57 protein-coding genes and 2 pseudogenes (1 of these 59 cut by a window edge) are annotated in these 55,061 nt (G+C 67.6%); 14 read left to right on the forward strand and 45 right to left on the reverse strand.

Annotated elements, in window-relative coordinates; genetic code table 11:
- On the forward strand, positions 1-225 hold the 3' portion of the coding sequence (gene gatB / locus ACPP3B_RS08585; RefSeq protein WP_424858717.1) for an Asp-tRNA(Asn)/Glu-tRNA(Gln) amidotransferase subunit GatB. 1,254 nt of this gene lie to the left of the window's left edge; only the last 225 of its 1,479 coding nucleotides appear in the window; the start codon falls outside the window, past its left edge; it ends in the stop codon at positions 223-225.
- A 30-nt stretch (positions 226-255) separates the two neighbouring features.
- Here the strand turns inward: gatB and ACPP3B_RS08590 are convergent, their stop codons facing one another.
- The 16 genes and pseudogenes from ACPP3B_RS08590 to ACPP3B_RS08665 all read right to left on the reverse strand — a co-directional run bounded on the left by ACPP3B_RS08590 (position 256) and on the right by ACPP3B_RS08665 (position 13,948).
- On the reverse strand, positions 256-975 hold the full coding sequence (locus ACPP3B_RS08590) for a DUF4124 domain-containing protein (RefSeq protein ID WP_424858718.1): 720 nt from the start codon (positions 973-975) through the stop codon (positions 256-258).
- An 81-nt stretch (positions 976-1,056) separates the two neighbouring features.
- The gene (gene pyrE, locus ACPP3B_RS08595) at positions 1,057-1,761 is read right to left on the reverse strand and encodes an orotate phosphoribosyltransferase (RefSeq protein WP_424858719.1); all 705 of its coding nucleotides are present in this window, start codon (positions 1,759-1,761) and stop codon (positions 1,057-1,059) included.
- A 152-nt stretch (positions 1,762-1,913) separates the two neighbouring features.
- A complete protein-coding gene (gene crcB / locus ACPP3B_RS08600) occupies positions 1,914-2,294 on the reverse strand; it encodes a fluoride efflux transporter CrcB (protein WP_424858720.1) in 381 nt (126 codons plus the stop codon).
- A gap of 160 nt (positions 2,295-2,454) precedes the next feature.
- Positions 2,455-3,348 carry a 5'-nucleotidase gene (locus ACPP3B_RS08605; RefSeq protein WP_424858721.1) on the reverse strand — a complete coding sequence of 298 codons (894 nt, stop codon included), beginning with the start codon at positions 3,346-3,348 and terminating at the stop codon, positions 2,455-2,457.
- Positions 3,345-3,644, reverse strand: a complete 300-nt coding sequence (locus tag ACPP3B_RS08610; RefSeq protein WP_424858722.1) for a nucleotidyltransferase domain-containing protein — start codon at positions 3,642-3,644, stop codon at positions 3,345-3,347. Before ACPP3B_RS08610 ends, ACPP3B_RS08605 begins: the two co-directional genes overlap by 4 nt.
- Before the next feature lie 149 nt (positions 3,645-3,793).
- Complete coding sequence (locus ACPP3B_RS08615) at positions 3,794-4,576, reverse strand: TylF/MycF/NovP-related O-methyltransferase (protein ID WP_424858723.1); 783 nt, start codon at positions 4,574-4,576, stop codon at positions 3,794-3,796.
- A complete protein-coding gene (locus tag ACPP3B_RS08620; protein ID WP_424858724.1) occupies positions 4,536-7,523 on the reverse strand; it encodes a tetratricopeptide repeat protein in 2,988 nt (995 codons plus the stop codon). The genes ACPP3B_RS08615 and ACPP3B_RS08620 overlap by 41 nt, the downstream gene beginning before the upstream one ends.
- Positions 7,520-7,852: a hypothetical protein gene (locus tag ACPP3B_RS08625; protein WP_424858725.1), complete on the reverse strand. Its 333-nt coding sequence runs from the start codon at positions 7,850-7,852 to the stop codon at positions 7,520-7,522. Before ACPP3B_RS08625 ends, ACPP3B_RS08620 begins: the two co-directional genes overlap by 4 nt.
- A 192-nt stretch (positions 7,853-8,044) precedes the next feature.
- A complete protein-coding gene (locus ACPP3B_RS08630) occupies positions 8,045-8,485 on the reverse strand; it encodes a pilin (RefSeq protein WP_424858726.1) in 441 nt (146 codons plus the stop codon).
- A gap of 230 nt (positions 8,486-8,715) precedes the next feature.
- The gene (locus tag ACPP3B_RS08635) at positions 8,716-9,750 is read right to left on the reverse strand and encodes a sigma-54 interaction domain-containing protein (protein WP_424858727.1); all 1,035 of its coding nucleotides are present in this window, start codon (positions 9,748-9,750) and stop codon (positions 8,716-8,718) included.
- A 199-nt stretch (positions 9,751-9,949) separates the two neighbouring features.
- A pseudogene (locus tag ACPP3B_RS08640) lies at positions 9,950-10,234 on the reverse strand (response regulator); the annotation flags it as partial.
- Positions 10,231-10,578: a DUF86 domain-containing protein gene (locus ACPP3B_RS08645; protein WP_424858728.1), complete on the reverse strand. Its 348-nt coding sequence runs from the start codon at positions 10,576-10,578 to the stop codon at positions 10,231-10,233. The pseudogene ACPP3B_RS08640 and the gene ACPP3B_RS08645, both read right to left, overlap by 4 nt.
- A 10-nt stretch (positions 10,579-10,588) precedes the next feature.
- On the reverse strand, positions 10,589-11,155 hold the full coding sequence (locus tag ACPP3B_RS08650) for a nucleotidyltransferase domain-containing protein (RefSeq protein ID WP_424858729.1): 567 nt from the start codon (positions 11,153-11,155) through the stop codon (positions 10,589-10,591).
- Positions 11,156-11,170: 15 nt separating this feature from the next.
- A complete protein-coding gene (locus tag ACPP3B_RS08655) occupies positions 11,171-12,910 on the reverse strand; it encodes a two-component system sensor histidine kinase NtrB (protein ID WP_424858730.1) in 1,740 nt (579 codons plus the stop codon).
- Positions 12,882-13,130, reverse strand: a complete 249-nt coding sequence (locus ACPP3B_RS08660) for a PP0621 family protein (protein ID WP_424858731.1) — start codon at positions 13,128-13,130, stop codon at positions 12,882-12,884. Before ACPP3B_RS08660 ends, ACPP3B_RS08655 begins: the two co-directional genes overlap by 29 nt.
- Positions 13,131-13,150: 20 nt before the next feature.
- A complete protein-coding gene (locus ACPP3B_RS08665) occupies positions 13,151-13,948 on the reverse strand; it encodes a cytochrome C assembly family protein (protein ID WP_424858732.1) in 798 nt (265 codons plus the stop codon).
- A 29-nt stretch (positions 13,949-13,977) separates the two neighbouring features.
- On the opposite strand from ACPP3B_RS08665, the gene ffh reads away from it, so the two are divergent.
- Positions 13,978-15,345, forward strand: coding sequence for a signal recognition particle protein (ffh, locus tag ACPP3B_RS08670; RefSeq protein ID WP_424858733.1), 1,368 nt, complete (start codon positions 13,978-13,980; stop codon positions 15,343-15,345).
- Positions 15,346-15,368: 23 nt separating this feature from the next.
- On the opposite strand, the gene ACPP3B_RS08675 is transcribed toward ffh, so the two are convergent.
- Positions 15,369-15,848: a hypothetical protein gene (locus ACPP3B_RS08675; RefSeq protein WP_299021596.1), complete on the reverse strand. Its 480-nt coding sequence runs from the start codon at positions 15,846-15,848 to the stop codon at positions 15,369-15,371.
- A complete protein-coding gene (locus ACPP3B_RS08680) occupies positions 15,845-16,144 on the reverse strand; it encodes a nucleotidyltransferase domain-containing protein (RefSeq protein ID WP_299021598.1) in 300 nt (99 codons plus the stop codon). The genes ACPP3B_RS08675 and ACPP3B_RS08680 overlap by 4 nt, the downstream gene beginning before the upstream one ends.
- A gap of 83 nt (positions 16,145-16,227) precedes the next feature.
- Here ACPP3B_RS08680 and ACPP3B_RS08685 point away from each other — a divergent pair, with 83 nt between their 5' ends.
- The 3 genes from ACPP3B_RS08685 (at position 16,228) to ACPP3B_RS08695 (ending at position 17,630) form a co-directional block, all read left to right on the forward strand.
- On the forward strand, positions 16,228-16,851 hold the full coding sequence (locus ACPP3B_RS08685; RefSeq protein WP_424860170.1) for a hypothetical protein: 624 nt from the start codon (positions 16,228-16,230) through the stop codon (positions 16,849-16,851).
- Between the two features lie 99 nt (positions 16,852-16,950).
- A complete protein-coding gene (locus tag ACPP3B_RS08690) occupies positions 16,951-17,256 on the forward strand; it encodes a nucleotidyltransferase family protein (RefSeq protein WP_299021601.1) in 306 nt (101 codons plus the stop codon).
- Positions 17,244-17,630 carry an HI0074 family nucleotidyltransferase substrate-binding subunit gene (locus ACPP3B_RS08695; protein WP_299021603.1) on the forward strand — a complete coding sequence of 129 codons (387 nt, stop codon included), beginning with the start codon at positions 17,244-17,246 and terminating at the stop codon, positions 17,628-17,630. The genes ACPP3B_RS08690 and ACPP3B_RS08695 overlap by 13 nt, the downstream gene beginning before the upstream one ends.
- Here the strand turns inward: ACPP3B_RS08695 and ACPP3B_RS08700 are convergent.
- Positions 17,582-18,148 carry a dihydrofolate reductase gene (locus ACPP3B_RS08700; protein WP_299021605.1) on the reverse strand — a complete coding sequence of 189 codons (567 nt, stop codon included), beginning with the start codon at positions 18,146-18,148 and terminating at the stop codon, positions 17,582-17,584. The genes ACPP3B_RS08695 and ACPP3B_RS08700 overlap by 49 nt on opposite strands.
- A gap of 73 nt (positions 18,149-18,221) precedes the next feature.
- On the opposite strand from ACPP3B_RS08700, the gene alaS reads away from it, so the two are divergent.
- Positions 18,222-20,861 carry an alanine--tRNA ligase gene (alaS, locus tag ACPP3B_RS08705; RefSeq protein ID WP_424858734.1) on the forward strand — a complete coding sequence of 880 codons (2,640 nt, stop codon included), beginning with the start codon at positions 18,222-18,224 and terminating at the stop codon, positions 20,859-20,861.
- 18 nt (positions 20,862-20,879) lie between these two features.
- Here alaS and ACPP3B_RS08710 read toward each other — a convergent pair whose 3' ends face one another.
- Positions 20,880-21,824, reverse strand: a complete 945-nt coding sequence (locus ACPP3B_RS08710) for a LysR family transcriptional regulator (RefSeq protein WP_299021609.1) — start codon at positions 21,822-21,824, stop codon at positions 20,880-20,882.
- Between the two features lie 50 nt (positions 21,825-21,874).
- On the opposite strand from ACPP3B_RS08710, the gene ACPP3B_RS08715 reads away from it, so the two are divergent.
- The 7 genes from ACPP3B_RS08715 (at position 21,875) to ACPP3B_RS08745 (ending at position 29,595) form a co-directional block, all read left to right on the forward strand.
- Positions 21,875-23,389, forward strand: a complete 1,515-nt coding sequence (locus ACPP3B_RS08715; protein WP_299021610.1) for an NADP-dependent isocitrate dehydrogenase — start codon at positions 21,875-21,877, stop codon at positions 23,387-23,389.
- Between the two features lie 240 nt (positions 23,390-23,629).
- A complete protein-coding gene (locus ACPP3B_RS08720; protein WP_299021611.1) occupies positions 23,630-23,923 on the forward strand; it encodes a DUF1778 domain-containing protein in 294 nt (97 codons plus the stop codon).
- Positions 23,920-24,537: a GNAT family N-acetyltransferase gene (locus ACPP3B_RS08725; protein ID WP_424858735.1), complete on the forward strand. Its 618-nt coding sequence runs from the start codon at positions 23,920-23,922 to the stop codon at positions 24,535-24,537. The genes ACPP3B_RS08720 and ACPP3B_RS08725 overlap by 4 nt, the downstream gene beginning before the upstream one ends.
- A 14-nt stretch (positions 24,538-24,551) precedes the next feature.
- Positions 24,552-26,156 carry a site-specific DNA-methyltransferase gene (locus ACPP3B_RS08730; protein WP_424858736.1) on the forward strand — a complete coding sequence of 535 codons (1,605 nt, stop codon included), beginning with the start codon at positions 24,552-24,554 and terminating at the stop codon, positions 26,154-26,156.
- A 3-nt stretch (positions 26,157-26,159) separates the two neighbouring features.
- The gene (locus ACPP3B_RS08735; protein WP_424858737.1) at positions 26,160-26,684 is read left to right on the forward strand and encodes an AAA family ATPase; all 525 of its coding nucleotides are present in this window, start codon (positions 26,160-26,162) and stop codon (positions 26,682-26,684) included.
- Positions 26,681-26,896 carry a hypothetical protein gene (locus ACPP3B_RS08740; protein ID WP_424858738.1) on the forward strand — a complete coding sequence of 72 codons (216 nt, stop codon included), beginning with the start codon at positions 26,681-26,683 and terminating at the stop codon, positions 26,894-26,896. The genes ACPP3B_RS08735 and ACPP3B_RS08740 overlap by 4 nt, the downstream gene beginning before the upstream one ends.
- Positions 26,893-29,595 carry a DEAD/DEAH box helicase gene (locus ACPP3B_RS08745; protein WP_424858739.1) on the forward strand — a complete coding sequence of 901 codons (2,703 nt, stop codon included), beginning with the start codon at positions 26,893-26,895 and terminating at the stop codon, positions 29,593-29,595. Before ACPP3B_RS08740 ends, ACPP3B_RS08745 begins: the two co-directional genes overlap by 4 nt.
- A gap of 102 nt (positions 29,596-29,697) precedes the next feature.
- Here ACPP3B_RS08745 and ACPP3B_RS08750 read toward each other — a convergent pair.
- The 25 genes and pseudogenes from ACPP3B_RS08750 to ACPP3B_RS08870 form a co-directional block, all read right to left on the reverse strand.
- A pseudogene (locus ACPP3B_RS08750) lies at positions 29,698-29,925 on the reverse strand (type II toxin-antitoxin system Phd/YefM family antitoxin); the annotation flags it as partial.
- Between the two features lie 15 nt (positions 29,926-29,940).
- Positions 29,941-30,906, reverse strand: coding sequence for a pseudouridine synthase (locus ACPP3B_RS08755; protein WP_299021622.1), 966 nt, complete (start codon positions 30,904-30,906; stop codon positions 29,941-29,943).
- A gap of 12 nt (positions 30,907-30,918) precedes the next feature.
- Positions 30,919-32,073: a bifunctional diaminohydroxyphosphoribosylaminopyrimidine deaminase/5-amino-6-(5-phosphoribosylamino)uracil reductase RibD gene (ribD, locus tag ACPP3B_RS08760; RefSeq protein ID WP_299021623.1), complete on the reverse strand. Its 1,155-nt coding sequence runs from the start codon at positions 32,071-32,073 to the stop codon at positions 30,919-30,921.
- Positions 32,060-32,803: a tRNA (guanosine(46)-N7)-methyltransferase TrmB gene (gene trmB, locus ACPP3B_RS08765; RefSeq protein ID WP_424858740.1), complete on the reverse strand. Its 744-nt coding sequence runs from the start codon at positions 32,801-32,803 to the stop codon at positions 32,060-32,062. The genes ribD and trmB overlap by 14 nt, the downstream gene beginning before the upstream one ends.
- 23 nt (positions 32,804-32,826) lie before the next feature.
- Positions 32,827-33,768: a tRNA glutamyl-Q(34) synthetase GluQRS gene (gene gluQRS / locus ACPP3B_RS08770; RefSeq protein ID WP_424858741.1), complete on the reverse strand. Its 942-nt coding sequence runs from the start codon at positions 33,766-33,768 to the stop codon at positions 32,827-32,829.
- Positions 33,768-34,916, reverse strand: coding sequence for an NAD(P)/FAD-dependent oxidoreductase (locus ACPP3B_RS08775; RefSeq protein WP_424858742.1), 1,149 nt, complete (start codon positions 34,914-34,916; stop codon positions 33,768-33,770). The genes gluQRS and ACPP3B_RS08775 overlap by 1 nt, the downstream gene beginning before the upstream one ends.
- 74 nt (positions 34,917-34,990) lie before the next feature.
- Positions 34,991-35,941, reverse strand: coding sequence for a LysR family transcriptional regulator (locus tag ACPP3B_RS08780; RefSeq protein WP_424858743.1), 951 nt, complete (start codon positions 35,939-35,941; stop codon positions 34,991-34,993).
- Between the two features lie 11 nt (positions 35,942-35,952).
- Complete coding sequence (gene accD, locus ACPP3B_RS08785) at positions 35,953-36,822, reverse strand: acetyl-CoA carboxylase, carboxyltransferase subunit beta (protein WP_314227060.1); 870 nt, start codon at positions 36,820-36,822, stop codon at positions 35,953-35,955.
- An 81-nt stretch (positions 36,823-36,903) separates the two neighbouring features.
- Entirely contained in the window at positions 36,904-37,746 is an 843-nt protein-coding gene (gene trpA / locus ACPP3B_RS08790; protein ID WP_424858744.1) for a tryptophan synthase subunit alpha, read from the reverse strand.
- Positions 37,743-39,053, reverse strand: coding sequence for a tryptophan synthase subunit beta (gene trpB / locus ACPP3B_RS08795; RefSeq protein ID WP_424858745.1), 1,311 nt, complete (start codon positions 39,051-39,053; stop codon positions 37,743-37,745). The genes trpA and trpB overlap by 4 nt, the downstream gene beginning before the upstream one ends.
- 53 nt (positions 39,054-39,106) lie before the next feature.
- Positions 39,107-39,859, reverse strand: a complete 753-nt coding sequence (locus ACPP3B_RS08800; RefSeq protein WP_424860171.1) for a phosphoribosylanthranilate isomerase — start codon at positions 39,857-39,859, stop codon at positions 39,107-39,109.
- Positions 39,844-40,632 (reverse strand): tRNA pseudouridine(38-40) synthase TruA, encoded by a 789-nt coding sequence (truA, locus tag ACPP3B_RS08805; RefSeq protein ID WP_299018848.1) that lies wholly within the window; start codon positions 40,630-40,632, stop codon positions 39,844-39,846. The genes ACPP3B_RS08800 and truA overlap by 16 nt, the downstream gene beginning before the upstream one ends.
- A gap of 39 nt (positions 40,633-40,671) precedes the next feature.
- Entirely contained in the window at positions 40,672-43,203 is a 2,532-nt protein-coding gene (locus ACPP3B_RS08810; protein WP_424858746.1) for a FimV/HubP family polar landmark protein, read from the reverse strand.
- 218 nt (positions 43,204-43,421) lie between these two features.
- The gene (gene asd, locus ACPP3B_RS08815) at positions 43,422-44,540 is read right to left on the reverse strand and encodes an aspartate-semialdehyde dehydrogenase (protein ID WP_299018844.1); all 1,119 of its coding nucleotides are present in this window, start codon (positions 44,538-44,540) and stop codon (positions 43,422-43,424) included.
- Positions 44,541-44,578: 38 nt separating this feature from the next.
- Positions 44,579-45,664: a 3-isopropylmalate dehydrogenase gene (gene leuB / locus ACPP3B_RS08820; RefSeq protein WP_424858747.1), complete on the reverse strand. Its 1,086-nt coding sequence runs from the start codon at positions 45,662-45,664 to the stop codon at positions 44,579-44,581.
- A 42-nt stretch (positions 45,665-45,706) separates the two neighbouring features.
- Positions 45,707-46,360, reverse strand: coding sequence for a 3-isopropylmalate dehydratase small subunit (leuD, locus tag ACPP3B_RS08825; protein ID WP_299018842.1), 654 nt, complete (start codon positions 46,358-46,360; stop codon positions 45,707-45,709).
- The gene (locus ACPP3B_RS08830) at positions 46,361-46,489 is read right to left on the reverse strand and encodes an entericidin A/B family lipoprotein (protein ID WP_299018841.1); all 129 of its coding nucleotides are present in this window, start codon (positions 46,487-46,489) and stop codon (positions 46,361-46,363) included.
- A 31-nt stretch (positions 46,490-46,520) separates the two neighbouring features.
- On the reverse strand, positions 46,521-47,942 hold the full coding sequence (gene leuC / locus ACPP3B_RS08835; RefSeq protein WP_299018840.1) for a 3-isopropylmalate dehydratase large subunit: 1,422 nt from the start codon (positions 47,940-47,942) through the stop codon (positions 46,521-46,523).
- Position 47,943: 1 nt separating this feature from the next.
- Entirely contained in the window at positions 47,944-49,254 is a 1,311-nt protein-coding gene (gene gltA / locus ACPP3B_RS08840; RefSeq protein ID WP_424858748.1) for a citrate synthase, read from the reverse strand.
- 20 nt (positions 49,255-49,274) lie between these two features.
- Positions 49,275-49,583: a succinate dehydrogenase assembly factor 2 gene (locus ACPP3B_RS08845; protein WP_299018847.1), complete on the reverse strand. Its 309-nt coding sequence runs from the start codon at positions 49,581-49,583 to the stop codon at positions 49,275-49,277.
- Between the two features lie 33 nt (positions 49,584-49,616).
- Entirely contained in the window at positions 49,617-50,318 is a 702-nt protein-coding gene (locus ACPP3B_RS08850) for a succinate dehydrogenase iron-sulfur subunit (RefSeq protein WP_424858749.1), read from the reverse strand.
- A 26-nt stretch (positions 50,319-50,344) separates the two neighbouring features.
- Positions 50,345-52,150 (reverse strand): succinate dehydrogenase flavoprotein subunit, encoded by a 1,806-nt coding sequence (gene sdhA, locus ACPP3B_RS08855; RefSeq protein ID WP_299018834.1) that lies wholly within the window; start codon positions 52,148-52,150, stop codon positions 50,345-50,347.
- Positions 52,151-52,153: 3 nt separating this feature from the next.
- The gene (sdhD, locus tag ACPP3B_RS08860) at positions 52,154-52,519 is read right to left on the reverse strand and encodes a succinate dehydrogenase, hydrophobic membrane anchor protein (RefSeq protein WP_314227338.1); all 366 of its coding nucleotides are present in this window, start codon (positions 52,517-52,519) and stop codon (positions 52,154-52,156) included.
- 23 nt (positions 52,520-52,542) lie between these two features.
- On the reverse strand, positions 52,543-52,974 hold the full coding sequence (gene sdhC, locus ACPP3B_RS08865; RefSeq protein WP_299020911.1) for a succinate dehydrogenase, cytochrome b556 subunit: 432 nt from the start codon (positions 52,972-52,974) through the stop codon (positions 52,543-52,545).
- A 157-nt stretch (positions 52,975-53,131) separates the two neighbouring features.
- On the reverse strand, positions 53,132-53,917 hold the full coding sequence (locus ACPP3B_RS08870; protein ID WP_424860172.1) for a GntR family transcriptional regulator: 786 nt from the start codon (positions 53,915-53,917) through the stop codon (positions 53,132-53,134).
- 134 nt (positions 53,918-54,051) lie between these two features.
- Here ACPP3B_RS08870 and ACPP3B_RS08875 point away from each other — a divergent pair, with 134 nt between their 5' ends.
- Entirely contained in the window at positions 54,052-55,038 is a 987-nt protein-coding gene (locus ACPP3B_RS08875) for a malate dehydrogenase (RefSeq protein ID WP_299020905.1), read from the forward strand.
- The last annotated feature ends 23 nt before the right edge of the window (positions 55,039-55,061 follow it).

The raw sequence follows: 55,061 nt of genomic DNA on the forward strand, positions 1-55,061 counted from the left end.
GATGCCCTCATCGAGGCCAAGGGTCTCAGGCAAATGAACGACACCGGCGCCCTGCAAGCCATCGTGGCGCAGGTGATTGCCGCCAACGAGAAAAACGTGGCCGAATACCGTGCCGGCAAAGAAAAAGCCCTCAATGCGCTGGTCGGCCAGGTGATGAAAGCCACCCAGGGCAAGGCCAACCCGCAGCAGGTCAACGAACTGTTGCGCCGTGCGCTCGGCGGCTGAGCGCGGCGCCGGAGGCACAGCCGGGCGCGCCTAGCGCCGCTGCTGGGCGGTGTCGTTGCCGGCGTTCGTCGCCGCAGCGCTCCACAGCCGCTCCAAGGTGTGCCGCTCGGCCTCGAAGCGCTCGTCGATGCGGCGGCGCTCTCGCTGCAGGTCGGCAATGAACTGCGCCTGCTGCAGGCGCTGCTGGGCGTTTTGCGCCAAGCGCTGCTTCAGCGCCGCCGGAGCCCTGGCCGGATCGCGTCGGTAAAACGCCAGCTCCTCGTCGATGCGCTCGCGCTCGTGCTCCAGCGCTTGCGCGTAGGCCTGGGCGGCTTCCAGGGTCGATTGGACTTGCTGCAGGGCCGCCTCGTGCGCACGCTGGTGGGCGGCGGGCTCCGGGTAGCGCTGCAGTAACAGCGACTCGCGCCGGCGCTCGTCCGCCTCACGCGCTGCGGCCTCGGCTTGCTGCCGCTGGCGAGCTGCGGCGCGTTCGCGTTCCTCCGCCGTGGGCGGCGGGGTGATCACGCGGCGCACGGTGCCCGTTGGTCCCAGTTCGCGCTGCTCGCGGTCACTGCACTCGGGTATCGGCCGGTCGGACGACAGCAGTCGCCCTTGCGCATCGATGCAGGTATAAATGCCGCGGGTCGAGGGGGTCGTTTGCGCGCCCGCAGCGGCAGCGTGCAACGCCGTGACCGCAACGACGGCAACGCCCGCCAACAATCGGGCGCGGCGGCAGGTCACGATGGCCAGGGGGGTCCGAGGCAGGCACATGGGCGATGTATGGTGCGACACGATACCGTCCGACGCAGGCCACGAGGGACGCCCGGCCGCCTGCGGTGTGTGTGCCCCCCCTTACGCCACCCCGTAGCGGGCGCGATAGGCCCACACCTGGGCCTTGTATGGCGCCAGCTCCGAATCGGCTTGTTGCTCCAGATAGTGCAGCAAGTCGTCCAATTTGGCAATGGCACACACGGCCAGGCCCAGCTCGCGCTGCACATACTGCACCGCGCTATACGGCACGTCGCGCACCGTGCCGTCGGGGCCGACTTCGGTGGCCATCTCCTGCCGGTCCAGGGCAATCGCCATCGCGTGCGGCGTGGCGCCGGCGCCACGGATGAGCGCGATCGACTCGCGCGCCGCGGTGCCCGCACTCATCACGTCGTCGATGATGAGCACCCGCCCGCGCAGCGGCGCGCCCACCAGCAGGCCCCCTTCGCCGTGGTCCTTGGCCTCTTTGCGGTTGAAGGCAAAGGGCGCATTGTGGCCGCGCCGCGCCAGTTCCACCGCCACCGCCGCCACCAGCGGAATACCCTTGTACGCCGGGCCAAACAGCATATCGAAGGCGATGCCGCTGTGCAAAATGCGCTCGGCGTAGCACTGCGCCAGCTGGCCCAGCTTGGCACCGTCGTCGAAGCCCCCGGCGTTGAAAAAATAGGGGCTCAGGCGCCCCGCCTTGGTCTTGAAAGCGCCAAAGCGCAGCACCCCAGCGTCCAGGGCAAACTGCACGAAGCGCTGCGCCAGCGCGTCGGACTCGGGGGCGGAGTGGGCAGATGACATCGACGAAGGCAGGTGGCAAACCAAGCGTTGGGCCCCGATTGTAGGAGCGCATCGCGCCGCGCCCCGGGCGGTGCTGCGCAGGCGTTGGACCTGCCGGGTGCTGTGGCTGCCATGGGCCCGCCCAGCGCTGCAGGAGCCGCGGGTCGTCGCACTCAGGCGCGCAGCCAGGCCCAGGTGGCAAACCCCAAGGCCGTCAGCGCCAGCGACCCGCCCACGTGCAGGCCCATCGCCAGCAGGGCCCAGCCCAGACGGCCTTGTTGCAGGAGGCTGACCACCTCCACCGAAAAACTGGAAAACGTCGTCAGCCCGCCCAGCAGGCCGGTCACCAAAAACAGTCGCCACGCCGGCGCCACCTCGGGGTGGTGCAGCAGCACGGCCACGACGACGCCGATTGCGTAGCCGCCCATCCAGTTGGCGGCCAGCGTGCCCAGCGGCAAATGGGGCAGCACGGCATTGAGCGCCAACCCCAGCCACCAGCGCAGCAAGGCGCCGACGGCCGCACCGCTGGCCACGGCAAGTATCGACGACATCATGGGGCAACTATCGCCCGCTTGCGCGGCGTCGCGCCACGCATCCCCGCCCGCTGCGGCCGGTGCTCCGGCGGCGGCCGGTGTCCCATGCAGTGCCCGGGTCGCGCCGCTGGGTGCCGCTCGCGCGGGCTGCGCCCCAGCGCCGCTGTCGCGGGCCCCGTCGTCAGCCACCCACCACCCCGGCCGCCACGTGGCCGGCGGGCACATGCTTGGCGGCGCTGTCGACGTGGCGCGTCTGGTCGTCGAAAAAGAAGTCCGGCTCGAATTCGCGCAAAAACTCGCCCTTGGGCAGTCCACCCAGAAACAGTGCTTCGTCCACCTCGATGCGCCAGTCCATCAGCGTGCGGATGGCACGTTCGTGGGCCGGTGCGCTGCGCGCCGTCACCAGCGCGGTGCGGATGCGCATGGCCTCCGTCCCCTCCTGCTGCAAGCGGTGCAGCGCCTGCAGCAGCGGCTTGAACGGGCCGCCCGGCAGCGGCTGCGTGATCTTGCTGGCTTCGTGCGCCTGAAAGGCATCCAGCCCCTCGGCCTGAAAGACGCGCTCGGCCTCGTCGGAAAACAGCACCGCGTCGCCGTCGAAGGCGATGCGCACCTCGTGCGGGTGCGCGTCCGAGGCGCGCTGGGCGTGCGGGTACACCTGCGCCGCGGGAAAGCCGGCTTGCAGCGCGGCGCGTACATCGTCCAGATTGGCCGACAGGAATAGGTTGGCACGCAACGGCCGCAGATAGCGCCAAGGCGGCGCCCCGCGCGTGAATACCCCGCGCAAGATGGGCAGCCCGTAGTGCGCTGCCGAGCGAAATACGCGCAGGCCCGACACCGGGTCGTTGCGCGACAGAATCACCACCTCCACCCGCTGCGCCTGCGCGTCGTTGAAGCGCAGCAGCTTGTGCACCAACGAAAACGCCACCCCGGGGCCCGCCGGCTCGTCCAGCCGCTGCAGCTGCAACTGCATGTACGCGCGGTCGTCGCCCTGCTCGAAGACACGGTTTTCCGCCTCGAAATCGAACAAGGCGCGCGAAGAAATGGCCACCACCAGGCGGCCGTCCAGGCTGGTCACGGCAATACCCCCTGTTCGTGTGCAACGCGGCGGATGGGCAGCGGCGGCAGGTTGGGCGCTTCCCGCACGACGTCGATGCGCTGCTCGCTCATCGCCGCCTGCAGCCGCGCGCCCAAACGGCTGGCCAGCAGGGCGGGGTGCGCGATGGGCTGGGCGACGGTGACGAGCAAATCGATATCGCCGCCCCGTGCGCCGTCGTCCACCCGCGAGCCGAACAGGCGCACCTGAACCTGCGGGCCGAAGAGGGCCCGCGCCTCATCGACGATGCGCTGCGCGTGATGGGGAGCTAGCCGCATGATGCCGATTCTGGCACAGTAAGCGCCGCGCCGGCGCTGCAGTCGCTGGCCGTGACGCGCCGAGCAGCCGGCGTTCGTCGCAGAAGGTCGGTGCGGGCTGCGACAACCGCAGGCGCCGTGACAGGGCGATTACTGCCACGCACGCCTCGCTATCGTTTGAATACCAAGCCTTGTCCCGTGGGCAGTGGCATCACGCGATAGTTTCGGCTTTGAAACCACTGATCTTCGGCCAGTTTTTGTGCCCGGTACACGCCTGACCATTCGTAATCATCCAGGATGATCATGCCGCCCGGTACCACGCGATCGAATAGGGCGTCCAGCACTGCGATCTCAGCCTCGGCGTGGTTGAGGTCGATGTGCAGGTACGCAATGCGCTGCGGCGCGCCCTGCTGAAAGGAGTCGGGCAGCAGGCCTTGTATCAAGCGCACCCGTGGATAGGCCTGGAAGCGCTCGCAGATGGCGTGAAAAAATCCTGGTGCCTGTCCGGGGAAGGCGTGACCTTCTACAGGGTTATAATCGAATGTATCATAACCCCAAAATGTTTTGGGGAATTGCGGGCCGCCCAGGTAGTCAATGACGGTTTTGACGCCAGTGCCGGCATAAACGCCACACTCGACGAAATCGCCTTCGAGGTGGATGGCATGCGCGGCGGCGCAGGCCAGAATATAGCGTCGCCAAAGGATCGCCTCATCGGAATCATTAATGGCGTTTTCTTGCCAGGACTTGACGAAGGTCGGATCCTCGAGTGGCGAAATATTGCGGCACCAGGTAAATAGATTATCACCGATGTAATAGCCGGGGGCTACCAACTGGCGGGCTTCATCCAATAGGGCATGGAAGCGTTCAGGATCGGTAATACCCCAGGAGACGGACGTCTGAAAAATCTTGAGCTCATCGACAGGGGGTTGAGGCAGCGGAGGCAATGGTATCATGCGAAAAACCTCTGTCAAAAAGTGTTCGAACCAGGAGCAGTTGATTGGCGTCCTTTACAGGTATCGACATAATGGTGTCGTCACTTTCCAAGTCGGCCGCCGCATCGAATCCATAGCGTTCGATTAGATGTGCAGAGGCGTCGGCGGTATGCGACCATGGTGTGTCGTCGGTTTCATCGATGATAAGTTCCAAATTCTGCGCGGTTGTCAAGCGCAGCCGTTGCTCGCGTCCCAGCCGATAGACCCATTCCTCCCACGGCAGACTGGGAATACCCACCAAATGCCAGTCGAGCGCCACGGCGTCGCGCGGCAGTGCCAGCAAGGAGGCCTTGCTCATCGCCAGCCAACGCCCATCTAGGATGGCCCATCCGCTGTCGACGGCCTGCAGCGACGCCCCGCTTTTGCGCAGTTCGAGCGTCGCGCGACCCATCTGGGCGGCAACCGCGTAGCAGGAGACCTTGTCGTCAAACGCCGCACGGCGCCAGTGTAAACGATTCCACTGGCGGGCGCCGCCGAAAGAGACCACGTCGCCGTGGCGCAGCGCTTCTTCGCAGGCAAGCAAGGCGTTGGCGGCCACGATGCGCACGCCAGCGCTGGCGAACAGCACGAAGTCCACCGGCGTTTCGTTCAGGTCATGCAATACGCGGTCGAAATCCCAGGGCAGCGTGGCCGTGTAGCAGGGGAAAAAAAGTACGTGGGAGGCCTGCTTGTCCAGCGCCGTTTGCCATTGCCGTCGGCACTCGTCAAAGCGGTCGTGATCGCGCGCTTCGATCACGATGGCCCAACGTGACGGTGCCGCAGGTTCCGAAAACGTTTGCTCCCCGCCGGCGCCCATCATCGCATCGATCCAGCGCGCAAGCCAGGTGAGATAGGTACGATCGATCGAATCGGACGTGTCTTCGGGCGCGACGCGCGGGCGCCACGCGGCCAAGGTGGCGCGCGCATCCAGCGCCAAAGCGGCGCGCAGCAGCGCAATCAAAGCGGCGGCTGTGTCTTGCGCTGCGGTCGTCGTTTCGAGCAGCGCCTGGGTTTCGCGCAGAATGCCGACATAATCGCCGTCGAGTTCGCGTTGCAAAATCGGCAGCAGGCGCGCTGGTAAATACTGTGGATCGAGGCGCAGTGCGTAGTCGATGATGCGGCGCGCCACGTCACTTTGCCCGTGTCCCCAGGCTTGATAGGCACGCCGCGTGATTTCCTTGACGGGCAGGTGCGGCGAGGGCAATGCCGGGCGCGATGGTGCACCGCTGGCGGCCGCCTGCCACCATTCGCGATAAGCGGTTTCAACCTGGCGGCAGTAACGCTCGCCATCGCCGAGCGCCGTGGCGGTAAAGCGTTGCGCGGCTTCCGCGCGGAAGCGACGCACGGTGGTGCGCTCCCGGTATAGCGCCACGGCACGCTCGACATAAGTATCCCAGTCGGCGACCGCGCACTGCGGCAGCCCGACGTTGCGCAACATGGACAAGCCCATGCGGGAGCGCAGTCCGTCACCATACCGGCTGACCATCGCAACGCCCATGTACAGCGCAAACGCGCTGGTGGTGCCGCCGTTGAATGGGTAGGTGTCGAGCAGCACATCGATTTCGTTGAATGAAGCGAGAAACTCATTACTTGGTACTGGGCCAACCAGTTGCAAGCGGTTGGTATCGAGCCCAGCGTGCTGCGCCCGACCGAGAAAAGCCCGCTGTGCCGCCGGATCGGTGAAATTAGGCGAGCGCACCAGCAGCCGTGCGTCGGGGCACTGACGTAAAATGTCGGCCCATACCGATAGGATGGTGGTGGTGACTTTGGATATGTTGCCCACCGACGCAAAGGTGAACGTCTGGCCGGCGTCGCACGGCGGCTGCGTGCGGCGTTGCGTGACAGGCCAATATGGATCGAAGCACCAGAATGATTCCGGTAAACAAAAAGGCGCCTCAGTGTAGAATTGATCGAAATACGGGCCGGGCGTGATGTGGCGATCGCTGAATTTACCGTCGATGCTGGTCAGGCCAGTGGTCGGTGGGTAGCCCAGGCCGGTCAATTGAATGCGCGCCAGGCGGTTCTGTAACAAATGCAGGCGATTGGTCGAGGTGTGGCCCGCGAGCTCGACCAGGATATCGAGGTCGTGCGAAGCGATGAGACTGAGCAACTGCTGATCGCCCATTTCGCCGACCGCGTGAAAATGCTCGACGCAAGCGCGAATGACGTTCGTCAGTTCGTCGCTGGTGGTGAAATCATGGTACGCATAAATTTCAAAACGCTGGCGGTCGTGGTGCTTCAGCAGTGGATAAACAAAATAAAAGACGGAATGGTTGCGAAAATCGGGCGACCAGTAACCGACGCGCAGGCGCCGATCGGCGCGGCGCCGCGCTTTCGCAGGGCGCGCGGGCACGGCTGGATCAGCGGCCAAGGGTGGCAAGGTTTGTGCCCAAAAATGGTGTTCGGCGGTCAGGGTCGATTCGGGTATCTCGGCGTATGCGCTGTCAAACAGCCAGGCTTCGGCCTGCAACGGGTTGTCGAATGCCTTCAGCCACGCACGCAGTCCCGCTTGGCGCGCTTTTTCAACGTCCCCGCGGCTGTGCAGCAGCGTGGCCAGCACCTGGTCCAAACCGGGAAAATGCGGGTCCAACAGCGGCATCCGCCGAATCAGCTGCCAAGCATCATCGCTGCGATGTGCTTCGGCCAGAATACTGGCTTGGTTGATGAGCGCGGGGGCAAACGTATCGTCCAGTGCCAACGCCAATTCGAATTGCTGCGCCGCCCGCGCCTTGTCGCCGATCTGGGCCCAGCACACGCCCAGGTCACAGCGAGCGGCCGCATCATCGGGGTGGCGGCGCAGGTATTTCTGCAGGTACGCGATAGCGGTGCGAAAGTCGCGCGCCTGCAGCGCTGCCCGAGCGCGCTGCAGCCCAGAGGGGCGTTGCAGAAGGCGGCGCAGGCGCTCCCAAAATGACGTCTGCGCCATCATTGCGTTTTGGCAGGAGCGCCCGTGCGCCGGCGGCTCAGTTCCACGAGTAAGGCTTCGGTGGCGATGCGAATGAAGGACTCGGGGTAGCCGAAGTCGGCCAAGCGCGCGCGCAAGCGATACAGCAAAGCGACCTTGCCCAGATATCCGATACGTTTGCCCTGCTGCGCCTGCAACGCCAGCGCGCAGGCGTGCTCGATGGTCCGCGTGATTTTGTTCGCCGATACCACCCCGGCTGGCGCCGTCAACAGCGCGGCGGGCAGCGTGTGCTGGATGTAATCGACGATGCGCTGTGCCAGCGACCATTCGGTGTCAAAGGACCACCAAGCCATGCGTTGCCTCGAAGTGGAAGGGTAAACGGGTGGATGGGGGAAGGTGCTACCGTCCATCAAAACCCAGGGGCGCGCCGGACAAAGCGGCAGATATACCGGGCGCCGCGGCGACCTGTAGACGCTGCGGCGCGCGCCAGTGATCCAAACGCCTGCGGAGTGGACGCCACGGTGCCCACTCCGCACCACGACACATCAACCGCGACAGCTGCCGGGCATGTACTTCGCCGGCGTTCCGCTGCAACGCCAAGTCAACGTTTGACCTGCAGCGGGCGCCGAGCCAGTCATCGTGATACTCACGTCGCTTGGAGCACCTAGAGCACTTGATGCGCCGGCAACGGTGACTGCGACTGCGCTGGCCCCTACCGAGGATACGCCTCCAGCCGATACCTTCCCATAGGGTGTGATCGAGCAGGCTGCCGAGACTGATGCCAGCGGAGGAAAGCTGCCGTTTGCCTGGTACGTCTCGGTCAGGCACGTACGCACAGAGCTCGCGGCCAAAATCAGCTCGGAGACCTTGGCGCGCACCGAATAGTCTTGATACGCGGGCAGCGCCACCGCGGCCAGGATGCCGATGATGGCGACGACGATCATCAGCTCGATGAGCGTGAAGCCCTGTTGTAAGAGTCGTTTCATGAAAAACCTCCATCCAGTCAAGGGTTGCGTGGGGATGACCGCGAGGGCATCGTGGTCGGCTCATAATAAGCAAAAGGCGTGCCATCATCGCTGGCCGGCTCCGTTGCGGTGGCGGGCGCGGGCGCGCCGTGCCGCCGCGGTGCGTTGACCTCGCCCGGCCGCCACCAAGCACAGCCAATGTTAACGTCAAATCTTGATGCGAAGGGTGTTGACGGCTGCCCCCAAGGTCCTCACCCCAATCCCAGGCGCTGCATCCAGTAGCGCAGTTTGGCCAGGGTCCAGCCCAGTTCGCGTGCGGTGCGGGACTGGTTCCAGCGGTTGCGCTGCAGCAGGGCTTCGAGCTGCGCGCGCGGCAGCGGCGCGGTGGCCGCATCGCTGACGCCGGGTGTGTCGGGCGCTGCTGGCTCGGCGCTGCCGCCTGCGCCCGTTTGGGCGGCATGGCCTGGGGTCGCCGCCTGCGTGTGCGGGCTGGCGGTGGCTGCGCCGCTGGCAGCGGGGAATGGGCCGTGGTGGGCCGGCGCGCCACTGGCGGGCGTGGCCAGGCTGGCTGGCAGGTCGAACGCGTCGGCGTCCAGCGCCGGGCCGGGGTGCAGGGCGAGCGCGCGCTCCAGCAGGTTTTCCAGTTCGCGCACGTTGCCGGGGAAGGGGTGGCGTTGCAGCCGTTGCACGGCGGCGGCGGTGAGGGTGGGGGCGCTGGCCCAGCCATCGCGCCGTGCCAACTGTTGCAGGATGGCGGCGGCGATCGCGGGCAGGTCTTCGATGTGTGCGCGCAGGGCCGGCGCGTGGATGGGGATGACGTTGAGCCGGTAGTACAGGTCGTGCCGGAAGTGGCCGCTTTGCACCAGGCGGGCGAGGTCTTTGTGGGTGGCGCTGACGATGCGCACGTCCACCGCTTCCTCGGCGGTGGCGCCCACCGGCCGCACGGCGCGCTCTTGCAGCGCGCGCAGCAGCTTGACCTGCATCGGCAGCGGCAGGTCGGCCACTTCGTCCAAAAACAGTGTGCCGCCGGCGGCCGCTTGAAAGAGCCCCGGTTTGTCGCCGTGGGCGCCGGTGAAGGCGCCGCGGCGGTGGCCGAACAGTTCGCTTTCCAGCAGTTCGGCGGGGATGGCCCCGCAGTTGACGGCGACGAAGGGGCCGCTGGCGCGGTGGCTGCAGGCGTGCAGCGCGCGCGCAATGAGTTCTTTGCCGGTGCCGGACTCGCCGGTGATGAGCACCGGGGCCATGGTGCGCGCCACGCGCTGGATGGTCTGGCGCACGGCGTGCATGGCGGGCGAGTCGCCCACCAGCCGTTGCAGGGCGGCAGGGGGGGCGGGGGGCGTCCGGCGCGGGCGGCGGGGTGTCGCCAGCCCGTGGCGCGGCGGGCACGGGGGCACCCTGGGGGTGCGCGGCCGCCAGCGCGGTGGCGATGGCCTGCCGCAGCCGTGCGGGGGTGACGGGCTTGGTCAGGTAGTCGAACGCGCCGGCCTTGAGCGCCTCGACCGCGTTGTCGGCCGAGCCGTAGGCGGTGATGACGATGGTGCGCTCGCTGCGGCCGTCGCGCGCCAGCTCGCGCAGCAGGTCCAGCCCCGTGCCGTCGGGCAGCCGCATGTCGGTGACGACGACACGATAGCGCTGCTGCGCCAGCCGCTGGCGCGCACTGGCCACGTCGCCCACGGCCTCCACCGTCAGCCCGATCTTGACCAACGCCAGCTCATAGAGCTGGCGCAGGTCGGGTTCGTCTTCGACGATGAGCAGGGGGGATGGGGTCACGGTAGCTCACGCTGCATCCGAAGCAAGGCCAATTTGAGCGGAGGAAGCTCATGTTCAACGACCTGCCAGACGGCTTCGATATCGATGGCAAGGTAGTCATGCACCAGCACATTGCGAAACCCTGCAATGGCCCGCCACGGGATTTCGGGCGCGGTTGCCTTGCACCCGTCCGAAATGCGCTGGCTGGATTCAGCCATCAATTGGAGATTGCGTATGACGGCATCCTGCACCATGCGGGTGGTTCGGAAGCGTGCAGCATCGCCTTGGGCATACTCCTGCACCCGGTCGATACACTCCAACATGTGTGAGATGTAGACCGCATCGGATTCGGGGCCGGGCTTCATGATCCGTCAATCACAATGGGCGTGCTTCGCGCAGAATGCGTTCTCGCAACAGGGGATGCAGCGACGAGACCGTGACGACATCGACGGGCCGACCCAAAATGTCCTGCGCGTCCATGAGCAGCGCCCCCAACGCGAATCCGCTGGTTTGCGGTGCGGTCTCCACCAGCAGATCGACATCGCTGTCTTCGTCGGCATCCCCGCGTGCCATGGATCCAAATACGCTGATGGACACGATGCCGTGGCGCCGTGCCAGCGCTTTGAGTTCGGCGCGATGACGCTCGATGACAGGGTGCATGGCGGCTCTCGGTCTCGCTTGCGACGCTCTTGATCGACGCCGACATGATACCGCTGGAAGAGTGCTTGAGGCAGGCCGCCCTGCGCCTCGCGGCGCGTCGGGCAGCCGCATGTCGGTGACGACGACACGATAGCGCTGCTGTGCCAGCCGCTGGCGCGCACTGGCCACGTCGCCCACGGCTTCCACCGCCAGCCCGATCTTGACCAACGCCAGTTCATAGAGCTGGCGCAGGTCGGGTTCGTCTTCGACGATGAGTAGGGGGGGATCGTCACGAAGGGTCATGCCTTGTCTCTGGGCTTACCGGCGCGCCATCCGCACGCAAAACGCATGTCCCTCGCGTCCGTCGCGCGCGCTGCGCTCGTAGCTCAGGTTGGCATGATAGCGCTGGCAGAGTTGGCGCGACAGATACAGCCCCAGTCCGCTGGAGCGGCTGCGCGAGGTGGTAAACGGCTCGAACAGGTGCGCGCGCACGTGGGGGGGCAGCTCGGGCCCTTCGCTCCAGACGGTGATCGAGGCGTGGTCGGTGCCGCCTTTGGTTTCGACCCGGATGGTGCCGGGAGTGGGTGGCGCGTGCCGGTCGGCGTTGTCCAGCAGGTTGACCAGCACACGTCGCAGGTGCTCGGGGTCGAAGGCGATGCGGGCGTCGGCACCCGCGGCGTGCCGCAGAAGGCGTGGGCCCTGCGGGTGCTGGCGCAGCCAGTCGGCCAGCACCGCGTCCACCGCCTCGTCCAGCGGCAGCGCGGGGGCGGCCCGCGGCTCGTCGGGGCTGGGAGGCCGCGCGACTTCCAAGATATCGTCCACGGTGCGCCCGAGCCGACGGACGTTTTGCTCGATCAACCCGATGAGGTGGCGTTGGGCGGGGGTGGCGTCGTCTTCGGCCAGCAGCGCGCTGGCTTGGGCGATGGCCGCCAGCGGGTTGCGGATTTCGTGGGCGACGGCGGCCGATACGCGGCCCATGGCAGCCAGTTTTTCGGTGTGCACGCGCTGTTCGAGCTCATGCACGTCGGCCAAAAACAGCACGGCCGCCGCCGGAAGGTCCGCTACCTGGGCGGTACGCAGCCGTACCCGAACGCGCCGTTGGCTGCCATCGGGCAGGGGTAGGACGAGGTCCTGCTCGGTACCCGCGCCGCCATCGGCCGCGGGCGGACGGGCCAGCGCCTGTGCGCGTAGGCTACCGCGGGCCCAGCCGGCGAGCAGCGGCCATGCGGGCGTGTGGCGCAGTGGGTGGGTGGTGTCGGCGCCCAGCATGCGTGCCGCGGCCGGGTTGGCATACCAAACGGCGCCGCGCTCGTCCAGGACGACGATGCCTTCGTCCAGGCCAGTGGCGATGAGTTGGTTGACGCGGTTGTGCAGGGTGGCCAATTGCCGGCTGCGGCGGGCGGCGCTTTGCTCTCGTGCTAGCCGTGTGCTCAGGTGGTTGGCCAGCAGGGCCACGATGAACAGCCCGCTGCCGGTGACCGCGGCCTGCAGCCACGCCTGGGTATCGGCTGACCCGGGGCTGCGGGCCCAGGCGATTGCCAACAGTGCCAGGGTGCCCGCGGCGGCGCTGCCCAGCGCCAGCAGCCGGGGGCCCGCGACGGCGGCCAGCAGCACCGGCCACACGAACAGCGGGGTGAAGTTGATGTTGCCCGGCGCGTAGGCCTGCAGCAGCGCAAAGGTGCCCAGGTCGGCCCAGACCGTGAGCAGCCAGCGCGCCGCCCCGGGGCCGCCACGGCGGCGGCCCAGCCCAGGCCAGGCGATTGCCAGCGCGCTGACGGCGACCAGTGCGCCGCACAGCCCGACCATCCAGCCGGGGGCGTTGCCGTTCCACCACGCGGTGGCCAGCATTGCCAGCAGTGCCAGCGCCACCAGCAGCCGCGCGCCCATGAGCAGCCGCCACAGCCGTGGCGAGACGGCGTCATCCGTCTCGGCACTGGCCCGAGCGGTGTCGGGGTCGAGCCCGTGCGGGGCTGTCTCCGCCCCGGCAGGGGCATACCACGAGGGCGCAAAGCCCGAGGCGCCCGCGGCGTCAGCCTTCGGCGAGTCGGCGGTGTTCATCGCCACAGTATGGGCCCAGCGCACCGCGCACGGCATCGCTGGCCGGCAGGTGCACGCCGCAGTGACGGCAGCGCACCATCGCTGCCGGCGTAGCTGGCCCCGACGCGGGCGCCGACGGGGGGCGCTGCGCCGCGCGCTCGCGCGGGCTGATCTGGCGCTGGTGCCGCCACCACACGTAGCCTAGCACGACGACGGCGATGACCAGCAACCACTTGAACATGGGGACTTTCCGGATGGGCGTCAGGCGCCGCGGCGCAAAATCACCTCGAGCACGAAGTGCGAGCCGACGTAGCCCAGCAGCAGCAAGGCACCGGCCACATACAGCATGCGCACGGCGGTGCGGCCGCGCCAGCCCCAGCGCCAGCGGCCCCAGAGCAGCACGGCCAGTACCGCCCACGACAGCGCGGTAAAGACCGTTTTGTGCGTGATCCAGCCCGCCGTGGGTTGCAGCAGTCGGGTGAAGGTCCACCCCGCCGCCAGGGTGAGCGTCAGCAGCACGAAGGCACCGGTCACGAAGCGAAACGTCAGCCGCTCCAGCGCCAGCAGGGGCAGCGCGGAGGGCTGGGTGGCACCGCGGCGGATAGCGGCCTCGGAGCGCTGTATCATCCAGGCATGCGCCACGGCGGCCCCCAGCAGCCCGTAGGAGGCAAAGCCCAGCGCCCAGTGCAGCGGCAGCCACGGCGACGCGAGCGTGGGGTAAGCGGTGCCAGGAAACAGCAACGCCAGCAGAACGGCGGGCACGCCCAGCCCGGCCAGCGTCCAGCGCGTGCCGAGTTGCGGGTACAGGCGCGTCTCCACCGCGTAGATGGCCAGCACCAGCCAGGCGGTGACCGACAGCGTAGGGGCAAAGCCAAAGCGAACGGGCGTGGTGCCAAACGCCACGGCCAGCGCCAGCCCATGCAGCACCAGGGTGGCCAGCATGATCCCGGTCGTGGCGCGCCGACCGAGGCTGGCCGCGCCCGCCGCGAGGGCCGCGTAACCGACGGCAGCACCGAGCGCGGGCGCCACCGTCCACCAGGGACCGACCGTTACAATCATTCGCCTAGTGTAACGAAGGCTGCCCTGCCATGGCCTCTGCCCTGACCGAAAAACTGTCGCGCCTGGTCAAAGAACTGCGCGGCCAGGCCCGCATCACCGAAAGCAACGTGCAAGACATGCTGCGCGAGGTGCGCCTGGCGCTGCTGGAGGCCGACGTCGCCTTGCCGGTGGTGCGCGACTTCATCGCCCGCGTCAAGGACAAGGCGCTGGGGCAGGAGGTGGTGGGCTCGCTCACGCCCGGGCAGGCGCTGGTGGGCATCATCCACAAAGAGCTGGCGGCCACCATGGGCGCGGGGGTGGCCGACCTGAATCTGGCCGCGCAGCCGCCGGTGGTGATTTTGATGGCCGGTCTGCAGGGCGCGGGCAAGACAACCACCACCGCCAAGCTGGCCAAGTGGTTGATCGAGCGGCGCAAGAAAAAGGTGCTCACCGTCAGCGGTGACGTGTACCGGCCGGCGGCCATCGAGCAGCTCAAGACCGTGACTCGCCAGGCCGGGGCGGAGTGGTTTCCGAGTCGTCCGGACCAAAACCCGCTGGACATCGCGCGTGCGGCGCTGGACCACGCGCGCAAGCACTACTTCGATGTGCTGATCGTGGACACCGCCGGGCGGCTGGCCATCGACGAGGCGATGATGCGCGAGATCCAGGCGTTGCATGGGCTGCTCAAGCCAGTGGAGACACTGTTCGTGGTCGATGCCATGCAGGGGCAGGATGCGGTCAACACCGCCAAGGCGTTTGCCGAGGCGTTGCCGCTGACGGGTATCGTGCTGACCAAGCTCGATGGCGACTCGCGCGGCGGCGCGGCGCTGTCGGTGCGGGCCATCACGGGCGCGCCCATCAAGTTTGCCGGTGTGAGCGAAAAGATCGACGGCCTGGAGCTGTTCGACGCCGAGCGCCACGCCGGCCGTGTGCTGGGCATGGGCGACATCGTGGCGCTGGTGGAGCAGGTTACCGCGGGCGTGGACTTGCAGCAGGCGCAAAAGCTGGCGGCCAAGGTCAAGAGTGGCGGCTTTGACCTGGAGGATTTTTTGGAGCAGATCCGCCAGATGAAAAAAATGGGCGGCTTGAGCAGCCTGCTGGACAAGCTGCCCACCCAACTGGCCGCCAAGGCGGGCGAGGCCGACTTGCAGCGCGCGGAAAAAGACATCCGCCGCAAGGAAGGCATCATCTGCGCGATGACGCCGCACGAGCGCCGCCACCCGGAGATCATCAAGGCCAGCCGCAAGCGCCGCATCGCCGCCGGTGCCGGGGTACCCGTGCAGGAGGTCAACCGCCTGCTCAAGGAGTTCGAGCAGATGCAGGCGATGATGAAAAAGATGAAAGGCGGCGGCCTGATGAAGATGATGAAGCGCCTAGGCGGCATGAAGGGGCTGCCCGGCGGGCTGCCGGGGCTGTGAGGCTGGCGCGGGCGCGTTTTGCGTCACGGGGCTGATGGCAGGCGGCGCCGCGTTTCGGTGATCAAGCGCTGAGCGGTCGCCACCAGTAGGCCGACCCGTTCGTGAGCCAGGTTCAAGGCGTCGGCGAGCAGGGCTGGGTCTTTCTGGTATTCGTGTATCAGTCGGTTGCGCAGCGCACGGGCCTCCAGCCACGCCTCGGCGTTGGCCAGCCAGCCCCATTGTTCGAGGGAGCGCAGATTGTCCAGCACCGGGGCGGGCGGCTGTCCCAGCCAGCGCAGCAAGGCAGGCATGAGTTTGTCGCCAAGGGTGTCCTGCAGCCGCCCAAATCGGGCCACGAAGGCATCGACCCGCTCGGCCAACGCGTCGTCGTGCGCCAGGGATGCCGCCCGTTGCGCATCGAACGGTCGCTCGAACAGACGCTGGTCGGTGGCCTGAAGGTGTTGCATTTCCCACTCGACCAGCTCACAAAGCTGCCACAAGCGCTCGCGCAAGCCGTCGGTCACAGCCGTACTCCTTGCTCGCGGGCCACGCGGTGGATGGGCAGGGGCTGCAGGTTGGGTGCTTCCAGCACGATGTCGATGTGCTGCTCGCCCAGCGCCATTTGCAGCCGCGCGGCCAGTTGCGTGGCCAGCAGAGCGGGTCGCTCCACGGGGTGCGGCACGCTGACCAGCAGGTCGATGTCGCCGCCGCGCGCGCTGGGGTCTGTGCGCGAACCGAACAACCACACGTGCGCCTCGGGGCCGAACACCGCACCGACGGTATCGCGAATGCACTGGGTGTCGTGAGCGGACAGTCGCATGCTGTGATTGTGGCACGGCGGCAGGGGTTTGATGCAACGCAAGGGCCTGCCGACGGCCGCGGGCGTAAGATGCCGCCACGATGCTGATGTTGGAATGGTTGTTGACCGCGCTGGGCTTGGCCGCCGCACTGAGCGTGCGGCCCTGGCGGCTGCTGCGCGGGCCGCTGCTGTCGCCCACGCTGGCCGCGCTGGTACTGTTGCCGTGGTTCTGGCTGCTGCCGCAAAAACTGCCCGCTGGCATGGCGGTGCAGTTTTCCGGCGCGTGCCTGTTGGTGCTGATGCTGGGCTGGCCGCTGGCGGTGCCGGTGCTGGCCGTGGTCGCGCTGGCCGTGTGGCTGCTGGGGCAGGGGGACTGGCAGGCGGCGCTGTCGCAGTGGGTGTGGGTGGGACTGGTGCCGGCAACACTGGCGCTGGGCATCGGCTGGGCGCTGCGCCGCTGGCTACCACCCAACCCGTTCATCTATACCCTGGGGCGTGGGTTTTTGGGCACGGCGCTGGCGATCTTTGCCTCCGGCGTGCTGTACGAGGGCATCCACCATTTGATGGGCGGCGTCACCATGCACGAGGCGCTGGTAGCGCGCTGGTTGATGGCGTGGGGCGACGCGTTTCTGACGGGGTTGTTCGCCGCGGTGTTCGTGGCCTTTGCGCCGCAGTGGCTGGCCACCTGGTCGGACGAGCGCTACCTGCGCCCGCCGGGGGGCTCATAGCGCGTCGTGGCGTCGGAGTGGGTGTCGGGAGCGTTGCGGTGCGCTTTGAATGATCGGCGCTCTAGAATGCGAACGTCGGGTAGTTCTATTCCCGTTTCCATGTCCACTCTCGTCGACCCTCGTGACCGCGAAGCGATCGTGCATCTGCTGGCGCCGCTGGCGCGACGCCATCGGGCGCGCCTGTGCCTGTTCGGGTCGCGGGCCCGTGGGGATGCGCGTCGTGCTTCTGATATCGATATCGCGCTCGTCGGCGCGCAGCCGATCCCCCTCGACGAGCTGGCGTTGGCCCGTGAGGCGTTGGAGGATTCCTGCATCCCGTTTCGGGTGGATCTCGTGGACTATGCGCGCGCACCGGCTGGGCTGCGGCAGTCGATCGATCGGGAGGGCATCGAATGGAGCGTCTAGCACAACGCCTGGAGGTGGCCCAGCGGGCGCTGACGTCGCTTGTTGCGCTCGTGTCGGAGCCCTATTCGACCGTCGTAAGGGATGCGTCCATCCAACGCTTCGAATATACGGTGGAGGCGGTCTGGAAAGCAGCCAAAGCGGTGTTGGCCGACCGCTATGGCGTCGATGTGGCGTCACCCAAAGCCGTCGTGCGTGCAGCCATGGAAAACGGTTTGCTGACCGAAGAACAAGCGCGGCTTGCGCTGGCGATGGTGGACCATCGGAACCTTACGTCGCACACCTATAACGAGGCCTTGGCCGACGAGATTTTTGCGGCGCTGCCCGCCTACCGAGCGCTGATGCAAGACTGGCTGGGCGCGCTGTTGCGCTCGTAGGTGACGAAGGCAAAGCGCAGGCCGCTCGTGCTGACGTGGGGCTCGCGTGCGGTTTCGCGCCAATCTGGGCCCAGCGTGGGTGCGACGGCGTTGCCTTCGAAGGCGGCGTCGATCTCGGTGACCACGGCGCGCGCAGCGAGCGGTTCCGCCTGTGCGTACACCTGCGCACCGCCGATGACCCAGACCTCGGCCGGTGGGCCGCCGTCGGCGCCGGGCAGCGTTTGGCAGTAGGCCAGCGCAGCCTCCAGGCTGGATTGCGGCACGGCCCCGGCAGTGCGCAGCGCCTGCGCCTGTGCGGGGTCGCGCGTGAGGACCACGTTGACGCGCCCTGGCAGCGGCCGAAAGCGCGGCGGCAGCGACTGCCACGTGGTGCGCCCCATGATCACGGGGCAGCCCTGGGTGCAGCGGCGAAAATGTGCCAAGTCTTCCGGCAGGTGCCAGGGCATGGCGGGCTGGCCGTCGCGCGTGCAGCCGATGACGCCGTTGGCCGCGCGGGCGTAAATGAGGTTCAAGCGCATAGCACGCGAAGCATACCGCGCGGTGGATGGTTGCCCCGTAAAATGAAGGGTTACCCCAACATTTTCGATCGACATGAGCCAAGCCGCCGACCGACCTTTCTTTTCCGTGGCTGACATCCGGCGCACGTTTCTGGACTTCTTTGCCCAGCGTGGCCACACGGTGGTGCCCTCCAGCCCCCTGGTGCCTGCCAACGACCCGACGCTGATGTTCACCAACTCGGGCATGGTGCAGTTCAAGGATGTCTTTTTGGGCACGGACAAGCGGCCCTATGTGCGCGCGGCGTCGGTGCAGGCGTGCCTGCGCGCCGGGGGCAAGCACAACGATCTGGAAAACGTGGGCTACACCGCGCGCCACCACACGTTTTTCGAGATGCTGGGCAACTGGTCGTTTGGCGACTATTTCAAGCGCGAGTCGCTGCGCTGGGCCTGGGAGCTGTTGACCGAGGTGTACCGGCTGCCCGCCGATCGCCTATGGGCCACGGTGTACCACGAGGACGACGAGGCCTACGACATCTGGACCAAGGAAATCGGCCTGCCGCCCGAGCGCGTGGTGCGCATCGGCGACAACAAGGGCGGCAAGTACCAGAGCGACAACTTCTGGATGATGGCCGACACCGGCCCGTGCGGCCCGTGTTCCGAGATCTTCTACGACCACGGGCCCGAGGTGGCGGGCGGGCCGCCCGGCAGCCCCGATGCCGACGGCGACCGCTACATCGAAATCTGGAACAACGTGTTCATGCAGTTCGACATGCAGCCCGACGGATCGGTGCGGCCGCTGCCCGCGCCCTGCGTGGACACCGGCATGGGGTTGGAGCGTATCGCGGCCATTCTGCAAGGGGTGCATAGCAACTACGATATCGACCTGTTCCAGGCCCTCATCCGGGCGGCGGCGCGTGAGACGGGGGCCACCGATCTGGGCAGCCCCAGCCTGCGTGTGATCGCCGACCACATTCGCGCCACGGCCTTCTTGGTGGCCGATGGCGTCATCCCCAGCAACGAGGGGCGCGGCTACGTGCAGCGGCGCATCATCCGCCGCGCCATCCGCCACGGCTACAAGCTGGGCCGCAAGGCGCCGTTTTTCCACCGGCTGGTGCCCGACCTGGTGACGCAGATGGGCGAGGCCTACCCCCACCTGGCGGCCAACGCGCAACGCGTCATGGACGTGCTGCAGGCCGAGGAGGAGCGCTTTTTCGAGACGCTGGGCCACGGTATGGAGATTTTGGAAGCGGCGCTGGCCGAGGGCCAGACGACGCTGCCGGGCGACGTGGCGTTCAAACTGCACGACACCTACGGCTTTCCGCTCGATTTGACCCACGACGTGTGCCGCGAGCGTGGCGTGGGCGTCGATGTGGCGGGCTTCGAGGCCGCGATGGAGCGGCAAAAGACGCAGGCGCGCGCAGCGGGCAAGTTCAAGATGGACCGCGTGCTGGACTACGCGGGGCCGGATAACCGCTTCGTGGGCTACGAGCACCTGCAGGCGCAGGCCAAGGTGGTGGCGCTCTACCACGAAGGCACGCCGGTGGCCGAGCTCAAGGCGGGGCAGGCGGGCATCGTGGTGCTCGACGAAACCCCGTTCTATGCCGAAAGCGGTGGCCAAGTGGGCGATAGCGGGGTGTTGATCAGCGGCTCGTCGCGCTTCGAGGTGCACGACACGCAAAAGATCAAGGCTCAGGTGCACGGCCATCACGGGGTGGTGGCGCAGGGCGTGATCGCGGTCGGCGACCACGTCAGCGCGCAGGTCGATGGTGCCCGGCGTGCGGCCACCATGCGCAACCACTCGGCCACGCACCTGATGCACAAGGCGCTGCGCGAGGTGCTGGGCGAGCATGTCCAGCAAAAGGGGTCGCTGGTCGATGCCGAGCGCACGCGCTTCGACTTCGCGCACCCCGCGCCGCTCACGCCGGAGCAGATTCGCGCCATCGAGGCGCGCGTCAACGCCGAGATCCTGGCCAACACCCCGACGCAGGCGCGCGTGATGGACCTGGAGGCCGCCAAGGCCAGCGGCGCGATGATGCTGTTCGGCGAAAAGTACGGCGAGACGGTGCGCGTGCTCGACATCGGCAGCAGCCGCGAGCTGTGCGGCGGCACGCACGTGGCGCGCACCGGGGATATCGGCCTGTTCAAGATCGTGGCCGAGGGCGGCGTGGCCGCGGGCGTGCGGCGCGTGGAGGCCGTCACCGGTGAGGGGGCGCTGGCTTACCTGCAGGGGCTGGAAGCCCAGGTGCAGGCGGCCGCCGCGGCCCTCAAGGCCCCCCTGCCCGAGCTGGTCGGCCGCATCGAGCAGACGCAGCAGCGCGTGCGCGAGCTGGAGCGGGAGCTCGACGGCCTCAAGGCCAAGCTCGCGTCGGCCAAAGGCGACGAACTGGCCGCACAAGCCGTGGACGTGCAGGGGCTGCGCGTGCTGGCGGCGCGCCTCGACGGGGCCGACGCCAAGACGCTGCGCGAAACCGTGGATCGGCTCAAGGACAAGCTGGGGCGCGCCGTCGTGGTGCTGGCCAGCGTGGAGGGGAGCAAGGTGCAGCTGTGCGCGGGCGTGACCCCGGATGCGGTCGCGCGCGGCCTCAAGGCCGGCGAGCTGGTCAACGCCGTGGCGCAGCAAGTCGGCGGCAAGGGCGGCGGCAAGCCCGACTTGGCCATGGCTGGGGGCAACGACGCCAGCCGGCTGGGCGAGGCGCTGGGCAGCGTAGCGGCCTGGGTGGCCGCACGCGCCTGATCGCGCTGGCGCCGGGGGTCAGCCCGCCCCCGTGCCGCCCGCGGGCGTGGGTGCCTCGTCGGGTGGGTGCGCCTGCACATGCTCGATGAAGCGCTGCGCAGCCAGCGACAGCCGCCGGTCGCGGCGCCACACCAGCAGCCAGCGGCGTTCGATGGGAAAGCCCGCCACCGGCAGCACGGCCACGCCGTCGCGCGCCGGGTCGTCGGCCAGCGCATGGCGCGACAGCACCGCCAACCCCAGCCCGGCGGCCACGGCGTGTTTGATCGCCTCGTTGCTGCCCAGCGTGGCGCGCCGGGTGGGGGTCAAGCCGTGCGCGCGCAGATAGGCTTCGGTGGCCAGCCGGGTGCCGGAGCCCGGCTCGCGCAGCAGCAGGGGTTGGCCGTCCAGCCAGCGGCGCGGCACCCGCCGCGCGCGCGTCCAGGGGTGGTCGAGCGCGCTGATGAGCACCAGCGGGTTGCGCATCAGCGGCATGCTGTGCAGCGGCAGGTCGTCGGGCGGCATCATCATCACGGCCAGCTCGGTGTCGTCCTCGCGCAGGCGGCGCACCACGGCGTCGCGGTTGTCCACCGCCAGCTCGATGTCGACGCCCGGATGGCGGTCGGTGTAGCGGCGCAGCCACTGGGCGATGAAATATTCGGTCGTGGTCACGCCCGCGATGCGCAGCAGGCCGCGCTCCAGACCGTGCAGCGCCGCCAAGTCTTCCTCGAACCGCGTCCAGCGCGCAAAGATGTCGAGCGCGGCGTCGTGCAGCAGCCGGGCGGCTTCGGTGGGGCGGATGCCACGGCCCACCGGCTCCACCAGCGGGGTGTCGAGCGCCGACTGCAGTTCGTGGATTTGCGACGATACCGTGGGCTGGGTTAGGTGCAGCTCCTGCGCGGCGCGGGTGATGGAGCCCAGGCGCACCACGGCTTCCAGCGTGCGCAGTTGGTGAAAGGTGGCGCGCGGCGGGCGGATCTTATTCATAGAAATAAATCGATGTAAAAAATCAGAATTGATGATTTGAAATCGATGCCATGATGCGCCAGACTCGCGTCATCGTCAACACCCCATCAGGCATCGACATGACGGAACTGACCCCCATCACGGTCGCTCGCGGCGACGGCATCGGCCCCGAAATCATGGACGCGACGCTGCGCGTGCTGCAAGCAGCAGGCGCGCGCATCGCGCCCGAGTTCATCGACATCGGCGAGCAGCAGTACCTGGCCGGGCACAGCTCGGGTATTCCGCCGCAGGCGTGGGAGAGCCTGCGCCGCACCAAGGTGTTCCTGAAGGCACCGATCACCACGCCGCAAGGGGGCGGGTTCAAGAGTCTCAACGTCACCATCCGCAAGACCTTGGGGCTGTACGCCAATGTGCGCCCGTGCGTGAGCTACGCGCCCTTCGTGCGCACGCTCCACCCCAAGATGAACCTGGTGATCGTGCGTGAGAACGAGGAAGACCTTTACGCTGGCATCGAGCACCGGCAGACCGACGAGGTGTTTCAGTGTCTCAAGCTCATCACGCGCCCGGGCTGCGAAAAAATCGTGCGCTACGCCTTCGATTACGCGCGCCGCCATGGGCGCAAGAAGGTCACATGCATGACCAAGGACAACATCATGAAGATGACCGATGGCCTGTTCCATCGCGTCTTCGACGAAGTGGCGCGTGAGTACCCGGACATCGAGACCGAGCACCTGATCATCGACATCGGCGCGGCACGGCTGGCCACCCGGCCCGAGCGCTTCGACGTCATCGTCACGCCCAATCTGTACGGTGACATTCTCTCCGACATCGCGGCGGAGCTCACCGGTTCGGTGGGGCTGGCACCCAGCGCCAATATCGGTGACCACGTGGCGATGTTCGAAGCCATCCACGGCAGCGCGCCGGACATCGCGGGCAAAGGCGTCGCCAACCCCTCGGGCTTGCTGCTGGCGGCCGTGTTGATGCTGGTGCACATCGGCCAGCCCGCCGTGGCCGAGACCATCCACAACGCGTGGCTGCGCACGATCGAAGACGGCGTGCACACGGCCGAGCTGCACGGGTCGCTGAGCATTGGCCGGCCCTTTGGCAGCATGGACTTTGCCGACGCGGTGATCGACCGCTTGGGCCAGGTGCCCGAAAAGCTGCCCGCCGTGCGCTATGCGCACGAGGCGCCCGCGTCGACCGGGGCTGCGGCCGCGCCGGCGCTGGCGCCGCGGCCCAGTGGGCGCGCCGCCAAGGCCATGGTGGGCGTGGACGTGTTCGTGCACGGCGCGGGCATCAGCGCGGACTTTCTGGCCGGGCAGCTCAGCGCGCTGGTGACCCCGCCGTTTACCCTGCAGATGATCACCAACCGCGGGGTCAAGGTCTGGCCGGGAGGATTCCCCGAGACCTTCTGCACCGACCACTGGCGCTGCCGCTTCGTCGCGCCAGACGGGCAGACCGTCACGCACGCCGACATCATTGGCTTGCTGCAGGCCCTGACCGCGCGCGGCGTGGACGTGATCAAGACCGAAAATCTATGCACCTTCGACGGCGAGCGCGGCTACGCGCTGGGGCAGGGACAGTGAAACCCTGCTGGAGGAGTTGCTCTTCACCGACCTCGCTCTCTTCAACCGCAAGCTCGCCGACTGGCTCGTCTTCTACAACGCTTCAGCGTCCGCACCACACCCTCGGCCAGCGTTCCCCGCTGTCCTTCCTCTTGCAACATCAACCCGAGTGCCAAAGGTACTGGACTCATACAGCAACTCGACAGTGTGTGTCATTTGTACTAACATTGCGGCAACTGACCTAACCAAACAGGTGCTGCCATGACTGCCGTTGCATCGTCGCCTTCCGCAAAGTCTGCCCGCCTCGGGCTGCGCGCCACGCCCGAGCAAGAGGCCGTACTGCGCCGTGCCGCCGAGGTCGCTCACAAATCGCTGACCGACTTCATCCTTGACAGCGCCTGCCTGGCCGCCGAGCAAACTCTGCTGGATCAGCGCCTGTTCATGGTCTCGGGCAGCCAGTACCAGGCGCTGATGGATCTGCTGGATCGCCCCGAACAGGCCAACGACGGTTTGCGTGATTTGTTTGCCCGCAAGGCACCCTGGGATACGAAGTGACGTTGCGCTCACCGGAGCCTCTGGCCGCGCAGCATCGGCTCGAAGATTTTGATTGCGGCAAGCCCGCGCTCAACGACTGGCTGCTGCGCCACGCTCGGCAAGCGCAAGGCAGTGGATCGGCCAAGACCTTCGTGGTTGCCGAGGATGATGGCCGTGTGGCGGGCTATTTCAGTTTGACCGTCGGCCAAGTCGACACGCTGGAGGCGCCGGAGCGCATCCGCAAAGGGGTGAGTCAATATCCGGTTCCGGTCGTGATCCTGGCAAGGCTGGCCGTGTCGCAGCAGGATCAGGGGCGCGGCATTGGCTTTGGTCTGTTGCAGGATGCCATTCGGCGGTCGGTGCTGATTGCCGAGCAGGCCGGCATTCGGGCGATGCTGACTCACCCCATCGATGAAGAAGCGGCGAGGTTCTACACCCGGTTCGGATTCATCGCCTCGCCATTGCGTGAGCAGCAACTGCTGTTGCTTTTGAAGGACGTCTGTCAATCCATCCCTGCCGACTGGGTTGGGCGGCTGTGGAAGTTCCTGGACTCTGAGGTGGATGACGGCGTGCGCGCCCGGGGGGCGGACGAAGAACAACGCCGCGATGGCCAGCCGCCGTCGCGCAACGCTTGAGGGGATGGGCGCCCATGCCAACATTGAACTGGATCGGCAAAGAAGCCGTCGTCAAACACCACAAAGAAGTGCCGTTCCGCCTGCTGGAGCCGGTGCCGGAACTCTCCTGCGGCCCGGCGGATAGCGGCAACCTCATCGTGCAGGGCGACAACCTGCACGCGCTCAAAGCCCTGCTGCCGCGTTATGCCGGCCAGGTGAAGTGCATCTACATCGACCCGCCGTACAACACCGGCAACGAGGGCTGGGTGTACAACGACAACGTCAACAGCCCGGAGATTCGCAAGTGGCTGGGCGAAGTAGTCGGCAAGGAAGGCGAGACGCTGGACCGGCACGACCGCTGGTTGTGCATGATGTATCCGCGGCTGGTGCTGCTGAAGCAGTTTTTGCGCGAGGATAACGGCGTTATTTGGATTTCCATTGATGACGCCGCGGTCAATCTGGCGCGCCTGTTAATGGATGAAATTTTCGGTGCCGGAAGGTTTATTGCCTGCAACGTTTGGCAGAAACGCTACTCCCGCGAGAATCGGGAGGCCATTGGGGATGTGCACGAATATTTGCTTGTCTACGCAATGAATCCGGCGAAGTTCAAGGAGAGTCGCAATAAGGTGCCGATTGATGAAAAGCAAGCCAAGGTTTACCGCAACCCAAATAACGACCCCAAAGGTAGATGGCGGCCCATCCCAATGACTGCGCAAGCTGGTCATGCAACCCCTGATCAGTTCTACGAAATAACAGCGCCATCGGGGAAAAAGTTCAAGCCACCAGCAGGCAGGTGTTGGGGGTTGTCGGAAGCAACGTTTGAAAAGCTTCGAGCGGAAGGGCGGATTTATTTCGGGAAAAAAGGGAACTCACAGCCTAACATAATTCGGTACCTCTCCGAAGTGGAGGGGGTAGTGCCTTGGACTTGGTGGCCTCACGATGAGGTTGGTAATACCGACGAGGCAACTAAAGAATTGATGTCCATTTTCGGCGGAGCAAGTCCATTTGATACCACTCCAAAACCAGTGCGACTAATCCAGCGCGTTATTCAAATCTCAACTAACCCCGGTGACTTAATTCTCGACAGCTTCGCCGGCTCCGGCACCACGGCCCACGCGGTGCTCAAGCAAAACGCCGAGGATGGCGGCAACCGCCGCTTCATCCTCGTCGAGATGGATGAGAACATCGCGCAAAACGTCACCCGCGAGCGGGTCAAGCGCGTCGCCGAGGGCTACACCAACGCCAAAGGCCAAGCCGTGCCGGGGCTGGGTGGCGGCTTCCAGTTCTGCCGCCTGTCCCGCGAGCCGCTGTTCGACGCCAACGGCCAGATCCGCAGCGACGTGACGTTCGCGCAACTGGCCGAGTTTGTCTGGTTTGCCGAAACCGGCACCGGCTTCACTGGCACCGCCGATTCGCCGCTGCTGGGCGTGTTTGAGGGCCGCGCCATCTATCTGCTCTACAACGGCATCCTGAAAGACCGCTCGGTCGGCGGTGGCAACGTGCTCACCGGCCCGGTGTTCGATGCGCTGCCGAAGTTCGACGGCCCGAAAGTCATCTACGCCGCCGCCAACCGCATGGGCGCCCGCACCGCGCGGGAGGGCATCACTTTCAAGCAGACGCCTTACGCGCTGGAGGTGTGAGCGATGGCTGGAAACCGGCGTGTCATCATCATCGCGGGTCCCAATGGCGCGGGGAAAACCACCTTTGCCCGCGAGTTTCTGCCCCATGAGGCCGCTTGCCCCGTGTTCGTCAATGCCGATCTGATCGCGGCCGGCTTGGCGCCTTTTGCGCCGGAAACCGCCGCGCTTCATGCCGGACGGCTGATGTTGCAGGAATTGCAGCGGCATTTTGGGGCGCGCGAGAGCTTTGCCTTTGAGACCACGCTGTCCGGACGCACCTATTTGCACCTGATCGAACAATGGCAGGCAGCCGGCTATCGGGTGAAAATCATTTTTCTGCAACTCGCCAGCGCCGAAGAGGCCATTGCACGGGTCGCGCTGCGCGTCAAACAGGGCGGGCACGATGTGCCAGAGGCCGTGATCCGGCGTCGGTTTGCCGCGGGCCTTGTCAATTTTGAACGGCTGTATGCGCCGCGTGTCGATGCCTGGGTGCGCTACGACAACTCCGGCGAGCAACCCGTGCTGCTGGATTGGAGTGAGAAACCATGAGCCAAAGACCCATCGAACAAGCGCGTGACGCGGATTTGCGGCTGACCTATTCGGCGCTTCGGCGTGCGGCGCAGCGCGCCCGTGAATTGGCGCAGCAGACGGGCACCGCAATCGTGGTCTGTCGCCAAGGGGTGATCGAGTACCTTCCGCCGCAGCCGGAGCTTGCGCCGACGGCACAAGAAACCATCCCGCCTTGTGGGGACACGCGATGAACAGCTTCGCTCCGAAGGTCTATCAGCAGCAGGTGCTCGACAGTATCGAGGCCTATTTCAAGGCCTGCCATGAACTGCCGTCACCCTCGATTGCCTTCACCGCCACCACCGAACGCCTGTGGGGGCGGGGCAATCCGTATAACCCGCTGTCGGGCTTCCCGGCCGACATGCCGTATTTCTGTCTGCGCGTGCCCACCGGCGGCGGCAAGACCTGGCTGGCGGCCAAAAGCGTGGCGCTCGTCAATACCCATCTGCTGCGCAGCGAGCACAGCGTGATTCTGTGGCTGGTGCCCAGCAAGCCGATTCGTGAGCAGACGCTCAAGGCACTCAGGGATCGTCATCACCCCTACCATGCGGCGCTGCGCGAGGCGGGCCCGGTGACGGTGCTGGATCTGGAAGAGGCCAAGAGCGTCACCCGCGCCACGCTGGACACCTCGACGACGGTGATCGTTGCCACGCGGCAGGCGTTTCAGGTGGAAGAGGAAGAGTGCCGCAAGGTGTATCAGTCCAGCGGTGCGCTGATGCATCACTTCGAGCACCTCTCGCCCGCGCAGCGCGACGCTTTGCTGAAGGAGGGCGAAGGGCCGGATGCCACGACGCCGTATTCGCTCGCCAACGTGCTGCGCCTGCGCCGACCCTTCGTGATCGTCGATGAGGCGCACAACAGCCGCACCGAACTGGCCTTCGACATGCTGGCGCGCTTTCGCCCCAGCGGCGTGATGGAGCTGACCGCCACGCCCGACCTGGAACGCACGCCGAGCAACGTGCTGCACAGCGTGTCCGCCGCAGAACTCAAGGCGGAGGAAATGATCAAGCTGCCCGTCGTGCTGGAAACGGAACCGAACTGGCAGCAGTGCCTGGCCGATGCCATCGCCCGCCGCGATGCGCTGCACAAGCTGGCGGACGAGGAGCGACGCGCGGGCGCCCCGTATCTGCGTCCCTTGGTGTTGATCCAGGCAGAGCCGCGCCGTGCGGGGGTGGAGACGCTGGATGTCGAGAAGGTGAAGAACGAACTGATCACCCACCACGGTATCCCGGCCAGCGAAATCGTCGTCGCCACCGGCGAGGAAAAAGGGCTGGAGCAGATCGATGCGGACTACAAGCTAGGGCTGTCCGACCCCGCCTGCCCGGTAAAGTTCGTCATCACCCAGAAGGCGCTGGCCGAAGGCTGGGACTGCCCGTTTGCCTACATTCTGGTAAGCATGGCGGAGCTTCGATCCGCGACGGCGGTGGAGCAGTTGCTCGGGCGCATTTTGCGCCAGCCGGGTGCGGCCCATCGGCAGGCCAAGGCGCTCAACCAGTCTTATGCCTTTGTGGTGTCGCGCAGTTTTGCCGAAACCGCCAGCGCCCTACGCGACCGGCTGGTGGTGGGCGCGGGGTTCGAGCGGCGCGAGGTGGCCGAGTTCGTCACTGCAGCGAAGGCAGAGCAAGCCCGGCTGGATCTGGATGGGCACGCCGGGCGCGTCATTGTCCGGCCCGTGGCGATTACCTTGTCCGAAAAGCCCGACCTGAAGCGTGTGCCCAAGCCGGTGCGCGACAAGGTGAGCTGGGACGGCAAGCGGGGCACGCTGACGATCAGCACGCCGCTTACCGAAGATGAAGCCGAAATGCTCAAGGTTTCGGTGACTTCCGAAACTGCCGCGGCGGCGATTGTGCAAGCCGCCGAAGTCAGCCGCACCACGGCGATCGAGTTTTTCCAGACGCCCGCCGAATTGGGCGAGCGCTTGCGCGTGCCGCAACTGGCCTTGCGTGTGCAGGGCGAGTTGCAACTGTTCGATGACCCAGAAGTGCTCGACTATCCGTGGGACCTCTCGCCCCACGATGCGGCACCGACCGCCGACGACCTGACGGCTTTGCATGCTGCGCTGAAGGTGTACGCAGGCGGCGAGATCGACATCGATGATGGCGGCCACGTGGTGTCGCGCTTTTTGCCCGAGCTACAGCGCGATCTGGGCCTCGTTTACCAACCCGAAAACTGGGATGAGGTGCGCCTGGCCACCTGGCTGTGCCGCAACCTGCCGGAGCCGTCGCTGACCCACGCCAGCAAGCGGGCATTCGTCGCTGCATGGCTCACCGATTTACTGCGCCGGGACGGCTTCACGCTGGCGCGCGCCAACTTGCAGAAATTCCTGATCCGCAATCTGCTCGAGGCGCGCATTCGTGAACTGCGCCAGCAGGCGGTCGGCAAGGCCTACCAGCAGGCACTGTTTGGTGACGATGCGGCCACGCGCGTGGCGGTGACGGATCAATATGCCTACGAGTTTCATCCGCAGGCTTATGCGCCCAGCCGCGACTACGACGGGCGCTTTGGGCACTTCGACTTCCGCAAGCATTTCTACGGGCGCATCGGCGACTTCGACAGCAAGGAGGAGTTTGAGTGTGCCTGCCAGTTGGATATGTGGGCGCAACAAGGCCGCATCCGGTTCTGGGTGCGCAACTTGGTTCGGCGCGAAGGTTGTTCCTTCTTTCTGCAGAAAGCCGATGGCCGTTTCTACCCGGATTTCCTGTGCCAGTTGCCAGGCTCAGCCGACCAACCCGGGCCGATTCTGGCGGTTGAATACAAGGGCGCGGATCGCTGGAACGGCGCTGAGGATGACCGCTTGATCGGCGACCTGTGGGCCAAGCTGTCGGAAGGCCGTTGCCGGTTCGTGATGGTCAAGGACAGGCGCTGGGATTGGATCGAGAAGGTGTTGAAGTGAGCGACTTCCCAAAGGAGACGCTGGGTTTTCTGGTCCTGGCCTTGCCAGTATTCGTCGTCCTCCCAGGCAGCCAGGGTCCAGGTGCGCTTGAGCGGTTAGTCCTCAATCGCCATCGACCAGATCCTGCTGCTTGACCTTTCCTTGGTGGTACTGCGCGGTGGAGCGGGCCAGGTGCGCGGCGTTGGCAGGCGAGCGCAGCAGATGAACGGTCTCCATGAGGCTGTTGAAGGTGTCGAGCGACATCACTACCGCATCAGGCGCGTCCCGGCGTGCGATGACCGTGACATCGGCGTGTTTGACGACTTGATCGATCACGGCTTCGAGACGGTTAGCATCAGGTGCGTGTCATGAGATGGCCTGCAAACATGACGGAGAGAGGCTTCGCAGGCTCTCGAACACGCGGCGCTCGCCGGTGATGGGGTCATCGAAAGCGATGGCGCGCGCCAACAGTTGCAGCGGCTGCGTGTAGTCCTCGGGTTCGTCCGGGCCACGGCGCACCACGGGGTAAAACTGGTCGCCCACGATGGGCAAGCCGAGTGCAGCCATGTGCACGCGCAGCTGGTGGCGCTTGCCGGTCACCGGGCGCAGGCGGTAGCGCGCGTATTCTGCCTGGGGGTCCAGGCGTTCCAGCGGTTCGATCCAGGTCTCGCTGTTGGCGGGCAGCCCCTCCTCGGGCGCGGCTTCGCGCATGCGAAAAAATGCCTTTTCATCCTCGCGCAGGTGGCTGGTGCGGCGCAGCGGCCAGCGCAGTCCGTCGCGCCACGGGGCGATCGCTTCATACGTTTTGTCCACCCGCCGCTCGCGAAACAGGCGCTGGTAGGCGTCGCGTTCGTGCGCCTGTACGCTAAAGACGACGAGCCCGACGGTTTCGCGGTCGATGCGGTGCAGCGGGCTCAGATCGGGCAGGTCGAGCACGCGCTTGAGGCGCACGAGCAGCGTCTCGCGCACGTAGCGCCCCCCGGGCGTGACGGGCAGAAAGTGCGGCTTGTCCGCCACCACCAGGTGCGCATCGCGGTAGAGCACGGTCTCCTGAAACGGCACAGGCGCCTCATCGGCCAATGTGCGCCAGTAATAGACGCGTTGGCCGTGCAAGTAGGGGGTGTATTCATCCAGCGCGCGCCCGTCGTCGTCCACCACATGGCCAGCGCGCAGCCGCGCCTGCCATTCGGCGCGCGGGATGCGCGGCAAGCGCGCGGCCAGGTAGTCCAGCAGCGTGGGCCATGGGCACTGGCGCAGGCGGGGTAGAGCCACGCAACTGGGCGAGACGCCATCGCGCAGGGGCAAGGCTCCGTTTTTGGGCAGATGGGCCATGGTCGCCGGGGGTCAGTAGGGCGTGCGCCCCGGCACGCGGGCGCGCACGCGCAGGTCCGGCCCGACGGGGTCGACCGCGACGAAGGCGAGCGCGCAGCCGTCGTCCAGCCGGTCGAGTGGCCCCAGTGTGGTCAGTCCCAAGCCTTGGCCCAACAGGCGGGGCGCGAGGTACAGCAGCAGCTCGTCCACCAGCCCGGCGCGCCACCACGAGGCGTTGAGCGCAGCGCCCGCTTCGATGTGCAGCTCGTTGACCTCGCGCGCGGCCAGGTCGGCCAGCACGGCGGCCAGATCGACCTTGGGGGACCCGCCAGGGGTTTTGGGGGGCCCGGGCTGGTCGATGATGGTCACGCCCAGTGCGTGCAGTGCGGCGCGCTGGCGTGCGGTGGCAGCCGGGTCGCTGGCGGTGTAGAGCAACACTTCGCCTGGCGGCTGCAGGATGCGCGCGTCCGGGTCGATCTCCAGGGCCGAGTCGAGCACCACGCGCAGCGGCTGGCGCGCCGTGGGCACCAGCCGCACGTCCAGGCGCGGGTCGTCCTGGCGCACGGTGCCGATGCCCGTGAGTACGGCGCCCGCGCGGCGGCGCCAGGCGTGGCCGTCGGTGCGCGCCTCGGGGCTGGTGATCCACTGGCTGACGCCATTGGGCAGCGCCGTGACGCCGTCGAGCGAGGCGGCCACCTTCATGCGCACCCACGGGCGACCGTGGCGCATGCGCTGCCAAAAGCCGATGTTGAGCTCGCGCGTCGCCACGGCGACGGGATGATCCGGGGGCAACACGGTCACCTGCACGCCCGCCTGCCGCAGCCGTGCCAGGCCTTGCCCGCTGACGCGCGGGTTCGGATCCTCGGTGGCGACGACGACGCGGGCGACGCCGGCGGCAACGAGCGCATCGCAGCACGGAGGGGTGCGTCCATGGTGGCTACACGGCTCCAGCGTGACGAAGGCGGTGGCGCCGCGCACGTCCGCGCCAGCCGCCTGCGCGGCGCGCAGGGCCATCACCTCGGCGTGCGCCTGCCCTGCGGCCTGGGTGTGGCCCTCGAACACCCGGCCGTCACGCAGGAGCAGCCGGCACGCCACGCGCGGGTTGGGGTCGGACAGGCCGATGGCCTGCTCGGCCAGCGGGAGCAGCCCCTCCCAGGCGCGCGCGTCCAGCGGGTCAGGCGTCGTCATGGCGGCGTTCGAATACCAGGTCCCACACGCCGTGGCCCAGGCGCAGGCCACGTTGCTCGAACTTGGTCATCGGCCGGTAGGCGGGCCGCGGCGCATAGCCGCCCAGGCTGGGGTCGGTGCTGGCGTTGCGCAGCCGTGGCTCGGCCCCCAGCACCTGCAGCATTTGTTCGGCGTAGGGCTGCCAGTCCGTGGCACAGTGCACGTAGCCGCCAGGCTTGAGTCGGCTGGCCAGCAGCGCCACGAACGGCGGCTGGATCAGGCGGCGCTTGTGGTGGCGCTTTTTGTGCCACGGGTCGGGAAAAAAGATGTGAACGCCGTCGAGCGAGCCCTCGGCCAGCATGTGGGTGAGCACCTCGACCGCATCGTGCTGGATGATGCGCAGGTTGGTCAGCCCCAGCTCGCCGATGCGCTTGAGCAGCGCGCCTACACCGGGCTCGTGCACTTCGCAGCCCAGAAAGTCGTCGTCGGGCCGCAAGCGTGCGATGTGCGCCGTGGCATCGCCCATCCCAAAGCCGATTTCCAGGATGAGCGGCGCGCGTCGGCCAAAGACCGCTTCCGGGATCAGCGGCACGGGTGCGTAGGGCAGCACGAAGCGCGGCCCGAGCGTTTGCAGGGCCTTGGCCTGGCCGCTCGTGGTGCGGCCGGCGCGCAGCACATAGCTGCGGATGGTTTTGGGGTGGGGCACGCCAGTAGGGGCGGCCGAAGCAGATTCAGGCAGGTGGTCGCTCACGGGTGGGATTGTAGAGATCCCGCTCACGCCCAGCGTTGCTGCCACAGGCGGGTCCACGCGGCCAGCGCCGTCTCCACTTCCGCCGCGCCCGGGGCGGGTGCCGGCAAATCGAGCACCGCAGCGGCGGCGGCCAGGGCCGATAGGGCCGCCTGTCGGTCGTCAAGCTTCAGCGGGGCCGCACCGGTTTGTTTGGAGAGCTTCTCGCCATTGGGGGCGCACACCAGCGGGGTGTGCAGGTAGCGCGGCGTCGGCAGTCCCAGGGCGCGTTGCAGCACGATCTGCCGCGGGGTGTTGTCGGCCAGATCCTCGCCGCGTACCACGTCGGTGATGCCCTGCGCGCCATCGTCCACCACCACGGCCAACTGGTAGGCCCAGCAACCGTCGGCGCGCCGTAGCACGAAGTCGCCCACCGCGGCCGAGACATCTTGCGCCTGGGCCCCCAGGCGCCGGTCATGCCACGTCAGCGGCGTGGGCAGGCCCAGGTCGGCCAGCACCCGGTCGACGTGCAGGCGCCAGGCGCGCGCCGCGCGACCGTCGGACTGGTTCGGCCCGCTCCGCTCCGGGCGGCAGGTGCCAGGGTAGGGAAGGGCCGCGTGGCGTGTGCGCTGCACCCCGCGTGCCCGCCACGCGGCTTCGATCGCTTGCCGGGTGCAGTGGCACGGATAGGCCCAGCCCGCGTCGATGAGGTGCTGCAGCGCGGCCTGGTAGGCCGCTTCGCGCTGCGACTGCCACCACGGCGGCTCATCTGGCCACAGGCCGCAGGCGCGCAATTGCGCCAGGATTCCCTCGGCCGCGCCGGGCATGCAGCGCGGGCGGTCCACGTCTTCGATGCGCACCAGCCACTGGCCGCGGTGCGCGCGCGCGTCCAGCCAACTGGCCAGGGCCGCCACCAGCGACCCCGCATGCAGCCAACCGGTGGGCGACGGGGCGAAGCGGCCCCGATAGGCCGTTGCCGCTGCGGCCATCAGCCCTCCAGCATGGCCAGCGCCAGCTCCAACCCCGACAGGAAGGCGTGCTCGACCCGATGCCCCAGGCACCAGTCACCGCACAGCCCCAGGCCGCGCTGCGCGTCCCACAGGTACGGCTCGCCGAGCGGTCGCTGCGTCTGCGCATAGCGCCAGCGGTGCACGGTGGCGTGCGCGGGGGTGGCACGGATGCCGGTGACCTCGGCGAAGCCCTTGAGCAGCTTGGCCAGCACGCGCTCGGGGTCGTCCTCCAGGTGTTCGGCCGACCACGCGGGGCTGGCTTGCGCGACCCAGCGCTCTACCGGGCCGCGTCCGGGTTTGCTGGGCTCGCGCGCCACCCAGGCCAGGCGATGGTGGTCGCTGCGGGCGGCGTCCCAATGCGGCCCCAAGCGCTGGCTCGGGCCCGCCACGGCGTGTGGCCAGGCGGCCATCAGCGTCCAGCAGGGGGCGACCGCTACCTCTTCGTCCAAGCGCTGTTGCCACGTGGGTGCCAGGGCGCTGGCGGCCAGCAGCTCCCGTGCCTGCGGATGCGGGATGGCGAGCAGCACCGCATCGAAGCCGCCCATCACCGCCGGTGCGTCGGCCGCGTCCGGCGCGCCCTCCAGGCGGAGTTGCCAGCGCGTGGGCGCGATGGCGTCGGGTTCCAGCCGCACCACGCGCGTGACCCAGTGGCACTGCCCGAGCGTGCCATCGGCCAACGGTTGTGCCCAATGCTTGACGAGCGCGCTCATGCCCGGCGTAGCGACCCAGCGCGTCTCTGTGGGGGCAGGGGCGACGGCCAGCCGGGATGCGGTGGCGTCGAGCACGCGCACCCAGGTCGCATCCCATGCGGCGATCGGGGCCTGCGTGGCGCGCAGGGCGAGCTCGAAGCGCGTGTCGCGCACCGTAAAAAACTGCGCCCCGTGGTCGAAGTCGCCCCAATCCGTGCGGCGCGTGGCCATGCGGCCACCGGCGCCCCGGCTCTTTTCGAACACGGTGACGTGCCAGCCTGCCTGCGCGAGGGTGCGCGCCGCGGTGATGCCGGCGATGCCAGCGCCCACTACCGCCACCCGCCGGGGCGTGGGTGGCGCGATGGACGGTTCGGCCGCCGGTCTGCGCCGAGGGCGCTTCGGAGGCAGCGGGGTGGGGGCAGATCGGCGGCGCGGCATGGGGCGAACTTTCGGTGGGAAGGAGGAAACACCGATGGGATGACCCGCCGATGGTAGCGCAGCCGCCACGCGACTCACGCCAGCGGCGCATCATGCCCCGGGCGCTTCATCAACAGGGCGTCGCGCGTCAGCGGATCGGCTAGCCGTTGCAGCCACCAGTGCAGCGCCGGTCCCGTGCGCGGGGCGCCACTGCCGACGGGCCGCGCCGTCTGGCGCCAGGCGTAGGCGGTGGGCACGACGCGGGCTGGCAACGTCGTGGCCTTGAGCACCAGGTGCCCGGCGTTCACGTGAGGCTGCGCCAGCGGCTGCGGCAACCAGCCGCAGCCCAGTCCACGCAGCTGGGCCTGCAGTTTCATGGCCATGCTGGGCACGGTCAGCACATCCTGGCCCGGCTGCGGGCCCACCGTCAGCCCGCCCTGCGGCGCGGTGTCGGCCACCGCCACGATGCGATGGGTGCGGATGTCTGCCGGGGTCAGCGGTTCAGCCGCTCTGGCCAGCGGGTGGTGTGGCGCCACCGCAAAGCAAAACGGGACGTTGCCCAGGGGTTGCAAGCCGATTTCTGCGGTCGGCGTCCGCTCCAGTGTTACCCCTAGAGCCAGATCGGCCTGGCCGCTGAGCAGCGCTTCCAGGGTGCCGGAGAGGGTCTCGCCCCGCAGCCGCAGCCGGGTGGGCGCCCCCAGGGCGTAGAAGGCCTCGCACAGCTCGAGCAGCGTGCGCGGGCAGATGACGGCATCGGCCGCGATGGTGAGTTCGGCTTCCCAGCCGGTGGCGATGCGCCGTACGCGCTGCGCCAACGCGTCCCATTCGCGCAGTAACGCGTCCCCAGCCCGCAGCAGTTCTTGCCCGGCCGGGGTCAGCCGGGCGCGGCGCGAGCGCCGGTCCAGCAGCAGCACGTCGAGCGCCTGCTCCATCTGCCGCACCCGGTAGGTCAGCGCACTGGGCACCAGGCCGAGCGCCCGCGCGGCGGCCGCCAGACTGCCATGCCGCGCCACGGCCGCCAGCAGCGCCACCTGTTCCGGCCCCATGTGCCGCCGCTTCAAGCGACCGCGTCGGCGCTTTGGCGCGTGAGCATGGCCAGCACGTTGGCCACGGTGCTGCGCAGCTCGCGCCGGTCGCAGATCATGTCGATGCCGCCTTTTTGCAGCAAAAACTCGGCGCGCTGAAAGCCCTCCGGCAGCTTGACGCGCACGGTGTTTTCGATCACACGCGGGCCAGCAAAGCCGATGAGCGCCTTGGGCTCGGCGATCACCACGTCGCCCATGAAGGCGAAGCCCGCCGACACGCCGCCCATGGTGGGGTCGGTCAGGATGCTGATGTAGGGCAGGCGCTGCTTGGCCAGGCGGGTGAGCGCCGCGTTGGTCTTGGCCATTTGCATGAGTGACAGCAGCCCTTCTTGCATGCGCGCGCCGCCGGTGGCGGTAAAGCAGATGAAGGGCACTTTTTGCTCGATGGCGTTTTCCACGCCGCGCACGAAGCGCTCACCGACCACCGAGCCCATGGAGCCGCCCATGAAGTCGAACTCGAAGCACGCCACGACCACGGGCAGGGTGTGCACCGCGCCCCCCATGACGATGAGGGCGTCGGTCTCGCCCGTGGCTTCGAGCGCCTCTTTCAGACGTTCGGGGTACTTGCGGCTGTCCTTGAACTTGAGGGGATCGACCGGAAGCACCTCCTGCCCGATCTCGTAGCGGCCCTCGGGGTCGAGAAAGGCGTCCAGCCGCGCGCGCGCCCCGATGCGGTGGTGGTGCGCGCAGTGCGGGCAGACGTTGAGGTTTTTTTCCAGGTCGGTCTTGTACAGGACGGCGTCGCAGCTCGGACACTTGACCCACAGACCCTCGGGGATGCTGCGCCGCTGGCCACCAGCGGAGGCAATCTTGGGGGGCAGCAGTTTTTCCAGCCAGGACATGGCAACTCCTTGCGATGGCAGCGCCGCCCGTGACGCGCAGGCCGAGGCGTGGCGGGGCGCGCGGCGCCGGTGTGCGCGCGATTATGCGCCAGCCGCGGCGGCCTTGGGTAGCGCGTCGAGCGCGGTGCGGATGTCGCGTACGAACGCCGCCGCCACGGCGGGGGCGCGCTCGCGCGGTTCGTTGTCGAGCAACTGGATGAGCCGGGTGCCGATGACGACGGCGTCGGCGCTGCGCGCCACGGCCTGGGCGCTGGCCGCATCCCGGATGCCAAACCCCACGCCGACGGGCACTTTTACATGGGCGCGGATGCGCGGCAGCATCGCCTCCACCGACGCCGTATCCAGGTGCGCCGCGCCGGTGACGCCCTTGAGCGAGACGTAGTAGACATACCCGCTGGCCAGCTGGCCCACGAGCGCGATGCGCTCGTCGGTGCTGGTGGGGGCCAGCAGAAAGATCAGATCCAGCCCGTGCGCGCGCAGCGTGGCTGCGAAGGCTTCGCATTCCTCGGGGGGGTAGTCCACCACCAGCACGCCATCGACGCCAACTTCAGCGGCGGCGCGCGCGAAGCTGCCCGCGCCGTGGCGATGTTCCCACGCTTCGATGGGGTTGGCGTAGCCCATGAGCACCACCGGTGTCGCCGTGTCGCGGGCGCGGAAGTCGCGCACCATCTGCAGCACCTGCGCCAGGCCGATGCCCGCGGCCAGTGCGCGCTCGCCGGCACGCTGGATCACCGGGCCGTCGGCCATCGGGTCAGAAAACGGCACGCCCAGCTCGATCACGTCGGCGCCGGCGGCCACCATGGCGTGCAGCAGGTCCACCGTGACGTCGGGCTGCGGAAAGCCCGCGGTGACGAAGGGGATGAGCGCGCGGCGACCGCTCGCGCGCAGGCGCTCGAACGTGGCGGCCAAGCGGGGGGCACTCATTGCACGGCTCCTGGGGTCAGGTGGATCGGCGCGGCGGTCTTGACGCTTTGGCCGCGGCAGCTGGGGCGGCAATAGAAGTCGGCGCCGGACAGGTCGGCCACGGTACCGATGTCCTTGTCGCCCCGGCCCGAGAGGTTGACCAGCAGGCTTTGATCGGGCCGCAGCGTCGGCGCGAGCTTCATGGCATAGGCGATCGCGTGGCTGGACTCCAGCGCGGGGATGATGCCCTCGGTGCGGCACAGGCGATGGAAGGCCTCCAGCGCCTCGGCATCGGTCACGCCCACGTACTCGGCGCGGCCGCTGTCCTTGAGCCAGGCGTGCTCGGGCCCGACGCCGGGGTAGTCCAGCCCGGCGCTGATGCTGTGCGTCTCGGTGACCTGGCCGTCGTCGTTTTGCAGCACGTAGGTGCGGTTGCCGTGCAGTACGCCAGGCACGCCGCGCTGCAGCGACGCGGCGTGGCGTCCGCTGTCGAGCCCATTGCCCGCGGCTTCCACGCCGATCAGGCGCACCCCTGCGTGGGGAATGTAGGGGTAGAAAATGCCCATCGCGTTGCTGCCGCCGCCCACGCAGGCGATCACGGCATCCGGCAGGCCCGGCGCGCCATTGCCCGGCAGGCCCAGCTCGGCCAGCCGCTCGGGCATTTGCTGCAGGCACTCTTGGCCGATGACGCTCTGAAAGTCGCGCACCATCATCGGGTAGGGGTGGGGGCCGGCCACGGTGCCGATGATGTAGAAGGTGTTCTCGACATTCGTCACCCAGTCGCGCAGCGCTTCGTTGAGCGCGTCCTTGAGCGTCTGGCTGCCCGACTCGACGGGCACGACGGTGGCGCCCAGCAGCTTCATGCGATAGACGTTGGGGCTTTGGCGCTTGACATCCTCGGCCCCCATGTAGACCACGCACTCCAGCCCGTAGCGCGCACAGATGGTGGCGGTGGCCACGCCGTGCTGGCCGGCGCCGGTCTCGGCGATGATGCGCGGCTTGCCCATGCGGCGCGCGAGCATGGCTTGGCCGATGACGTTGTTGATCTTGTGCGCGCCGGTGTGGTTGAGGTCTTCGCGCTTGAGCAGGATTTGCGCGCCGCCCAGCTCGCGGCTCAGGCGTGCGGCGTGGTAGACGGGCGAGGGGCGGCCGACGAAGTGTTTGAGCTCCGAGTGGAACTCGCGCTGGAAGTCCGGGTCGTGGCGCCAGTGTTCGTAGGCGGCGCGCAACTCAGCGATGGCGTGGGTCAGCGTTTCGCTGACGAAGCTACCGCCGTAGGGCCCGAAATGGCCGCGGGCGTCGGGAAAGGCGTAAGCGTGGGCAGACATGGGGAGCATCCGATGGAGGGTGACGGCCAGCGTGCCAGGCACGGCGGGGCGCGTCAGGAGGCGGGGGAATCGGCCAGGATCGCGTCGGCGCGGCGCACCGCGGCGATGAACGCCTCGACCCGGGCCGGGTCTTTGATGCCCTTGGCGGCTTCGACGCCAGAGGAGACGTCAACACCCCAAGGGCGTACGAGAAGCACGCCATCGGTCACATTTGCGGGTGTGAGTCCACCAGACAAAACGACCCGATGGGCGGCGTGGAGTCGAGGGTCTGACCACGGAAGGGCTGTCCAGTCGAAAGCGTGTCCGCCTCCGCCGTAGCCGGGCACGTGGGCATCGACCAGCACGGCCTGCGCGGCGGAATAACGATCGGCGTATTCTAGGAGATCGAAGCCCGCGGCGCCAGCACCCACTGGCACGCGCGCGGCGCGCAGCCACGGGCGTGCGCCCGCCAGTGCCGCGCATTGCTCGGGGGACTCGTCGCCATGGAATTGCAGCAGCGCGCTCGGCACGGCGTCCAACGCGGCGCGCACCTCATCGGCGCTGGCGTTGACGAACAGCAGCACGGGCGTGACGAAGGGGGGCAGTCTGCGCGCCAGCTCGCCCGCGCGTCGGGCACTCACGCAGCGGGGACTGCCGGGGTAGAGCACGAAGCCGACGGCATCGGCACCGGCAGCCGCGGCATGCTCGACATCGGCCTCGCGCGTGAGGCCACAGATTTTGATGCGGGTGCGTCGCATGGGATGACTGGGGAAGGAGGATCGATGTCGAGGCGCACGATGAGCAACGCCAGCTACAGCGGCAGCCAGTCGAACGCGGCCGTCCGTTCGGGCAGGCCGAGCGCCTCATCGTAGCGCGGCCCCAAAAAGTACAGGCCATCGGGCGCGAAGGTGGGTGCGGCGATGTCGCGCCGCCGGGCGTCACGCACGGCGGCCATCCACTCGGGCGGGCGCAGGCCATGGCCGATGGCGATCAGGCAGCCCATGATGTTGCGGATCATGTGGTGCAAAAAGGCGTCGGCCTCGAAGTCGAAGCGCCAGTAGGGCCCGCGGCGGCGGATGTCGAGTCGCTGCACATGCTTGATGGGCGAGCGCGCCTGACACTGCGCGGCGCGAAAGGCGCTGAAATCGTGCTGACCGATGAGGTGTTGCGCCGCCGCCTGCATGGGTGCCAGTGCCAGCGGGCGAAAGACCCAACCGACGCGCCCGGCCTCGACGCTGGGCCGCACGGGCGACTCCAGCAGTACGTAGGCGTAGCGGCGCGCGCGGGCGCTGTTGCGGGCGTGAAAGGTCGCGGGCACCGCGCGCGCCCACTGCACCGCGATGTCTGGCGGCAAAAACCGGTTGGTGCCGCGCACCCAGGCTGCCATGGGGCGCTGCACCGGCGCATCGAAGTGCACCACCTGGTTGAGGCCGTGCACACCGGCGTCGGTGCGGCCCGCGCACAGCGTGGTGATCGCGGGCACGTCGGCAAACGCGCACAACGCGCGCTCGAGCTGGTCTTGCACCGTTTGGCCGCTGGGCTGGCTCTGCCAGCCCTGGTAGGCGGTGCCCAGGTAGCTCACACCCAACGCCACGCGCATCGATGCACCCGTCGCCATCGCAGCCGCTCAGGCTGGGTTTCAGGCCAACTGGGCGAGGAAGGCGCGCGCGCGCTCCTGTAGCTTGCCGGTCGCTTCGGCCACCACCTCCTCGGCCAGCGTGCGCGCGCCGTCGATGTCGCCGATGGCTTCGAACTCTCGCGCCAGCGACAGTTTGGTCTCCAGCGGGTCGGCCTCGGCCAAGTCTTCGGCGACTTCCAGGCTGGACAGGTCGTCGATGGGGACGTCGCCCTCGGCCGTCTCGCTGGCCTCGGCCGGGGCGGGTGCACCCTCGGCAGTGGCCGGGGAATCGTCGCCCGGCAGATCGAGCGACAACTCGGCCAGCTCGGGCGGCAGACTGGGCGCATCGGCCGCCGCCGCAGCGGGGTCGTCCGCGCGTGCGGTGCCATCGGCGGGGGGCAGATCCCAGTCGAAGTCGAGGCCCTCGTCCGCCGGGGTGGGCGCGGCGGCGGGTGCTGGGGCCTGCGCGGCGTCGAGGGCCGTCGTTAGGTCGAGGTCGAAGTCGAGATCGGCCGCTTCGGCCGCGGGGGGGGCAGGCGTGTCTGCCGCCATGGACGGCGCGCTGGCGGCCACGGCGGAGAGGTCGAGCTCGGGCAGATTGCTGGCGCCAGCTACGCTGCCAGCGGCCATGGCCGCAGCGGCTGCGCCCGCCATCCCACCCGCCTGACCCGTCGCTGGGCGGTACAGCGGGTTGTCGGGGTCGAGGGTCTGGCCGAGCTCGCAGGCTCGTGCCCATTCCGGCCCCTGGCCTTGGGTGAGGGCGTGCAGCTCGCGTGCCGCGGCTTCGAAGCGGGCCGCGTCGGGCCGCTGGGCGTAGATTTCCAGCAGCTTGAGTCGCACGGGCAGGCGGTCCGGGTGCAGGCGCAACGCCTCCAGCAGGATCTCCTCGGCCTGTTGTTCACGACCGTAGGCCAGATAGACGTCTGCCTCGGCCACCGGATCCACGTCGCCACCGGCATCGAGCTGGCTGGGCGAATACATCATCGACGATGCCGGCGCCGGTTCGTCGGTGTCCACGGTCTGGCCAACGGCGTCGATGTCGGGTTCCTTCGCCGCTGCTGGCTCGGCATTGCGCCGGCGTTGCCGCAGACGCCACCACGCGAGCACCGCCAGCAGCACCGCCACTCCCCCGGCGGCAGGGATGACGAGCGGATGGCCAAGCAGCGCCGTCAGCGCCGACGGTTCGGGGGCCGGCGCGGGTGCCGGTGGAGGTGCGGGCGGGGCCGCGGGTGCCGCCGGCTCCGGGACAGGGGCAGGAGCCGCTGCCGGCTCGGCGGGTGCGCTGGGTGCGGCAGCCGCGGGGGGGGTGGCCGCCACCTCCAGGCCAGGCGCAGCCGCCACAGGCGCCGCGGCAGGCGGGGCCGCGGGTGCCGCTTCGGGCGCTGGTGTCGGTGCGGCGGCCGCTTGCCGCAGTTGCTCTAGTTCCTGCAGGTTGCGGTTGAGTTCGGCGACGCGTTGCTCGCTTTCGTTGCGCTGGCGCTCCTGGGCGATGCGCGCCTCGGCGGGGGCGGTGGCACCGGGCTTGCTCAGCGTGAGGCGATCCTGTGCGCTGGCTTGGGGTTTGTCTTCGGCCACGGCGGCCTGCACGCCGCCGGTGGCGGTGCGGGTGGCCGCGGGCGCCTCCTGTGCAGGTGCGGCCTGGGCCAGTCGGCGCCGGTATTCGTTGAAGTCGCGCGTTTGCGCGGCCACGATGCGGCGAGCCTCCTGCGCATCGACCGGAGCGGCGCTGGCGCCCTCGGGTAGGTCGATGACAGCCCCTGCGCGCAGCAAGTGGACGTTGCCGCGGATGAAGGCGTTGGGGTTGGCGCGCAGCAGCGCGACCAGCATCTGCTCCAACGTGACGTCGGCGGGCTTGTGTGCGGCGGCGATGCGGCCGGCGGTGTCGCCGGGCCGCACGGTGATGCGCTGCGTCCGCTCGCCAGGGGCACCCGCCACGGCCGCGCGGGGGGAGGGGACGGCTGCCGGCACCGGCTGCGCGGGCCGCACGTCGGTCACCAGCGGGGCAGGCGGGCTGGCGGGAACGGCGGGCACTGCTGGGGGGGCGCTGACGGCGGGCGCCACCGGCGCCACAGGGCGCAAGTTCGGCGGGTCGAACAACAGCGTATAGCCGCGCAGCAGCTCACCGCCCGCCCAGCGGGCTTGCACCACCACGTCCAGGAACGGCTCGGCCACCGGGCGGTTGCTGCGCAAGACGATCACGGCGCGCCCGTCGGGGCGGCGCTCCAGCGTCAGCGACACGTCCTGCAGCAGGGGGTTGAAGTCCAGATTGGCCGCGCGAAAACGCTCGGGCGGTGCCAGCCCGATTTGCAGGCTGGCCGCCTCGGCGTCGGTGAGCCCTGGCACGTCGATCTCGGCACGCAGGGGCTCACCCAGCAGCGATTGCACCGACACCCGCCCCAATGCCAGCGCCCAGGCGTTGCCAGCCAAGGCGCAAGACAACGCCGCCGCGATGGCCACGCCACGCCATGGCCGCACTCCCCCGCGGTGGGGGCGGTCGATGGCGCCGTCGGGCGCGGGCGGCAGCGAGCGCAGAGGCGGGCGGAGGTTCGGCACAGAGGTCCTTTTTTCAGGCATCGGGTCGATGACGTCGAAACACCATAGCATCAATGCGTTACCGCGACAAGCTCACGTGTTGCCGAGCACGCCGCCGGATGCCATCTATCGCGTGACGGCCCGCCGCGCGTTGCAGCGGTACAACGCTGCGCGGCCAGCGCCGGCACGTTTGGTGCTTCAGACCCGACTATACCGCCGTCAGACCGCGAATGCGCGCCTCACGCGCGCAGCAGGATGCGCAGCATGCGGCGCAGCGGCTCGGCCGCGCCCCACAGCAGTTGGTCGCCGATCACGAAGGCCGAGACGTACTCGGGGCCCATGTTGAGCTTGCGCACCCGGCCCACGCCCACCTGCAGCGTGCCCGTGATGGACGCGGGGGTGAGCTCGCGCACGGTGATGGCGCGCTCGTTGGGCACCCACTTGACCCACGGGTTACCGCTGCGGATGATGGTCTCGAGTTCATCCAGCGGCACGTCGAGCTTGAGCTTGAGGGTCAGCGCCAGGCTGTGACAGCGCATGGCCCCGATGCGCACGCACAGGCCGTCGACGGGGATCGTCTGCGTGGTGCCCAAGATCTTGTTGACTTCGGCCTGGCCTTTCCATTCTTCCTTCGACTGGCCGTTGGGCAGTTGCACGTCGATCCAGGGAATGAGGCTGCCTGCCAGCGGCGCGCCAAAGTATTCGGTTGGCACGTCCTCGCGGATGGCTTTCGCCACCTTGCGGTCGATGTCCAGAATGGCCGACGCCGGGTTGGCCAGATCGTCGGCCACCGCGGCATGGATGACGCCCATGCCTTGCAGCAGCTCGCGCATGTTGTTGGCGCCGGCGCCGCTGGCGGCCTGATAGGTCATGGAGCTGACCCACTCGACCAGGTCTTCGCGGAACAGGCCGTTGAGGCCCATGAGCAGGATCGAGTTGGTGCAGTTACCGCCGATCCAGTTCTTGCCGCCATTGGCCAGCGCGCGGCGGATCACATGGTCGTTGACCGGGTCGAGCACGATGACGGCGTCGGGCTCCATGCGCAGCGCGCTGGCCGCGTCGATCCAGTGCCCCTGCCAGCCGGCGGCGCGCAGGCGCGGAAAGACGTCCTTGGTGTAGTCGCCGCCCTGGCAGGTGAGGATGATGTCGCAGCGCGACAGCGCCTCGATGTCGTGCGCATCTTGCAGCGTGCGGTGGGCCTTGGCCTGCGCGGGGGCGGCACCGCCCGCGTTGGAAGTGGAGAAGAAAACCGGCTCGATGAGGTCGAAGTCGCCCTCGGCGACCATGCGGTCCATCAAGACCGAGCCGACCATGCCGCGCCAGCCGACGAGGCCGACCCGATTGCCAACAGTGCTCATTGCGTGTGCCTTTTGGGGGATGAAGGAGAAAAACCGGTCTATGTCAGCAGCGCGCGCACCACCGCGTCGCCCATCTCGGCGGTGCCCACGCGTGTGGTGCCGGCGCTGTGGATGTCGGGCGTGCGCAGGCCGTCGGCCAGCACGCGCTGCACCGCAGCCTCGATGCGCGTGGCGGCTTCGGGCTGCCCGAGCGAGTAGCGCAGCATCATCGCTGCCGACAAGATGGTGGCCAGCGGGTTGGCGATGCCTTTGCCCGCGATGTCGGGGGCGCTGCCATGGCTGGGTTCGTACAGACCGCGGCCGTGTTCGTTCAGGCTGGCCGAGGGCAGCATGCCGATCGAGCCGGTCAGCATGGCCGCCTCGTCCGACAGGATGTCGCCGAACATGTTGCCCGTGACGATGACGTCGAACGCCTTGGGCGCCTTGACGAGCTGCATGGCGGCATTGTCCACGTACAGGTGTTCCAGCGTCACGTCGGGGTAGTCGTGGTGCACGTCGGTGACGACTTCCTTCCAGAACTGGAAGGTTTCCAGCACGTTGGCCTTGTCCACGCTGGTCACCTTGCCGCCGCGGCCGCCGTGGCGCCGGCGCGCCGCTTCGAACGCCACGCGCGCGATGCGCTCGATCTCGGGACGGCTGTAGCGCATGGTGTCGAAGGCCTCGTCGGCGCCCGCAAACGGGCCGTCCGGCGCCGTGCGCCGCCCGCGCGGCTGACCGAAGTAAATGTCGCCCGTGAGTTCGCGCACGATCAGGATGTCGAGCCCCGCGACCAGTTCGGGCTTGAGGCTGGAGGCGTGCGTGAGCTCGGGGTAGCAGATGGCCGGCCGCAGGTTGGCAAACAGCCCCAGGTGCTTGCGCAAGCCCAGGATGGCTTGTTCGGGGCGCAACGGCCGCGGCAGATCGTCGTATTTCCAGTCGCCCACGGCGCCAAACAGCACGGCGTCGGCCTGCTGTGCTAGGCGCAGCGTGGCCTCGGGCAGCGGGTGGCCACTCTCGGCATAGGCGGCACCGCCCACGGGGGCGGTTTCCATCTCCAGCGGCAGCGCCAGCGCGCGCAGGACCTTGACCGCTTCGGCGATGATCTCGGGGCCGATGCCGTCACCGGGCAAAATGGCAATCTTCATGGGGCAAACCGATCAACGAAAGGAGTGGGGCCAGGCAGCGGCTCAGCCCGCAAAGGTGCGTGCCAACCAAGGGTAGCGCGCCAGGCGCTCGGCCTCGAAGGCGCGGATCTTGTCCGCGTGGCGCAGCGTCAGGCCGATATCGTCGAGTCCGTTGAGCAGGCAGTACTTGCGAAACGGCTGCACCTCGAACGCGATTTCGCTGCCGTCGGGTTTGACCACCACCTGGCGTTCGAGATCGATCGTGAGCTCATAGCCGGGGAAGGCGTACACCTCATGAAAGAGCGTATCGACCACCGGCTCCGGCAGCACGATCGGCAGCAGCCCGTTTTTGAAGCAGTTGTTGAAAAAGATGTCGGCAAAGCTCGGGGCGATCAGCGCGCGAAACCCGTACTGCTGGATGGCCCACGGCGCGTGCTCGCGGCTAGAGCCGCAGCCGAAGTTCTTGCGCGCCAGCAAAATCGAGGCGCCCTGGTAGCGCGGCTGGTTGAGCACGAAGTCGGGGTTGGGCCGCCGCTGGCTCTCGGGTACGCCGGGCTGTCCGGGCTGGTCCAGGTAACGCCACTCGTCGAACAGGTTGGGGCCAAAGCCGGTGCGTCGGATCGACTTCAGGAATTGTTTGGGGATGATGGCGTCGGTGTCGACGTTTTCGCGGTCGATCGGGGCGACGATCCCCCGGTGCACGGTGAAGCGTTCCATTTATTTCTTGGCCGCGTCCTGCAGGACTTGGCCTCCTTTCTGGATGTCCTTGCCCAAGCCAGCCACGGTGTTGCAGCCCGCCAGCAGCAGGCCGAGTGCAGCGAGGGTGCAGCAAAGAACGCGGTTCATGGCAGTCTCCGTGAACGACGACATGACAACGTCAGGCAAAGGACCGTATATCGACGAAATGGCCGTGGATGGCCGCGGCGGCGGCCATTGCCGGGCTGACCAGATGCGTGCGCCCGCCGGCACCCTGGCGGCCTTCGAAGTTGCGGTTGCTGGTGCTGGCGCAGCGCTCACCGGGTTCGAGCCGGTCGGCGTTCATCGCCAGACACATCGAGCAGCCGGGCTCGCGCCACTCGAAGCCAGCAGCCCGAAAGATTTCGTGGAGCCCTTCGCGCTCGGCTTGCTCTTTGACGAGGCCCGAGCCCGGCACCACCATGGCGAGCTTGACATTGCGCGCCACGCGCTGGCCCAGCTTGCGCACCACGGCGGCGGCTTCGCGGATGTCTTCGATGCGGCTGTTGGTGCACGAGCCGATGAATACTTTGTCGACCGTGATGTCGGTCAGCGGTTTGCCGGGCTGCAGCCCCATGTACTGGAGGGCGCGCTCCATGGCGGCGCGCTTGACCGGGTCTTTTTCTTTGTCCGGGTCGGGCACGCGCTCGGTGACGGGCAGCACCATCTCGGGTGACGTGCCCCAGGTAACCTGCGGCAGGATCTGGCTGGCGTCGAGTTCGACCACCGCGTCCCAGTGTGCATCCGGGTCGGAGTGCAGCGTGCGCCAGTAGGCCACGGCCTGGTCCCACTCCACACCCGTCGGTGCCATGGGCCGGCCGCGCACGTATTCGATGGTCTTGTCGTCCACCGCCACCAGCCCGGCGCGCGCACCGGCCTCGATGGCCATGTTGCACACGGTCATGCGACCTTCCATCGAGAGCGCGCGGATGGCGCTGCCGGCGAACTCGATGGTGTAGCCGGTGCCGCCGGCCGTGCCAATGCGGCCGATGATGGCCAGCACGATGTCCTTGGCGGTGCAGCCGCGCGGCAGCTCGCCCTCCACGCGGATGAGCATGTTTTTGGCCTTCTTGGCCAGCAGCGTTTGCGTGGCCAACACGTGTTCGACTTCGGACGTGCCGATCCCATGCGCCAGCGCACCGAAAGCGCCATGCGTGCTGGTGTGGCTGTCGCCGCAAACCACCGTCATGCCTGGCAACGTGGCGCCGTTTTCCGGGCCGATGACGTGCACGATGCCCTGGCGCTTGCTCAGGAACGGAAAGTACGCCGCCGCGCCGAACTCCCGGATATTGGCGTCGAGCGTGACGATTTGCTCGCGGCTGATCGGGTCCGTGATGCCGTCGTAGCCGCGCTCCCATCCCGTGGTGGGGGTGTTGTGGTCGGCGGTGGCGACGATGGACGACACCCGCCACGGCTTGCGACCCGCCACGCGCAGGCCCTCGAAGGCCTGCGGGCTGGTCACCTCGTGCACCAGGTGGCGGTCGATGTAGAGGATGGCGGTGCCATCCTCCTCGGTGTGGACGACGTGTTCGTCCCAGATCTTATCGTAGAGCGTGCGACCCATATCAGCGTTGGTCGATGGGCTTGACGTCGCGCTTGGGCGAGCCAGTAAAGAGTTGTCGCGGACGCCCAATCTTATACTCCGGATCGGAAATCATCTCGTTGAGCTGGGCGATCCAGCCCACGGTGCGCGCCAGCGCGAAGATACCGGTGAACAGATTGACCGGGATGCCGATGGCGCGCTGCACGATGCCCGAGTAGAAGTCGACGTTGGGGTACAGCTTGCGCTGCACGAAGTAGTCGTCCTCCAGCGCGATTCGCTCCAGCGTCTTGGCCAGTTTGAACAGCGGGTCGTTCTCCAGCCCCAGCTCGCCCAGCACCTCGTTGCAGGTTTCCTGCATCAGCTTGGCGCGCGGGTCGTAGTTCTTGTAGACGCGGTGGCCAAAGCCCATCAGGCGCACGCCCGAGTTCTTGTCCTTGACCTTGGCGATGAATTCGCCGATCTTGTCCACGCCGCCCATGGCCTGGATTTCTTCCAGCATATTCAGGCACGCCTCGTTGGCGCCCCCGTGCGCGGGGCCCCACAGGCAGGCCACGCCGGCGGCGATGGCCGCAAACGGGTTGGTGCCCGAGCTGCCACACAGGCGCACGGTCGAGGTCGAGGCGTTTTGCTCGTGGTCCGCGTGCAGGATGAAGATGCGATCCATCGCGCGCTCGAGCACGGGGCTGACGCGGTACTCCTCGCACGGGGTGCCAAACATCATGCGCAGGAAGTTGCCGGCGTAGCTCAGATCGTTGCGCGGGTAGATGAAGGGCTGGCCGATGCCGTATTTGTAGGCCATGGCCACCAGCGTGGGCATCTTGGCGATCAGACGGATGGCCGCGATTTCCCGGTGCTCGGGGTTGTTGATGTCGGTGCTGTCGTGGTAGAAGGCCGACATCGCGCCCACCAAGCCGGTGAGCACCGCCATCGGGTGCGCATCGCGCCGGAAGCCGCGCAAGAAGAACTGCATCTGCTCGTGCACCATGGTGTGCAGCGTGACGCGGCGCGTGAAGTCGGCTTTCTGCGCGGTATTGGGCAGCTCGCCGTACAGCAGCAGGTAGCAGGTTTCCAGATAGTCACACTGGGTGGCCAGCTGCTCGATCGGGTAGCCGCGGTAGAGCAGTTCACCCTTGTCGCCGTCGATGTAGGTGATGGCCGACTGGCACGACGCCGTGGACAGGAACCCCGGGTCGTAGGTGAACATCCCCGTCTGGGCGTAAAGCTTGCGAATGTCGATCACATCCGGGCCGATGGTGCCGGAGTAGATCGGCAACTCGACGCTGGGCGCGCCATTGGAGAACGACAGCGTGGCTTTATGGGCTTGGAGTTTCATACGCGGGGGTCCTTGGGGGTCTAGGGGGCGAAAGACGCCGGAGGCGGCGCGTCGGCGCGCGGCGGCGTGCGCAGCAGCGCCAGCACCTCGATGACTTCCGGACAGGCCAGCGCGCCGTCGGGCTCGCGGCGGCGCAGCAGCAGGTCGAGCAGGTCGTTATCACTCAAGTCCATCAACGCTTGCAGCCCGCGCGCCTGGCGTGCCGTGAGCGTGGCACCATGGCGCGCGAAGAAGCGCTCGATGAACAAATCGTTTTCGAGCAGCCCACGGCGGCAGCGCCAGCGCAGCTTGCCGAGCTGGTGTTCGTCGAGCCGGTCGCCGTCGTCCATGGTCACGGTGGGGCAGGACAGGGCAGCGGGCCGTCAGACGGCGCGACGCACCATCAATTCCTTGATCTTGCCGATGGCCTTGGTCGGGTTGAGTCCCTTGGGGCAGACATCGACGCAGTTCATGATGGTGTGGCAGCGGAACAGCCGGTACGGGTCTTCCAGGTTGTCCAGCCGCTCGGCGGTGGCATGGTCGCGGCTGTCCGCGATGAAGCGGTACGCTTGCAGCAAGCCAGCCGGGCCAACAAACTTGTCCGGGTTCCACCAAAAGCTGGGGCACGAGGTGCTGCAGCTCGCGCACAGGATGCACTCGTACAGGCCGTTGAGTTCCTCACGCTCCTCGGGCGACTGCAGGCGCTCCTTTTCGGGCGGTTGCGTCTCGTTGATCAGGTACGGCTTGATCGAGTGGTACTGCTTGAAAAACAGCGTCATGTCCACGATCAGGTCGCGCACCACGGGCAACCCGGGCAGCGGCTTGAGCACGATGGTGTCGGGCAGCGTGCGCAGGTTGGTCAGGCACGCCAGCCCGTTCTTGCCGTTGATGTTCATCGCGTCCGAGCCGCAGACGCCCTCGCGGCACGAGCGGCGAAACGACAGCGTCGGGTCGAGCTCCTTGAGCTTGATCAGCGCGTCGAGCAGCATGCGCTCGGTGGTCAGCTCGACCTCGAGCGTCTGCATGTAGGGCTTGGCGTCTTTGTCCGGGTCGTAGCGGTAGATCTTGAAGGTGCGTTTGGCCATGGTGGGATCCTCCGGGCAAAGCGGCGTCAGAACGTGCGGACCTTGGGCGGGATGGACTCGACCGTCAACGGCTTGAGGTTGACCGGCTTGTAGGTCAGGCTGTTGGTCTCGCTCCACCACAGGGTGTGCTTCATCCACTCTTTGTCATTGCGGCCCAGCGGGCATTCGGGGTCATCGGGGCCGCGCTCGTAGTCCTTGACCGTGTGCGCGCCGCGGCATTCTTTGCGCGCGGCGGCCGAGGTCATGGTGGCTTGCGCGGCCTCGATCAGGTTTTCCACCTCCAGCGCTTCGATGCGCGCGGTGTTGAATACCTTGGACTTGTCCTTGAGCCCGATGGCAGCGACACGTTCGCGCAGCGCGTTGATCTTGCGCACGCCTTCGTCCATGCTGGCTTGGGTACGGAAGACGCCCGCGTGCTGCTGCATGGTCTGGCGGATGTCGTTGGCCACGGACTGTGCGTACTCGCCGTCGGTGCGCGATTCCAGGCGGCTCAGGCGCTCCAGCGTGCGGTCGGCGGCATCCTTGGGCAGCGGCTTGTGCTCGCGCCCACGGTCCAGATGGCTGACGATATGGTTGCCCGCCGCGCGGCCAAAGACCAGCAGGTCCAGCAGCGAGTTGGTGCCCAGACGGTTGGCGCCGTGCACCGACACGCACGAGCACTCACCCACCGCGTACAGACCGTTGACGACCTTTTGGCCACCGTTGCCGTCCGGTACCACGACCTGACCGTTGATGTTGGTCGGGATGCCACCCATCTGGTAGTGGATGGTGGGCACGACGGGGATCGGCTCCTTCGTGATGTCAACATTGGCGAAGTTGATGCCGATTTCGTACACCGACGGCAGGCGCTTGTGGATGGTCTCCGGGCCCAGGTGGTCGAGCTTGAGCAGGATGTAGTCCTTGTTTGGCCCGCAGCCGCGTCCTTCCTTGATCTCTTGGTCCATGCAGCGGCTGACGAAGTCGCGCGGCGCCAGGTCTTTGAGCGTGGGGGCGTAGCGTTCCATGAAGCGCTCGCCGTTGCTGTTGAGCAGGATGGCGCCTTCACCGCGGCAGCCCTCGGTCAGCAGCACACCGGCGCCGGCCACGCCGGTCGGGTGGAACTGCCAGAATTCCATGTCCTGCAACGGGATGCCGGCGCGCGCGGCCATGCCCAGGCCGTCGCCGGTGTTGATGAAGGCGTTGGTGCTGGCCGCATAGATGCGCCCGGCGCCGCCCGTGGCCAGCAGCGTGGCCTTGGCTTCCAGGATGTAGACGTCGCCCGTCTCCATCTCCAGCGCGGTCACGCCGATGACGTCGCCGTCGGCGTCACGGATCAAGTCGAGCGCCATCCATTCGACGAAGAACGTGGTGCGCGCGGCGACGTTTTGCTGGTACAGCGTGTGCAGCATGGCGTGGCCGGTGCGGTCGGCCGCGGCACAGGCGCGCTGCACGGGCTTTTCGCCATAGTTGGCGGTGTGGCCGCCGAACGGGCGCTGGTAGATGGTGCCGTCGGGGTTGCGGTCGAACGGCATGCCCATGTGCTCGAGCTCGTACACCACCTTGGGCGCTTCGCGGCACATGAACTCGATCGCGTCCTGGTCACCGAGCCAGTCCGAGCCCTTGACCGTGTCGTAGAAGTGGTAGTGCCAGTTGTCTTCGGACATGTTGCCCAGCGAGGCACCGATGCCGCCTTGCGCGGCCACGGTGTGCGAGCGGGTCGGGAACACCTTGGACAGCACGGCGACGTTGAGGCCGGCGCGCGCCAGTTGCAGCGAAGCGCGCATGCCGGAGCCACCAGCGCCGACGATGATGACGTCGAAGCGCCGACGGGGAAGGTTTGCGGTCAGGGTCATGGCTTACAGCCTCCAGAGCACTTGAAACGCCCAGCCCGTGCAACCGACCAGCCAGACGAGGGTCAACCCATGCAGGGCCAGACGCAGGCCCACGGGTTTGATGTAGTCCATCCAGATGTCGCGCACGCCAATCCAGGCGTGCCAGGCCAGGGCCACCACCACCGAGAAGGTGAGGAATTTCATCCACGGCGCGGCGAAGATGCCCGCCCATGCCTCGTAACCGATGGGGCCGGGGGTGAAGATGACTTGCGCCAGCAGGATGACCGTAAAGAGCGCCATCAGCACCGCCGTAGCGCGCTGCACGAGCCAATCGCGCAGGCCGTAGTGGGCGCCGGTGACGACGCGCTTGGAGCCGTAGTTGACTGCCATTGTGATTACTCCGTCGAAAACGATCAGTACAGGCCGAACAGCTTGGCGCCGAGGATGGCCGTCAGGCCCAGGCTGAGCACCAGCGTGACGATGGCCGAGGAGCGGCCGTAGGCTTTGTCCACCTTGTGGGTGGCGTCCATGATGAGGTGGCGTACACCGGCGCAGAAGTGGTGCAGGTAGGCCCAGATCAGGGCCAGCGCGACCAGCTTGACGAACCAGCCGGGCACGAAGCCGATCCCCGCCGCGAAGGCGGCCGTGAACGTGCCGTACGACAGCTCGGACGACAGCGAGGTGTCCATCATCCAGACCACGAACGGCAGCAGCAGGAACATCAGCGCGCCGCTGACGCGGTGCAGGATCGACACCCAGCCCGCGGCCGGGAGTCGGTAGGTCGTGAGGTCCTTGAAGGCGTTGATGTTGCGGAACTCGGGCCGTGCAGTGCGCAGGGGCGTCATGGGGGGGTTCTCCTGGGAGTCTTGGGGTTCCACCGTCGCCGCCGTGATGGCCGTGGGCGGGCGGCGAGTGCTCGATGATGGATCCGATCACTGACGAGGAACTGTCACATTCTATTGCAATGCAGCATCGATCAGGGTCTTTGGGGTTGGGGGTTGCTCAGCTGAGCTCGTTGCGGTAGTGGTGTCGGTCGGTTCGGTACAGGCCTCGGCGCAGCTCCATCGGCACGCCGTTGTAGGTGTAGGCCAGCCGCTCCACGCTCAGCAGCGGGGTGCCAGGCGCGACCTGCAAGCGCTCGGCCGCGGTGTCGCTGGCGGCGACGGCTTTGATGCGTTCTTCGGCGCGCACCATGCGCACGCCGAATTGGGTCTCGAACAAGGCGTACATGGGGCCGGCGTGGGCGACCAGGGTCTCCAGGGTCAGGCCACGGAAAGCGGTGCCCGGCAGCCACAGATCCTCGAGGATGGTGGGGGTGCCCTGAAACGACAGCACGCGGCTGACTTGGACGACGGGGTCGCCGCTGCGTAGCTGCAACGCCGCCGCTACCTCGGCGTTGGCGCGCACGCGGCGGCAGCCGAGTATGTCGCGCGTGGCGGGGCCAACGCTCTCGACCGTGCCCTCATCGGGGTGCAAGCGCAAAAAGCGGTACTGGATGTGCTGCTCAGCATGGGTGGCCACGAACGTGCCCTTGCCCTGGCGGCGCAGCAGCAGGTTGTCTGCCGCCAGCTCGTCGATCGCCTTGCGCACCGTGCCTTGGCTGACCTTGAAGCGCGTGGCGAGCTCGACCTCGCTGGGGATGAGGTCACCCGGTTTCCATTCGCCGGCTTGCAGGCTCTGCAGGATCAGCGCCTTGATTTGCTGGTAGAGCGGGCTGAACGCCGGCGTGGGTGATGTGGCCAGTGGTGCAGCAGCGGACGCACCCTCCGCAGGGGCGGGTGGCGCCATGGGCTTGACGGTCTGACCATCGGGTTTCATGGATGCAATCATATCTTATATAAGACATAAGACAAATTGACGCTGCGGGTTTACCAGAGTACACTCGGGCCTATTCCTCGTCACTTCCCCCTATGGAGAACCCCATGAGCAAAAAGCCCGTCCGCGTCGCCGTCACCGGTGCTGCCGGCCAAATCGGTTACGCCCTGCTGTTTCGCATCGCCTCTGGCGAGATGCTTGGCAAGGACCAGCCGGTCATCCTGCAGCTGCTGGAGATCCCGGACGAGAAGGCCCAAAAGGCCCTCAAAGGCGTGATGATGGAGCTGGAGGACTGCGCGTTCCCGCTGCTGGCCGGCATGGAGGCGCACAGCGATGCGCGCACCGCGTTCAAGGACACCGACTACGCGCTGCTGGTGGGCGCGCGTCCGCGCGGCCCCGGCATGGAGCGCAAGGACCTGCTGTCGGCCAACGCGCAAATCTTCACCGCCCAGGGGCGCGCGCTCAACGAGTCGGCCAGCCGCAACGTCAAGGTGCTGGTGGTGGGCAACCCGGCCAACACCAACGCCTACATCGCTATGAAGTCGGCCCCCGATCTGCCGGCCAAGAACTTCACCGCCATGCTGCGCCTGGACCACAACCGGGCGCTGTCGCAGATCGCAGCCAAGACCGGCAAACCGGTCTCCAGCATCGAAAAGCTGTGCGTCTGGGGCAACCACTCGCCCACCATGTACGCTGACTACCGCTTCGCCACCATCGAGGGGCAGTCGGTCAAGGACATGATCAACGATGAGGATTGGAACCGCAACGTGTTCCTGCCCACTGTTGGCAAGCGCGGCGCGGCCATCATCGAGGCGCGCGGCCTGTCGTCGGCCGCGTCGGCGGCCAACGCCGCCATCGACCACATGCGCGACTGGGCGCTGGGCACCAACGGCAAGTGGGTGACCATGGGCATCCCGTCGCAGGGCTGGTATGGCATCCCGAAGGAGGTCATGTTCGGCTTCCCCGTCACCTGCGCCAACGGTGAATACACCGTCGTCGAGGGCCTGCCCATCGACGAGTTCAGCCAGCAGTGCCTGAACAAGACCCTGGCCGAGCTGGAGGAAGAGCGCCAGGGTGTCGCGCACCTGATCTGACCCCTCCACTGCATGCGCAGCCG

The organism is Tepidimonas sp. HKU77, from assembly GCF_049728535.1.
Lineage (GTDB): Bacteria > Pseudomonadota > Gammaproteobacteria > Burkholderiales > Burkholderiaceae_C > Tepidimonas.

Coding starts and splice junctions, on each gene's coding strand:
- leuB (WP_424858747.1), bottom strand. CDS start 45,664: ATGAAGATTGCCATTTTGCCCGGTGACGGCATCGGCCCCGAGATCATC.
- ACPP3B_RS08655 (WP_424858730.1), bottom strand. CDS start 12,910: ATGAACACCGCCGACTCGCCGAAGGCTGACGCCGCGGGCGCCTCGGGC.
- sdhD (WP_314227338.1), bottom strand. CDS start 52,519: ATGGCAGTCAACTACGGCTCCAAGCGCGTCGTCACCGGCGCCCACTAC.
- ACPP3B_RS08715 (WP_299021610.1), top strand. CDS start 21,875: ATGATGCGCCAGACTCGCGTCATCGTCAACACCCCATCAGGCATCGAC.
- asd (WP_299018844.1), bottom strand. CDS start 44,540: ATGAGCACTGTTGGCAATCGGGTCGGCCTCGTCGGCTGGCGCGGCATG.
- alaS (WP_424858734.1), top strand. CDS start 18,222: ATGAGCCAAGCCGCCGACCGACCTTTCTTTTCCGTGGCTGACATCCGG.
- ACPP3B_RS08780 (WP_424858743.1), bottom strand. CDS start 35,941: ATGGGGCCGGAACAGGTGGCGCTGCTGGCGGCCGTGGCGCGGCATGGC.
- pyrE (WP_424858719.1), bottom strand. CDS start 1,761: ATGTCATCTGCCCACTCCGCCCCCGAGTCCGACGCGCTGGCGCAGCGC.
- leuD (WP_299018842.1), bottom strand. CDS start 46,360: ATGGAACGCTTCACCGTGCACCGGGGGATCGTCGCCCCGATCGACCGC.
- ffh (WP_424858733.1), top strand. CDS start 13,978: ATGGCCTCTGCCCTGACCGAAAAACTGTCGCGCCTGGTCAAAGAACTG.
- ACPP3B_RS08720 (WP_299021611.1), top strand. CDS start 23,630: ATGACTGCCGTTGCATCGTCGCCTTCCGCAAAGTCTGCCCGCCTCGGG.
- ACPP3B_RS08590 (WP_424858718.1), bottom strand. CDS start 975: ATGTGCCTGCCTCGGACCCCCCTGGCCATCGTGACCTGCCGCCGCGCC.
- trpB (WP_424858745.1), bottom strand. CDS start 39,053: ATGTCTGCCCACGCTTACGCCTTTCCCGACGCCCGCGGCCATTTCGGG.
- ACPP3B_RS08660 (WP_424858731.1), bottom strand. CDS start 13,130: ATGTTCAAGTGGTTGCTGGTCATCGCCGTCGTCGTGCTAGGCTACGTG.
- ACPP3B_RS08875 (WP_299020905.1), top strand. CDS start 54,052: ATGAGCAAAAAGCCCGTCCGCGTCGCCGTCACCGGTGCTGCCGGCCAA.
- ACPP3B_RS08745 (WP_424858739.1), top strand. CDS start 26,893: ATGAACAGCTTCGCTCCGAAGGTCTATCAGCAGCAGGTGCTCGACAGT.
- ACPP3B_RS08700 (WP_299021605.1), bottom strand. CDS start 18,148: ATGCGCTTGAACCTCATTTACGCCCGCGCGGCCAACGGCGTCATCGGC.
- ACPP3B_RS08610 (WP_424858722.1), bottom strand. CDS start 3,644: ATGCGGCTAGCTCCCCATCACGCGCAGCGCATCGTCGATGAGGCGCGG.
- accD (WP_314227060.1), bottom strand. CDS start 36,822: ATGTCCTGGCTGGAAAAACTGCTGCCCCCCAAGATTGCCTCCGCTGGT.
- ACPP3B_RS08775 (WP_424858742.1), bottom strand. CDS start 34,916: ATGCCGCGCCGCCGATCTGCCCCCACCCCGCTGCCTCCGAAGCGCCCT.
- ACPP3B_RS08830 (WP_299018841.1), bottom strand. CDS start 46,489: ATGAACCGCGTTCTTTGCTGCACCCTCGCTGCACTCGGCCTGCTGCTG.
- ACPP3B_RS08680 (WP_299021598.1), bottom strand. CDS start 16,144: ATGCGACTGTCCGCTCACGACACCCAGTGCATTCGCGATACCGTCGGT.
- ACPP3B_RS08630 (WP_424858726.1), bottom strand. CDS start 8,485: ATGAAACGACTCTTACAACAGGGCTTCACGCTCATCGAGCTGATGATC.
- ACPP3B_RS08730 (WP_424858736.1), top strand. CDS start 24,552: ATGCCAACATTGAACTGGATCGGCAAAGAAGCCGTCGTCAAACACCAC.
- ACPP3B_RS08710 (WP_299021609.1), bottom strand. CDS start 21,824: ATGAATAAGATCCGCCCGCCGCGCGCCACCTTTCACCAACTGCGCACG.
- ACPP3B_RS08645 (WP_424858728.1), bottom strand. CDS start 10,578: ATGAAGCCCGGCCCCGAATCCGATGCGGTCTACATCTCACACATGTTG.
- crcB (WP_424858720.1), bottom strand. CDS start 2,294: ATGATGTCGTCGATACTTGCCGTGGCCAGCGGTGCGGCCGTCGGCGCC.
- trpA (WP_424858744.1), bottom strand. CDS start 37,746: ATGAGTGCCCCCCGCTTGGCCGCCACGTTCGAGCGCCTGCGCGCGAGC.
- ACPP3B_RS08665 (WP_424858732.1), bottom strand. CDS start 13,948: ATGATTGTAACGGTCGGTCCCTGGTGGACGGTGGCGCCCGCGCTCGGT.
- gluQRS (WP_424858741.1), bottom strand. CDS start 33,768: ATGGCCGCAGCGGCAACGGCCTATCGGGGCCGCTTCGCCCCGTCGCCC.
- sdhC (WP_299020911.1), bottom strand. CDS start 52,974: ATGACGCCCCTGCGCACTGCACGGCCCGAGTTCCGCAACATCAACGCC.
- ACPP3B_RS08615 (WP_424858723.1), bottom strand. CDS start 4,576: ATGATACCATTGCCTCCGCTGCCTCAACCCCCTGTCGATGAGCTCAAG.
- leuC (WP_299018840.1), bottom strand. CDS start 47,942: ATGGGTCGCACGCTCTACGATAAGATCTGGGACGAACACGTCGTCCAC.
- ACPP3B_RS08695 (WP_299021603.1), top strand. CDS start 17,244: ATGGAGCGTCTAGCACAACGCCTGGAGGTGGCCCAGCGGGCGCTGACG.
- gltA (WP_424858748.1), bottom strand. CDS start 49,254: ATGAAACTCCAAGCCCATAAAGCCACGCTGTCGTTCTCCAATGGCGCG.
- ACPP3B_RS08755 (WP_299021622.1), bottom strand. CDS start 30,906: ATGGCCCATCTGCCCAAAAACGGAGCCTTGCCCCTGCGCGATGGCGTC.
- truA (WP_299018848.1), bottom strand. CDS start 40,632: ATGCGCGTGGCGTTGGGTGTGAGCTACCTGGGCACCGCCTACCAGGGC.
- ACPP3B_RS08850 (WP_424858749.1), bottom strand. CDS start 50,318: ATGGCCAAACGCACCTTCAAGATCTACCGCTACGACCCGGACAAAGAC.
- ACPP3B_RS08620 (WP_424858724.1), bottom strand. CDS start 7,523: ATGATGGCGCAGACGTCATTTTGGGAGCGCCTGCGCCGCCTTCTGCAA.
- ribD (WP_299021623.1), bottom strand. CDS start 32,073: ATGACGACGCCTGACCCGCTGGACGCGCGCGCCTGGGAGGGGCTGCTC.
- ACPP3B_RS08735 (WP_424858737.1), top strand. CDS start 26,160: ATGGCTGGAAACCGGCGTGTCATCATCATCGCGGGTCCCAATGGCGCG.
- sdhA (WP_299018834.1), bottom strand. CDS start 52,150: ATGACCCTGACCGCAAACCTTCCCCGTCGGCGCTTCGACGTCATCATC.
- ACPP3B_RS08870 (WP_424860172.1), bottom strand. CDS start 53,917: ATGGCGCCACCCGCCCCTGCGGAGGGTGCGTCCGCTGCTGCACCACTG.
- ACPP3B_RS08625 (WP_424858725.1), bottom strand. CDS start 7,852: ATGGCTTGGTGGTCCTTTGACACCGAATGGTCGCTGGCACAGCGCATC.
- ACPP3B_RS08845 (WP_299018847.1), bottom strand. CDS start 49,583: ATGGACGACGGCGACCGGCTCGACGAACACCAGCTCGGCAAGCTGCGC.
- ACPP3B_RS08635 (WP_424858727.1), bottom strand. CDS start 9,750: ATGCACGCCGTGCGCCAGACCATCCAGCGCGTGGCGCGCACCATGGCC.
- ACPP3B_RS08690 (WP_299021601.1), top strand. CDS start 16,951: ATGTCCACTCTCGTCGACCCTCGTGACCGCGAAGCGATCGTGCATCTG.
- ACPP3B_RS08650 (WP_424858729.1), bottom strand. CDS start 11,155: ATGACCCTTCGTGACGATCCCCCCCTACTCATCGTCGAAGACGAACCC.
- ACPP3B_RS08740 (WP_424858738.1), top strand. CDS start 26,681: ATGAGCCAAAGACCCATCGAACAAGCGCGTGACGCGGATTTGCGGCTG.